The organism is uncultured Marinobacter sp., assembly GCF_947488835.1.
In the GTDB taxonomy this organism is placed as follows: Bacteria; Pseudomonadota; Gammaproteobacteria; order Pseudomonadales; family Oleiphilaceae; genus Marinobacter.
In genome coordinates this window covers 115,344-173,014 of sequence record NZ_CANLBK010000004.1, presented here as the reverse complement: position 1 = coordinate 173,014, position 57,671 = coordinate 115,344, and the positions used below count along the sequence as shown (strand labels likewise).

Sequence of the window (57,671 nt, the reverse complement as noted above, 5' to 3'; positions counted from 1 at the left end):
GTAATGGGCCTTGCCATCGCGGGTATGCACTACACGGCCATGGAAGCCGCTCGCTTTATCGGTCAGCCGGATCCGGGCTTCTTGCCTGGCAGCAACCGCCACACAGCGCTTGCCCTCACCATTGCGTTCATTACGGTGAGCTTCAGCCTGCTGGCCGCCAGTGTAAATGCTGTAGCGCGTTACTGGGCATTGATGAGGCGCAGCCAGGAAGTTACAAGTGAAATCCAGGCTATCATAGATGCGGCAGTAGACGGCATAGTAAAGATTTCTGATCGTGGGATCGTGCTGTCGTTCAGCGAATCTGCCGAGCGAATTTTAGGTTACCGGGCAGACGAGGTAATCGGCAAAAACGTGAACATGCTCATGCCCAATCCCCACAGGGATGCCCACGACAGCTATCTGAAAAACTACCTACGCACCGGCGTGCGCAAGATCATCGGTTCTAACCGCGAGGTGTGGGCACTTCACAAGGACGGCCATCAAGTTCCTGTACTCCTTGCCATAGGCGAATCCCGGCTGGGCGGAATCAGCACCTTCGTTGGTTTTTTAACGGATATCTCCGAACGCCACAAGATGGACACCGAGCTACGACAAGCCAAGGAGCAAGCGGAACAAGCCGCTGCGGCCAAGACTGCCTTTCTTGCCAACATGAGCCATGAAATACGCACACCCATGAACGCCATCATCGGCTTCACCGATCTGGTTCTGGACACACCGCTGGAGGAACATCAAGCGCGGCATCTAGGCGTAGTAAAGGCGTCCGCAAGGTCCTTGCTGGCGCTGTTAAACGACATTCTGGACTCTGCCAAGCTGGATGGCGGCCATATCGAAATTGAATCCCGGAACTTCAATTTCAGGCACCTTTGTGATCAAGTCATTGCCACTCAGTCGCTCATAGCAAACCGCAAAGGCCTTTACCTCAATCTGGATTATCAGGCTGGGGACTATTTCAAGGGCGACCCTCTGCGCATTCAGCAAGTCGTCCTGAACCTGCTAAGTAACGCGGTGAAATTCACACAAACCGGGGGCGTTACCCTGCGGGTGCAGCATCCGGAACCTCAAAAAGTGGTCATTGTGGTGGAAGACACCGGCATCGGTATCTCCGCGGACCGCCTTGATAAGATATTTGAGCCCTTTACCCAGGCCGATTCCAGCATGACCCGCCGTTTTGGTGGTACCGGGCTGGGTACCACCATCGCCCGACAATTAGCGGAACTTATGGGCGGAGAGATTACCGTAACCAGCACCCCCGGCGAGGGCTCCACCTTCCAGGTAACCCTCGCGATTTCCGCTGGTGAGCCGGTGGATGACGATCAGCAGTCGGAGTATGAAGTTACCCTGCCACCGTTGCGAATTCTGGTGGCCGATGACGTACCGCAAAACCTCGAGCTTCTGTCCACACTTCTGGAACAGCGAAACCATCAGGTAACTACAGCTAACAATGGGCAGCAGGCCTTGGACATCTATCGTCAAAAAGCCTTTGATCTGATTCTGATGGACGTGCAAATGCCCAAAATGAACGGGCATGAAGCTACCCGCGCCATCCGACAGTGCGAAACTACCGGCCAACAGCACTACACGCCAGTCATTGCCCTGACCGCCAGCGTGATGGAGTCTGATCGCCGGGAGGCCACGAACGCAGGTATGGACGGCTTCGCAACCAAACCTATAAGCATGCCCCAACTGACTCGCGAAATAGCGATTGTGCTGGCCCTCAATAGCGCTGACCCCGGCGAAGTTACAAGCAACAACATGGCTACCGTCATCGACCAAGGCACCGTGCGGCACCTCTGGCCAGACGCCGCCAAGCATCTCGGTGCCGCTGCCCGTTTCCTGACCGAACCTCTCAACCACCCCCGCGCACTCCGTAGTCAGGCAGGGAACCAAGCTGCTGCCGCCCACAGGCTCAGGGGCATTGCCGGCAATCTCGGGCTCAACCAATTCGCCAATGTGTTGGCAGAGCTTGAGGTCATACTCAAAACCGGAAATCCTGCACCTGAATCCATATGGGAAACCTTGCAGTTACGCTTTGACGCTGCCAATGACTGGCTCAAACAGCAGCCGGCTCTGCCTGAAGCAGTGCCGGAAGCAACGGTGATAGCATTGGACACGCGCTTGCTAAACCATGTGATCGAACGCCTGAGTCACGGCGAATTGCCCGACGACGATATCAAGAACCTCAAACCAGGGCTTCCAGCTGACTGCTCAAAAGCCATGGACTTGATGTTGGATGAGTTCGAGCCGGAAAAAGCCGCGGAAATATTAATCAGCTTTCGAAAGTCCCTGGAGTTCTCCTGATGTTGAATGACACCAAGACTCTTCTATTGGTAGACGACGAGCCTGCGAACCTCCAGGTGCTCCGCAATATACTCTCTGATCAGTATCGGTTGCTGTTCGCCAAAGACGGTGAGCGCGCGCTGGAGCTGGCAAGGAGTGAAAGGCCAAATCTGATTCTTCTGGATGTTATGATGCCGGGTATGTCCGGCTACACTGTATGCGAAACACTCAAGGCAGAAAGCCGAACCAGCACTATCCCGATTATCTTTGTCACCGCTCTGTCGGGTTCTGACGACGAAACCCGAGGGTTTGAACTTGGCGCTGTCGATTACATTACCAAACCCGTAAATGCAGCCATTGTAAGGGCCCGTGTAAAAACCCACTTATCACTGGTGCGAATAGACGAACTGGTGAAAACCCGCTTGGCCGTAGTGCAACGCCTGGGCCGCGCTGCTGAATACAAAGACAACGAAACCGGGTTGCACGTTATCCGCATGAGCCACTTCTCCAGACTGATCGCACTGCAAGCAGGGTTTGGTGAAACCTGGTCTGACACCTTGTTGAATGCGGCCCCCATGCACGATGTGGGCAAAATCGGTATACCCGATGCCATTCTTCAAAAACCGGGAAAACTGGACGCAGATGAGTGGGCTGTTATGCAGACACACCCTACAATAGGGGCCGAGATTATTGGCGATGACGGCTCAAGTCTGCTCGATATGGCCCGGGAAGTGGCATTGAACCACCATGAAAAATGGGATGGCAGCGGTTATCCGAAAGGTCTCAAGGGTACAGACATCCCCGTATCAGCCCGAATTGTTGCACTGGCTGACGTATTCGACGCGCTCACCAGCGAGCGCCCGTATAAAAGCGCCTGGCCCATAGACAAGGCCACCGGGCTCATCCGTGAGCAGACCGGCAAGCATTTTGACCCGGATTTGGTTGAGGCATTTTTCCAGTGCCTGCCAGACATATTGAAAGTTCGCGCCCAATGGCAGGATGCCTAATATGAAACACGATTGTCACTATCACCCAGGCGACCCTGCCAAATGGCAGTGCAGCGAATGCCAGATGCATTATTGCAGCCGCTGCATGCCCGATGCCGACACACGCCAGCGCCGTGCACTTTGCCCTACTTGTAGTAAGGCCATGCGCTACATGGGAACCGCCACCGAAGTGGTACCTTTCTGGAACCGAATCGGGGCGTTTTTCCGCTACCCGTTTCATACCGATCCACTGATCGTCATTGCGATCTGCACACTGGTACCCCTTGTTGCTCCCGCCAACCTGATCGGCATACTGATCTGGCTGGTTTTGGCCCTGGCACTCTTCAAGTACACCTATGCGGTGATCAATCACACCGCCGAGGGCCACTTGAACCCACCCAGCGTGTCGGTCGCCTTTACTGGCAGCGGCTTCAACATTGTTATTCTCCAGTTGCTGGTGTTCATTGTAATGGGCGGTTTGGTTGGCGTAGCTGCTATGGTAGGCGGCCCCTTGCTGATGTTGCTGGCACTCGCATTCGTGGTATTGGCCATGCCCGCCAGCATTATGGTGCTGGCCATGGAGCGCTCCGTGGGGGCAGCCGTAAACCCGATGAATCTGGCGGTGCTGATTTCCCGTATCGGCACCCCCTACTTCCTGCTCTACGGTTACCTGATTTTGCTTACTCTGGCTTCGGGTGTGGCTCAGGATTTTGCGTACAACCATTTTCCCTTCTGGTTTTCACAGCCGCTATCCGGCTTTCTGAACAGTACCTTCACACTGATTCTGTTCAATATGCTTGGGTATCTGTTGTTTCAGTATCAGGAGGAGCTGGGGTTCGCCTCGGATATTCAGGATGATTCCGCCGATGTGGATATGCACCAGCGGGATCGTGGTGCGCGCTTTGACGCCGACATTGATATGAACCTGAAGGACGGCAACTACGACCGGGTACAGGGCATGTTGAAGGAAGCCCTGAAGCGTAACCGAGACGACCCGCTGCGGATTGGTCAGCTATACCAGCTATTGGTCGCCCGGAATGATGCCACTGAGCTCTACCAATACCACCCACGGATTCTTGGCTGGCTGGCAGACCGCAACGACGGCGAAGGTATTGCATCTGTTGTGAGCCTGCTTGAAGAGGCTGAGCCTGGTTTCAAACTGGATGAGCCGGAACTGGCCGTTCGCTCCGCGCGCTGCCTGTATCAGCGGGGGCAATACAAGCTGGCTCTAAAACTGCTACAGGACTTCCACAAGCGTTTTCCGGAAAGCGACGAGCTGGCTCCTGCTTATTTGCTGGTTGCTCAAACTCTTGCCAACGGAATGGGCCAGTGGGAAAAGGCAACGGCCTTTCTGACGTTTATCCAAAAGCGTTGCGTGAATCACCCGTTGCATGAGCAAGTTCCGGTGTTTCTGGAGCAAGCTGAGAAGAAAGAACTGCTTAAAGGCCCAAAGGCGTCATTCGCGGTGCCGGATTAGGGAAGTTGGGAGCAAGGCCTGTGAGGGCGGAGCTCCCAAAAACACGCTGTGAATACGTCCCTGTACGCTCGGCTCCGCCATCCATGGCTCCGCACGGTTTTTGGGAGCTCCACCCTCACAGGCCCTCGGCTACGTCAGCTCGCCTGAAGTAACTGACGGTAGTGTCGGGCTTTCGGTGCCATTTGGAGCTTTTCAAACTCTTCGGCGAGCAATCTGCATGCCTCAGTTGTCAATATTGGATCATCCGCTCCACGCAGCCGCTCAAAGGCTTTCTCTGCGGCTTTCAGATCGTGCTGTTTGAGACTGGCGAATAACACCCGGTTATGATCTTCCGCCGCAAGGGGATGATGGCTCTCGCCTTTACTCAGGTATTCCTGCCAAACAGCTATCATCTGCTCCGGCTGACGGCGGCTCAGGGAGTCGTTCATCAGTTCGCGGGTACGGGCCTGATATTCGGGTAAATCCGGGCGCAGTTTGGTGAGGTTGTAAAGGTGCTCTAGCAAGATCGGCCGGTCGGGGTAGGTTTCACGCAAGGCTTCAAACTGGCGTCGAGCCAGGTCAAAATCCATGCGGCCAAGGCTGGCCATGGCTTGGGCATACCCGGTGGTGAAGCGCTCGTCTTGCTCATCTTCTTCCGGCTCAAAAAACTCCTCGCGTACCTGCAACCAGCTTTTGCCCAGCAGCCAAACCAGGCCAGCGCCTGCAATCAATCCACCGGCGTGGGCCATGTAAGCAACACCGGTAGCGCCCGCAAACCAGTAGTCGTAGATTTCCTTGCCCAGCCACACCGGCAATATAGCTATCGCAGGCGCCCGGAAATAATTGAAGTACACCCCGAGGAAATAGAAAAACCGGATTTTTTGCAGGCCGTAGATGGCCACATACATTCCCATCAACCCGGAAATGGAGCCGGAGGCTCCCACCAAGGGAATAAAGCTCCCCAGCGAGAAGGCAGTAAAAACAACCCCCGACAATGCGCCACAGGCCAGATAGGCTAATAGAAAGCGGCCAGGGCCGAGGGCCTTTTCTACGGTAAATCCAAGCAGGAACAGGAAGAGCAGGTTGCCGATAATATGCCCCCAGCCGCCGTGCAGGAACTGATAGGTAATCAGCGTGTATAAAGATAATTTTGCGGGAATCAGGCCTAACTGCTGGGCGCTCAGGCGCTGAATATAGGTTTCTTCAATGAGGACGCGCTGCTCTAACCAGTGCCTTCGCTCTGCGGGGGCCCAGATCACATCACTATTCTGAAGCAGATACTGATAGAACTCGCGATCCATCAACAGGCTGGCGGAGAGCCAGAAGTCTTCGCCCTCTTCCCTCAGCTTCTGAAACTGTTGCAGCTCAAACACCCGGTCTTCTTGGCCTTCAAAGCGAATTTCCCGCTGCAGGAAGTCCTCATAAGCCGGTGCTTCCAGCTGGTGCAGCTCTGCATCCAGATACTCACTCACAGCTTGCTCAAGCTTGCGGCTGTCGCCTCCCTGATAAAACAGGAAAACCAGCATACAGGTGAGCATCAACCCGAGGGTAACCCAGGGCGGGCGCTTCCAGTTAATGGCGTTCTCAGCAGGAATAATCAACATGAGCGGTCACAATTCATCATAATCTGTCCCTGAAAAACCGTTTTCTATCATACCAGTGTCTTGTTTTTGCGCTTAAATGATTTTCAGCGAGATGGGACACTACACCATCCGCTAATTACCGTTATTTCTGTCTCGGGTAATAGTGAGCGGGAATAACAAGAAAAACCAGAGGTCTGAACCAAGGATACTGCAGATGACTGTACTCGTATTGGACAACCCGGAGTTGATTGCCAAAGCTGCCGTGGCTTCCGGCTTTAATGCAGCTACCCTCATGGCCGAAGGCAAACGCCCACACCGGATGAGGTTTCACTACGGCTTCAACAAGCACGCACTGGACGATTCAGACTCAGCAATTGTTCGCCAGCATGCGGTTTATCTCAGGCAGCATCCGTCTGCCAGCGTACGGATTCATGGCCACTCGGATAATTATAGCGCCGAAGACTATAACTATTTTCTGTCTCGCCAACGGACCAAAGCCGTTGTCAGGCTGTTGATTAACGAAGGCGTTTCCGAATCGCAGATTCTTGTTGCGTGTTGGGGGTCAACCAGACCTTTCACAACACCTGATGACAGGGCAGCCAACCGCCGGGTTGAAATTGAATACCTGTCCAGCAATATGGCAACAGCACTTTAGGAAGGAAGCCCCGGGGCCGGCGCATGCGGCCTCGGGAGGTTTAACTATAATAATCAGCCGTGCACTTGCCACACATTCCACAGCAGCAAAATTGCCGCCGCCAACATCGCCAGCCAGGTCAGCACCATACCAAGAGCGCGGGCTTTATGCTCTCCACCATGGCCATTAATCATGCCCCAGGCATGCAGTAAGCGACCAACCACCAGGCTCATGCCTGTCCAATAAATAAGGCCGCTTGCCACGCCGTTCAGCTCTGCAATACCGAGCATGATCAAGCCGATGGGTGCGTACTCCACAAGATTGCCATGAGCGCGCACTGCGGCCTGAAAATCGGGGTTATCAGTCACCCCCATGACTTTTTTGTACTTCACGCGAAACTTCACAACATACGCTGAAAGCACCAGCATCAATATACCGAGTACAGCTGCAAAAACCCCAGTAACAGGTAACAACATATTCAGCTCTTCCTAATTCGACTGACGATAGCCAGCAGCAATATGGCACCTACGGTAGCTGTAACCAACTCACCAATTGCGCCCTGAGCCGCTAGACCTAGCAAGCGAAAAACAAAACCGCCAAGAAACGAGCCAACGATACCAATACCCACATTCGCCAGCACGCCAAAACCGCGGCCTTTCATAATTAAACCGGCGAGCCAGCCGGCGACACCACCGATAATCAGGAACAAAATCAGGTTCATTGTTCACTCCTCTGTGAGGGAATTCGTTTGAGAGCTTCGTTGACCAGAGCCTTCAGGCTTCAAGATGCGCTTCACGCCTTACCCAGTTCAGCAATAACCCCTGCCATCTCTTTATGGCATCGCGCAATCAGCGCAGGAACATCCTCAGTGGTAAGCCCTATGGTTTCTATCGGAGGCAGAATCCGCATAGGTACAGCCTCGCGCCTACCCTGCCAACCAAACGTTTTATTGCGGTATTCAGCAGCACACACCATAACAATTGGCGCCCCGGCCGTCACCGCTGCGAAAAAAGCACCCTTTTTAAACTTCTGCAGCCCCCGCCCTTTACTCCGGGTACCTTCCACAAAAACCCACAGGCTTTTATTCTCCCGAGTGATTGCCTCACTGGTGGCTTGCATGACGGCAACAGCTTTGCGGGATCGGGCACGGTTCAAAATCACATTACCCCCCAGCCAGAATGCCCAGCCAAAAAATGGAACCCATACCAGTGATGACTTGCCCACCGTTACGGTGCGAGGCGCCACCAAATCACCCACCACAAAAAGATCATCGTTGTATTGATGATTGCAAATAGCTACCACTGGGCGGTCCTGAGGCATGTTTTCCGCACCTTCCACCGGCCGTTCCATACCGAGTATTGCGCGGCCGGTTCGCGCCAATGCGATGGCCAGCAGCCGGTTATTATCCGGATTGAACGGCCTGACAATAAAGAATGGCAGGGCGAGTATGCAAAGCACAGGAACACTCAACCAAGCCAAAACACTTCTGATAAAGCCCATACGACAAACTCTGCATCAGGATTTTGGCGCACAAGTGTACGCCAAGTTTATAGGCCTGCAACAGTGTCAATTTCGTTCAATATGGCCTGACTATAAAGAACCTGGCTGTGATCGCCTTCTTTGTCAGCTAAGGGGGCTGTATCGTCTGTTTGAGCCTCAACCACATAACGGAGCGGGCCGCCTGCATCCATGCTGTCGAAGGGGTAGCAGGTAACCAGCAAAAGAGTGCCTGCCGGCAGCTTATGAGTATCGATGAATTCCGTGCGGCTATCCACAACCCTTGTTGCTTTCACCCGATAGCCTTGCCAACGCCCGTCCCTGCCCTGCAGCCTTAGCTCATTGCCGGGTTCCAAGTGCTTAAGAGGTCGAAAGTGCGTGTCCCGGTGGCCGGCAATAACAACCGCAGTCTCCGGACCGTTGCCGCCCATCATTTGACCCGGCCCGAAGGCCAGGCTCTCCCCATGAACACCTGCCAGCACGATCATCGAATCACCAAGCTCCGGCATGGACAACTTTGCCACCGGCCAGGTATCCGCCCAAGGCCAGGGCCGTGATTCAATTTGCCTGGCCTGGCTCTCAGCCCAGGCAATTTCCAGCAGTTCCTGAGCCACAACAGCCTTGATCGGTACCCAAAGCCCAAACACCAGCAACATGGCAGAGCTTGTGATCAACAACAGCAGTGAGCGGCTCATGGGTATACCCGTCTTTGAAGCATGGCAATTGCGAGCGAAAGCATCAAACCAAGCAAGCCCAAGGCAATCATCAAAGGCGCAAAGGTAGCGGTTTGCGGGTAGCGCGCCATGCCCGGCTGGCTTCCTGCAGGCAGCAGGGTTGGCAGATCGTCTTTTAACAAAGCGCTTTCAGAAGCCCGCACCGGTGTTTTATCCACCGCCACGAAACTCGTATAGGGCGACATCAGGTTATGGGCAACCGCCAGCTTGGTGATTCTCTCTTTATCCGGCTCCTGCCCCTCTATCCGAGCGTCGTCCAGCAAGCTGTCGATCTTCTCCCGCGCCCAGTAACGGTTCAGCCCAGTACCTGAAGCCGCCTGCTGCAAATCCAGGCTTTGCTGCCAACTGCCACCACCCGGCAATCGGCCAGACACGCTCAACTCACCGGCGGGTGCCACTCCTCGCACGACCTGCAACAAGGGCTCACCTTGAAACAAATCACCGGGCCGCTGCGGAAAGCTGTCTTCCATTGCCGCTGTAGACTGCCCCGGCCAGCTCACCTGAATATCCGTCATCACCGGCTCTTCCATAGCGGCAAACAGTCTGGCCAAGGGGCCACTCATATCGGCCAGATCCTGCACCGAGGTATAGCTACCCCGTCCCCAGCGCGCAGCCTCCCGCATAAAGTGCATATTAGGCGCCGAGCCTATAGCCACAGTAAACAGCCTGTGATCACCCAACTGGCGACGAATCTGGCTGAACAGCGCCGACTCATTGCCAACCGCACCGTCCGTCATAAACACCACCTGACGCACCCTTGCTGATTCTTCTTGGAGTTCGCCTGTGCTCTTGCCTTGCCCCTGCAAAGCCAACGTCAGCGCTGAAGCCATTTCCGTTCCACCGTCAGCTTTCAACCCACTCACATACTGACGGGCTCGGGCCAGATTATTGGCCGTGGCCATTTCCGGCTGCATAAACAAGGCGTGAGGCTGTGAATTGAACTGAATCACATTGAACCGATCACCTGGTGCCAAGGTTTCCAACCCCAGTTGCAGCGCTTCTCTCGCCTGCCGAATGGATTCCCCAGCCATGGAGCCCGAGGTATCAATCACAAACGTAAGCTCCCGTGGCAAACGGGTTTTACCCGCCCGCCCCGGCACCAGCATCGCCAGCAAATAATCTTCCCCCTCCCACTGCTGATGAAACACAGCCGCACCCGGCTCCTGCCCGGCAAAAGGCTGCCAACGAATCACAAAATCCTGATTCATCACAATATCCCCGGCCTGGGGCTCAACCGTCACCACCTGACCATCCTGCTCAGTCGCCACCTGATGGCTGGGACTGAACACCTGCGCCAGCGGCAGCCCGGCATCAATCGTAAACGTGACTGACGCTCTGTGACTGTCCGCCGCCACATCGGCCACATCCACCGTGAACGGACTGATCGCATCCGCATCCGGCACCTCGGTAGTAGGCACTGCCCAACCTCCCTGCCACTGCTGCGGCGCCACCGCCAAAGGCTCACCCGGCATATATCGGGGAGTCAGAGTCGTTGGCACACTCAACTCAAACACCCCATCCCGATAGCTCACCAACTGCTGATAACTGAGTTCCACACTCACCTCAGCCCCCGGCGGAATATTCGCCACCCGAGTGGTAAACAAATTCGGCCGCTGCTGCTCAACCGTCGCCGCATGACGCCCGGAATCCCGGGCCGCCTCATACGTCTTCTTCGCTTCCGCACGGGGCTGAACCTCCCCCACAATCGTGCGCTCCCCCACCTTCATGGTCAGCCCATATACACTGGCCTTCTCCGGCAGCGGAAACACAAACACCCCCTCACGCCAATCATCACTCGTGTTCTTGAACGTCCGCACCAGCTTGCTGTCTGCAATCAGCCCACTAACTCGAACATCAAACTCACTCCCCAGCACCAAAGCGGGCTCCTGCCACTGCCCTTTACCGTCAACAAAGTGCAATGTCCCTGCGGAATCCTCATTACCGGTATTGGCCTCTGCATAAAGAGGCTGAACAAACAAAACCAGCAACATAGCCATCCACAAGCTAACCCCTTCCATAAAGCGCCGAACACGGCCCGAGCACCCTGCACTGAGCCCGCGCGAGCGGCTGAAGCCCCTCCCGAAACCGTGCGGAGCCATGGATGGCGGAGCCGAGCTTACACGGACGTATTCACAGCGTGTTTCGGGAGGGGCTTCAGCCGCTCGGGTGGGCGGGCTAGAGCAAAACGGAAAAGCATTATGCTGAGAGGATAAGGAAGAAAACATCATGGCAATAATCCTTTGGCTACATGACTAAATCAGACACAGCCATTTCACCAACCCAAAAAGGCACCCCCATGGCAGAATCCAACATTCCACGAACCAAAAATGATGAATTATGGCAACACTGCACACTAACCTTGTTCTAAACGCCTCCCGTGTTTAAATAGACTCCAACGCCCACGGACAACAGCCAAAAACCATGAAAAAGCACCTGGTTCTGATAGAAGACGAACCCGCCATCCGCGACAACTACCGCGCCGCCTTCGAACGCCGCGGCTATCGCGTATCCACCTACGGTGATCGTTCCTCCGCCTGGCAGGTCCTGCGCCAAAGCCTCCCCGACCTCGCCATCATCGACGTCGGCCTCGGCAATGAGCCCGAAGGCGGCTTCACCCTGTGCCAGGACCTGCGCTCACTATCCGCAACCCTGCCCATCATCTTCCTCACCGCCCGCGACAGCGACATAGACTCAGTCCACGGCCTGCGCCTGGGTGCGGACGACTACGTCACCAAAGACATGAGCATCGAACACCTGCTGGCAAGAGTGACCGCACTGCTACGCCGGGCAGATGCCTGGGCAGAAGCCCTGCAAAAACCGGACGAAATCGTGAAACGTGGTCGCCTCGACCTCAACGTTGATCGCATGGCCGTCGCCTGGGATGACAACGCAATAGACCTCACCGTGACCGAATTCTGGATGTTGCACTCACTCGTACAACACCCCGGCCACGTGCGCAGCCGCGATCAACTCATGGAAGCCGCCAACACACACCTGGACGACAACACCGTCACCTCCCACATCAAACGCATCCGCAGCAAATTCCTGCAGATCGACAGCGCCTTTGACAGCATCCAGACCGCCTACGGCATGGGTTACCGCTGGAATGCCCGTGAGCTATAAACCGTGACCCTCAAACGCCAGCTCTTTATTGCCAGCCTGCTGATGCTGCTCATCCCCTGGGCAGGCTTGCAGTTCGTGCTGGAGTTGGATCAGGCACTTCGCCAACAGGCGCTGCAGCAGCTGCAAGACCAAGCTGATCGACTGGCGAACACAGCAGGCGATCTCAGTTTGGGGCTTCCCACCGTTGCGCCCCAAACACCCGCCATTTACATGGAAAGCCTCACCAGCCCGATCAATCTCGACGGCTACGGCCATGACTGGCCCGGTTACGATGAGGGCGAGCAATCCCTGCTTTGGCAGCCCTCTGGCTATTCAAAACAACCCGCCGTAAGCTCTGACAAGCCCACCCTGCACTGGCAAGCCGCAACCGATCAACGCCACCTGTACCTGCTGATACGTCTTAGCAACCGCCAGCCCGAATTCTTCAATCCCGGATCCCCCGATCAGCCCCACGACCAGCTCGTATTATGGCTCAAACCCGCAGACAGCAAGACGCTCAATCCCGATGCCCAAACCACCTCCTGGCTCATGCGCGCCTCACCACCGGGCACGGTGTATGCGACGACAATTGGTACAACAAACAGAGGAAGTAACAACAACCCCGACTACCGGGTGAGCGGGCATTGGAACAGTGTAGGCAAAGGCTGGCAGCTGGAACTGAAATTACCCAAACCGCCACAGGGCAGCCGCTTCGGCTTTTCAGCGCAATGGCAGGACAGTTCAGGGTTCGCGCAAGCCGGAACGTCGACCGACCCACTGCCGGTTCTGGTGGAACGCCAATCCGAACTTGAGCGGCAACTGATTCCCGGAATGAGCAAAGGACAAATGGCGCGGCTGATCGAACCGGCAGGCTGGGTGATCGCCCAGCAGGCAACACCCTCCCGCCAGGCACCCCCGGAGTTTGATGAACTCAGCCCGCTGCAAATTGTGGAGCACATCAGCCTGAATGCCCTAAGGGCATTGGTGCAGTTTTACCAACCCTCTCCTGCACGTCTCTCTACCCATACCAACCGGCTGGATGTGAGTAGCATTCCCGAAGAAGGTCTTGTGCGGCATGAAGACGACCATGTTTGGCTGATGACAACCAAACCCGTCTTTGGGGGCCGGACCCTGGTACTTGAGCAATCCCTGGACCAGCTATTAACCCTGGCGGGCTCCACGCTGGGTTCCGTTATTGCCCGCAGCACGCTGATAATCATTGGTCTGACACTGGTTTTGCTGGGCTATGCCAGCTGGCTGTCCTGGCGCATTGCCAGCTTACAGCGCGCAGTCAGCGCCACCATAGATCAGGATGGCCGGATTATCGGCACCCTGCCGGGCTCAGGCGCCAAGGATGAGCTCGGCCAATTGCAGAACCATTTCGCGCAAATGGCCGACCGGCTGCACGGCTACAACCGGTATCTGGAAAGCTTTTCAAAGCGGCTTTCCCATGAACTCAAAACCCCGGTGGCCGTGGTGCGCTCATCCCTGGAAAACCTTTCTCACGCCGAAACTGAAGAAGAACGTTCGCAATACATTGGGCGCGCGGCCGCAGGTACTGAACGTTTGCGGCAAATCCTCAATGGCATGAGCGAGGCCGCAAGGCTGGAACAAAGCTTTGATCATGCCGATAAAGAAGCCTTCGATCTGGCAGAAGTAGTCAGCCAGGCAAGCGCGGCCTATCAGACACTGGATCCGCATCATCACCTTATCTACACCGGACCGGAATCCGGTATCAACCTCGTCGGCTCCCCGGAACTGCTGGTACAGATGCTGGACAAGCTGGTCGACAACGCCCGCGACTTCACACCCGCAAACGGCAGAATTGAAATACGTCTCGACCAACACACCGAACACGTTCAGATCGAAGTTTTTAACGAAGGTTCACGCTTGCCAATTCGTTCAGACGTGGACATTTTCGAGGCATTTGTATCCCAACGCGAAGGCAAAACCGAGGGGCATCTGGGCCAGGGGCTGTTGATCGTGCGTTTGATTGCCGACTTCTTTGGTGGTCGGGTTGACGCTAAAAACCGGCACTTAAATGGCATTGACGGCGCGTCCTTCCGCGTTATCATTCCAAAGCTTACGGATAAACCAAGGACAGACTCTTGACTGCCAAGACCGTCGCACTGGATTTTCACCCCCTGCGCCCTGACCTGTATCAGGAGCTGCACTCGCGCCCTTTTCAAGTATTACCCGCACAGGCGAGGGTAAGCCATATCGCCGTTTTGACCACGTCAGAGCAGCGCAAAAGCCAATTTAAGCATCTGCAAAGCCTGCACCGAATGCTGGGACAGCCCTGGCCAGAGGCGGAAGTTACTTGCTACGAGCAAACCTTTGATCAGCTGCGCATTCGCCGTGAAGTGCATCTGGAATTTACCGCCTACACCGTTACCAATCTCGCTCCTTCCGATGTTGAGCCATTTGAGGAAACCGGCATCAGTGCGCTGCCTCAAGGCTGGCTCGAACAGCTGGAAGGCATAGTAGTCGCCGCCCTTCATATTGACGTTAGCCCGTCAGTGGAACATGCCCGCAACGAACCTGCGTTCTTGCGCCGGCATTTTGAGGGTATGCGTCTGGTAGGCAGCAGCCCACAGGAAGGGGCTGCGCGGGTACTGGGAACCTTTCAGCTGCACTCCGACAATTTCGGCCGTTTCATGGTGCTCAATTACAGCATGTCTGACAGTCAACTAGGCCGGCTCGTTCAGCGGCTGATGGAAATTGAAACCTATCGTTTGATGTCTTTGTTGGCATTGCCTGTAGCTCGCGAAATCACACCGGTCCTCAATGATATGGACCAGCAACTGGCTGTCATCACTCAGGCGCTGGCTGATAATGAAGCGCAGAACGAGCAAACCATTTTGGCCAAACTGACTCACATTGCAGCCAAAATTGAAGCCTTTCGTGCTCATTCCACCTTCCGTTTTTCCGCCACCAAAGCCTATCATCAGCTGGTGCTGACACGCCTTGAAGAACTGCGAGAAGACGAAGTGTCAGGCCATCTCACCATCTCTGAGTTCATGACTCGCCGGCTGACCCCTGCCGTCAAAACCTGTGAAGCTGTTAGTGTGCGGCTGGAGGACCTTTCCCGCCGGGTAGACCGCACCTCCGACATGATGCGCACTCGGGTAGAGCTGGCTATCCAAAGCCAGAATCAGCAGCTGCTCAGCTCCATGGACAGGCGCTCCAAAATCCAGCTGATGATGCAGCACACGGTTGAAGGCTTTTCCGTGGTTGCGATTACCTACTACCTGATTGGCTTACTAAAACTGGCTCTGGACTCGGTTTACGAAGCGGGGATCATCTTCAACAAAACACTGGCACTGGGAATTGCCATTCCCGCCACGCTTGCATTGGTGTATCTGTCCATCCGGGTTGTTCACCATCACTTTATTCGCATGGCAAGACGGCAATAACAACAGCCGTCAGCCAAGGCTTTCATCACCCGAAAACTGGCGGTAAAACTGCTGCGCCGTGCGGCCATTGCGCACGCCTTTTTGGGTGGCAAAGCGAATGGCTTCGCGGTGCAACTGCTCTCTATCCCCAACTTTCGGGAACAGTGCATCCACTGCCTGCAAATATACTTCTTGGGGAAACGCGTAGAAGGACAACTGCAAGCCGAAACGGTCAGCAAGCGAAACCTGCTCTTCTATCGCTTCAGCCGGGTGAATTTCACCATCCTGTGTATGGCCCTTGAGGTTATCAGACATGAACTCCGGCATTAGATGGCGGCGATTCGACGTGGCATATACGCGAACGTTTTCAGGCGGCAGCTCCAGCGAACCTTCGAGCACACTTTTCAAGGCCTTGTAACCGGTTTCGCCCACGTCAAAGGACAGGTCATCACAGAAGATGATGAAGCGGTATGGAAGATCGCAGATGTCATCAACAATTTCAGGCAGGTTCACCAGATCGTCTTTGTCCACTTCAATGATTCTCAAGCCTTGCTCGTGGTATCGGTTCAGCAACGCCTTGATCAGCGATGATTTTCCCGTACCTCGCGCTCCCCAGAGCAACACGTTGTTGGACGGCTCGCCGGCAAGGAAGCGTTCTGTATTGCGAGCAAGCGCCTGTTGCTGACGATCAATACCCGTCAGAGAACCCCACTGAATCGGGTCCAGCCTCCGCACCGCTCGCAACCCTGCACGATGGCGACGCCACACCGCTGCGGGTATTGATGACCAGTCGAAGGGTTGGTTATCAGACATAAGCACTTTTCCTGTTCCGCTATTTACCGTTTTACATTCCGGATCACGCCGGGAAGCACAGCATCAGTATATCGGTATGAGCTGTAAACAGGCTATTAAGGGGGAAACAAGAAAAAAGGTGCAGAAGCCAAGCCTCTGCACCTTTTTTGGGGGGCATACCACAGATATCAGAACTGGAACTTAAGGCCGACCTGAGCGGTATCAAAGTCGGGGCCGTCGTTGTTCAACTGACCATTGAAGTCGTTTTCATCCACATCCACGTTATAACGGTTGTACTCCAGGAATGTGGTCAGGTGCTCCGTGATGCGGAAATCGACACCTGCACCTACAACGGGGCTTACCTCATCATAGGTCTCGTTTTCATCGAACGCGTCCACATCAAGTGCTGCTGCGAAAGCACCCGCCTTGGCGTACACACCAAAACTGTTTGTCACAGGCAGACGACCAATCGCTACCAGTGAGCCACCTTTGAGTTTGCCCTCAACATCGTCTTTGCCAAAGTTGCCGAAGTCTATGTAAGCCGCTTCCAGAGCAAAAAACTGGTTGAACTGATAACCGAGACCAGCGCCGTAAAGATCGTTGGAGTCGTCAAAGTCACCACCGTGGGATTTATATCCACCATAACTGCCTTTGATGTATGGGCCGGAGGCGTCACGATCAGAGGTGCCTTGGGCGAAAGCTACCGGAGCAGCAAATACACTGGCAGACAAAATCGTGGCACAGGCAATACGAGCTTTAGAGTTCATAATGCTTTTTCCTCGCTAGTTAAGAAATCCATTCGTCAAAGCGTTCCTCGGGTGACTGCATCGATTGATGCATCGCCCCCGAAACACGTGATACTACCCTAGCGCCCCTGATCGCCAATTTGGGTTACATCCAGACTAAAATCTCTTCATACTCTCTTAATAATCCAACCAAAAACCTCAGAAAAACAATATCTTATCCAATACAAAACCATGCATGCTCGTCGCCGAAAAGCACAGGTGAAAGGTCGTCAAGAAAGAAAGTTTCGAGGCGGTCTGCGCGGATCAGAGGATTAATCGGTGGGAGTGTTATCTTCGGAAGGCGCGGCAGTATCTCCAGAGTTACTGGTTCCCGAGGTGCCGGAACCGGAAGACTGACGCATCAGAACCATACCGCCCTGGAGCAACAGTTTCTTCAGCCTCGGGTCACCCTGCTCGGCTACGCCAACGGCAAAAGCCAGTGCTGCGGCCTCCAGAGGGTTGCGAGCAATCAACGAGCGCAGTATCTCTATGGGTGAAGTTGAGCTACGGCCAGACTGGTTGCTTTCCGACCCGCTGCGGGTTTTGGGCGTGCGTGTCATGCGATAGAAAAATAGCGCAAGCAAACACAGGCATGCAAACCCGGTGATCGCCATGGCCCCCGGCTTACCCACCAGGGGTGCCAGGGCCAGGGTCGCTGCATTGACCAGCAGGTAAAAGCCGGTCACCAGCAGCGCAGTGAGTAGCACCAGTGCCAACACTATGCCGATAACAGCTGCGACGGCTTTGCGTAGCATGGCCTGGAGACTTGCGGAATCAGGTAGCATCAGCGATCAAGCATTTTGCCCACGATGACTCCTGCCAGAAACATAAGGATAATGCTGAGAAATGGCCTTTCCTCTATTTTGTGCTCCACGCTCTCTACAGTGTGTGAGCCCGCTTCTGTTGCACGAGTAAGAGCTGCATCGCCCCGCTTGCGCAGGTTTTCAAACACCGATTGCGCCTCACGACTGATTTCATCCTTCAGGTTATTGGCACTGGTCTTCTGGTTGTCCGCAAACGCTTTGGTCAGGGATGCAATGTCATCACGCAGTACCTGAAGATCGTCTTTCACGCGGGCGTAATCATCTTTGGTTGTTTGCTTTTCCATGGGCTGTCTCCTGATTCGATTCATGATTTCATTCGACGACGGGCTGGATCAGGCCTATTTGCCCTTCAACCCGCAAGACTGCTCACAAATTACTCTAGCACAGGGTCGGGAATTCGTAACTGTACACAGACTTCGCAGAAGACAGCTTGTCAGGGTTCAAGCCCTGTGACCTTTGGCTCATCGTCACGCACGCGCAGAAAGCTCGCAAAACGTGGCAAGCCGGTAGCAGTGAAACCGTAGTATTTGAAGGTTATGCGCGTTCCCGGTGCGGGCGGCCGGGTGCGCAGCTCATCGCTGAACCCGGTTCCAATGCGGAAGCGACGACCGCTCGGTAGCTCCACCTGTAAGGCCCCCATCATATTCTGCAGGCGGCCTTTGCCGGGTATATGCCCGACCACCACCGCCTCGGCGTCCGCGAAGGTTTTTACCTTCATGAGGTCATCCGAGCGGCCTGCTTCATAAAGACTATCGCGACGCTTCAGCATCAAGCCCTCGCCGCCTTCCGCAACGATCTTATCCAGGTCCGCCATCAGTGCAGCATGAGTGGAGGCCGGTGTTTGCGTTACCAACGCCAGGTAACGGGTATCCGCTTTTCCGATTAGCGCTACCAGCTGTTCATATCGCTCATAAAACGGCCCGGGGGCCGGTAAGTCAAAAACATGAAACTGGATGCCCCGCCACTCACCTGGTACCGGAACACCTTTGCGCACGGCTCCGGAAAGTTCTGCAAAGCGCTGTCGCCCCATCCATAGCTCCCCGTCCAGAGGTACACTGGGGAAGCCTGCAATAAACCAGTCCGGCGCATTGTAGACGTTACCATTGCGAGACAAGAACTCCCGGCCATTCCAGTAAGCTCTTACACCATCAAGCTTTTCGCTGATCCAGTAATTCTCCAGTGCAATCCCTTGCTGATAGGTAGTGGCAAGCGGCACTGGAGGCGGGCTGGCCTCACTGACCCTTACAAACACCACCAGAGCCAGCACTGAAGTACACAGGAAAAGCCTGCAAATACTCCCTTTTGGGCGGGCCTGCATCCCTTGCCAGCCCGCTTTCTCCCGCAAATTCATTATAGGCACCTCCATTGCCCGTTAAAACACGCCCGGGAATCAGTACAAGCTGCGCGGTATCCGATACCCCGATAAAAGCTGCTGTGTGAACGGATTTATATTGCTTGCCGCATGCAGGCGGTAACGCATTTCGCCGTCATCTACCTGAAAACGCACATCCACAGCACTGCTGCTGACGCCGGTGATATCGGCCTTGTCCAGCAAGCGGAACAGTGCCCAAGGGCCGTTCTCCGAAATGCTGCGGGGTGAACGGTTAACCTGCACTGGCACCAGCGTAATTCTGCTTTCAACCGCTTCTCTCAGGGTGTTGGGCCAAACCAGTGGAATGCTCTGGCGCGGGCCGTGACTGAACTCCACCAGCTGGCCATCAAGGTTCACAACACTGCGGCGCTTGTTGGAGGACAGATTCAAGGGCTCGAGGGCAAACTCCACATCCAGCGTGCCGCTGCGTGTGAAGTAGGCGCTGCGGATTTTATCCGCATTGCCTAAAGACGCCAGTACATCCCGGCGCACCAGCCCGGCTCGGCGCGCATCCCCTACCTGCTCCGGATGATCCTCCAGGAACAGTTTGAGGTTGTCCTTGTAGAAGGTATCCAGCACGCCACCTGGCGCAAAAAACCGCTCAAAATCCTGCAAGGCCACATCGCGACCGGCACTGGCATTAAATGGGTAGTGCCTGGCGAGATTTTGCTGGAAGGGCTGGTAAACCTCCCGATACCACTCCCGCTCCAGCTGCGCCACGGCTTGGTCGAGCAGTACACGCCAGCTTTCCGTGGCTAACCGGTTCAATAGTCTGTTCAGTGGTTCTGGCTGATGCCCCGCCATTCGTTGCAGCGTGAATATCGGGTCTGCACCCTGTAATCCCATTCTGGCACGAGCCGCATTGAGTGCCGCCCTGCCCTTATCTGGCGCCTCCTGAATATTGCGCATGTATTCGTGCAGATCATTAACCACAAGCATGATTTGCTCCAGCCCACTCGGCTGATCTCCGTTCTTGCGGGTGACCTGGTTCAGATCAGTGAATTGGCGTTCGATGTTCTGCAACATGCGGAAGTGCGCCGACTGCTCCAGCAGCTCACGCGCCACGGCAGTATCTCCCTCTGCAGGAGGGATCAGCTGCGTATTCCGGCGCACTTGTCCAAGGAACTGCGCCATGGGCTGATGGCCGCTGGTCAGGCTTTCCAGTATCCGTACCCCGTGGTTGAGGTCGTCAAACTGTTGAATGTCGACCCGGCTCAAGGCCGTGCGCCATGCGTTGGCGTAGTGTTCCGCATAGAGGTTTTGCAAGCTGGCTAATAGTTCTGCCTCATCAGCTTTGCTGAAGTCCACGTTGTCCCTGCGGCCCAGTACCCAAGCGTCAACCAAAGCCAGGTCAGTAACCGTGGCAGACTTTCTAAGGAACCATTTTTCGAGACCGTCCCGGGTCAGCAAGGCAGGAATGCTCAAGGGATCCTGTGTTACTTCCGACGGTTGACCCGGCTCGCCAAACTGGTCCACACGCACAAAAACATTACTGAACGCGGGCCCGGATGTGCGGGACAAATCGTTTGGCTGGCTGAACTCGCGGCCAGCCTCAACTTCCAGATCCCGGTACACACGATCAGGCGTCGGCATGCGTCCCAGTTCGTGTTGCGACCACTGCACGCTGCTTTTGAATGGCGCCAAAGCCATATCAGCCGTTACATCTCCGTGCTGGGCCTGCTGAGCAAGATCTGTGTATGTCATGGCATAGTCCAGGTGCGCCATCAGTCTCTGCTGAACATCCCGACGGCCCGGGAAAGCTTTCTGCCAGTACTGGGTCATGTAGGTGGTGACTATATCGCTCCGGCGGCCGCTGGCATCGTAGAGCATTCGCAGCACTCGCAGGTGCTCAAGCCGTTCCGGGCTGTTGTCTGGCGCACGGCTCATCTCACCCATTACACCGAACATGAGCGCTGGCAAATACTGGTATGCCAGCATGTCGAGGTAAGAGGCTTCCACTTCCGGGCCAACCTTGTGGCCTTGGTACAGACCCATTTCGCTGACGAGCGGCCACTGTTTACGATGGTCCCCAAACGCCAGTGTTGCCTGGCGCAGCTGATCCAGGGGTTCAAGCAGATTGCGGCCAGTGGTATCCGGCTCAAAGCCTACGGGTTGCCAGTTATCGATGAATCCGTTAACCCGCGCTTCAACCGACGCAGCCGCTTCCGCATTCTTAATGAAAAAATGCTGCCAACCTGCGGTTATCCCCGCCCCAGCGCACACAGCAACAACAGCAGCGATCGCCACCCTGCGCTGACGACTGCGCACAATCCGCCGGTTATCTCCGGCAAGCCCGGCCTCAGGATAGATAATCCCCGGGAAGAGCGACTGGGTGAACAAGCTTGCAGACTGGCCCGTGCGCTGGGCTGGTTGAATCGGGCCAGATACCTGGTAATGGTTGGCGGCAGCTGAGACAAACGCATCTTCAGGAACACCTTCCTGCACAACCGAGGTGAAGTAGGTACCTCGCACCAATGCGGGCGTGGAGAAGGCATCGGCCGACAAAAGGCTGGTAAGGAAGCTTTCAAGCGCGGGCTTCATGCCAGCCAGCTGGCGGGTAAACGAATATGCCGCTGCGCGATCTTCAGAGTCACGGGTGCTTGCTAGTACGTCGGGCAAGCGTATGTTCAATCCCGCGACCATCTCACTGTAACGCTCGGCAAACTCATTCAGCCACTCATCGTTATCCAACTGACCTTCCAGCCGGAAAGTGAACCCCAGAGCCTGCTCTTTCTCCTGCTTGCTGAGAGTACGAACAAAGGGCCCAAAGCCATAGAGTAAATCCATTTTCGTAAAGGAGACATACACCGGCAGGCGCGATCCTATCTGCTCCATCAGCTCCCGCAAACGGGTGCGCAGCAAAATAGCATGAGCTTCCCGCTGCCCCTCACTTGCCGTGCTCAACTGCGCCAGATCAATCGCCAGAATCACACCGTTGAGCGGGCGTTGCGGGCGGTTGCGCTCCAGCCACTGGATAAAGTGCGTCCAAAGCCGCTGCTGTATTTCCCCGGCTGCACTCTGGTTTTGGTTCTGGCTCAACAGCTCACCATCGGGATCGATCAGTACGCCGTTATCGCCAATCCACCAGTCGAATCCGAATGGATTGCGATCTGCCCGATTATTACGGGTAACGTTGGTGAGGGTGTATGTCTGCCCCGAACGCTGAATGAGGCTGGTTTTCCCCGCCCCTTCCAGGCCCATAACCAAATACCAGGGCAAACGATAAACACCCCGGCGGCCCGGCAGGTTGTTCTTCAAGGCGGCAAGCTGGCGATCCAACAACCGCTGTTGCCTGCGTTCCATATGTAGGATCGGATCTTCCTGCTCTTGCTCCTCCTCGGCTTTAGCGGCATTAACCTTGCCTAGTCGACGGGCTAGCACCGTGCCCCACATCAACACGACCAGCAGCACAACACCGAGGGTAACCAACGACCGCATCTGCCAGGCTGCCAGCGGGAACTCACCACGCACCTCCCACTTCGGCCCGAGCCACCAGGTGGCTATCAATAGTGCTATCACGCCAAGGGCCAGGGTGACCGGTGCCGCGTTTCGAATGTATGGCATTAGCCAGCGACCGATGAGTAAAGCTTTTCTCCACATGGTGTCCATTCCTGCTGTGAATCCGTAAATAATTAGTCAGTATGTCGACTACGCCCTCAGGCCAGTCGTTCAAGTTGTTTCAGGAGCGCGGGCTCCCAGTCTTCAATAACCAGGCCCGCTACCTGTTGTTGCAGATCCTGAATCTGCCGTGAGGCCAGGCTCACCAAGCCGCTTTCCTTCATCAGTCGTGCCGAAGCCAAACGCCAGTAGAACTGCTCCCGTGGCTCGCGGGCGCCTGCAAGTCCGTCTTCAAGCAGCTGCATCGCCGGCGCCAGTCCTTTCTGGGCAACTAGTTCCCGCGCTGTGTCATAAGCTTGCTCCCAAGGGCTGGCACTGCCACCAGACCGCCCTTGAGTATGAGTAGGCGCAGACCAAAGCCACTCCTGGGCTTCGGGGGATAGAAACGGCGTGCCATCGTTAAACGTCAGTTCCGCCAGCTGCGGCAGTCTTTCCACGAATTCATTAACGGCTGTACGAATAGCCTCAGCGCAGGCATCACACCCCAAGGCCATCGCCACACCGGCGCTGAGCCGGTGGCCCTCGAGCCAAAAGGGGCTGACCGACAGGCTTTGTTCTATGCGCTGCCAAAGCGCCTGATCGGGGGCTTTTTCCAGGGTTTCACGGTATTCCGCAACACGATCCCCGCTCACGGCGGCCAGGTCAGAGCGTTTGCCATCCCGGGTTGGCGGCACCGAAGTAATGCTTTGCCAGATTGCGTACCGGCGAATCTGGTAGCCCAGTGGCCGTTCGGGTTCGGTGCCGGTCAGTAAATCTGCCACTTTCAGCAAACTCTGGCGGGTGGCCCGTTCATTACTCGGGTCAAGCGTCAGGGCGCCAAGGGCCGGGCTGGCTGGCGCTGCGGAAGGCGCTGCTCCCGCTTTGCCGTTATTACTTGCAGTAGTAGCGCGATCAGGCGTCGCCTCTACGCTCGCGCCCGATGGACCACTAACTTCATGTGCTTGGGGTAACTTTTCGACAGCTCGCTTGAGATCTACGAGCGCATCGTCAGGTAGCTCTTTCTGTTGCGCTTGCGCCCCAAGTTTTGTCAGCACCTCCAGGCAAAAAAGTCGGCCATCGCCCACGCTGGCATCAAAAGCGCTTCCTGCCACACCTTTGGCTGCCCGCTGGAGCATTTGCGTGAACATCATTTTCCGTGCCCGCTTACCCTTATCACCCGGATAAGGCCAGCCGTCATCCCACCAGCTTTCCAGCACGCGCTGGAGCAGATACAACGAAAGCGCAAAGCGCTCTCCATCAGCACCTTGCTGCAAGGCAATCAGGAGATAACCCAGAACTTTAAGATCCTTACTGCGAGCAGAGAGTATTTTCAGGGATTCGCTCTCAACCTTGCCCCAATCAATATCGGTATGGGCAAGGGAGCCGATTTTCATGATTTCGTCTTCAAGGAACCCAAGCGCCGCGTCCTCCCCCAGCCCTTGTCCCGCGGGCGCCTCGCCTTCCAGCGGGGTGACGACCTGTTCAATGTAGGGATGCTGTTCTATTACCTGCATGTTCTTCGTTCCTCGCGTCCTTGCGTTTGTGCTTGCACAACCTGGCTACCAGCCACAGCTTTCACGAAGCGGGCGAATGGCATTTGCAAAACCGGTCAGATCGAAGAGCAGGCCGTCTATGCGGCTGTTTTCGGAATAAACGCGGATATCGGTTTCCTGCTCTATCGCCTTAACCGCCCGGATAGCTGGCAGGCCGCGCCCGATGCTAAGCACGTAGCCGTTATCACGCACTCTCCAGGCACTTTGTCCGGCGTTTCCTGTGGTGCCAAATCCCAGATTTACACGCTCTGCATCCAGCGGCTCCGGCAGCATCAAGGTCAGTTCGGTAATGTTGTTGTGGCACTGGAGGGCAAGCAGAGGCCGGGGCGGTTTTGCGCCCAGTGCGGGCACGGTCACCAATAGGCCAGCGGCCTGCCCGGTATTGCGGTAGCTAAGGCTGCCAGAAGAAGGCTCGGTACCCTGCTGCGCATAAGCCTCTTGCCAGCGCAGGGAACCGACCATGCGACGCACTCTAGCATGGGGCGCGGTTGCCGCATCAGTCTCTGCCAGCGGGGTACCAAAAACCTCATCAAAACACGCCAGCCGCACCAGCCTCTGGGCTTCGCCGGTGCACCTGCGAGCCTCTTCCAGCAAGCCAGCTTGGGCCTGCGTATTTACATCCGCCAGGCTCGCGGCGGTGAAACAAAGTAAGCCCAGTGCTACAGCACCAAGAGTGAATGGGCGCAGGTTTGGGCGATCCAGAGGGTTCGGGCGCTTCATGATTCGGCAACCTGATATTTCAAGCATTTGTGGGCGAGCGTGCGCTTGGGCAGGCCCAAGCTTTCCGCTGCTTGAGCGCGGTTCCCGCCGTACTGGTGCAAGCGATCACGGATAACCGCAGCTTCAAATGCCTGGGCGGCGGCTTTGAGGTCCCGGATATCTTCCGTGCCAGAGGCAACGTGTTCATCGGAAACGCTTGGTAACAAGCCAGGCGTTTCCCGGCCTGCCAGATCTGGGAACATATCGGTGAGCCGGAGTATTTCCGGTTGAATGTCGTCTCCTGCAGGCGTCTGCAGACACGCTAACTCGATAATATTGCGAAGCTCACGGGCATTACCGGGAAAGTCATAGGTTGCGAGGGTACGCAGGGCGTGGCTGCTGATGCCCAAGGGGCCAGCGCCTTCGCGCTCGGTATACAGGCGAATAAAGTGGCGGCTGAGTGTTTCAAGGTCATCCAGGCGTTCGCGCAGTGGTGTGATCTGCAGGGGGAACTGGCTCAGGCGGTAGAACAGATCCCGGCGGAAGTTACCATCTTCAATACTCTGGCGTAGGGGCTGGTGAGTAGCCGCTACCAGCCGGAAATCGGAGTGCTGTTCCGTTTGCGCGCCAAGGGGACGAAATTGGCGGCTTTCCAGCACTCGCAAGAGTTTGGATTGCAACGCCATGGGCATGTCGCCGATTTCGTCCAGAAACAGGGTGCCGCCATTGGCTTGAGCCAAAAGCCCTTCTTTAGCTTGGTCGGCGCCAGAGAAGGCGCCTTTGGTGTGTCCGAAGAGTTCGCTCTCCAACAGGGTGTCCGGAATGGCGGCGCAGTTAACCACTACCATGGGGCCGTCGGCGCGGTCTGATAGCTCGTGAATGCCTCTGGCCACGACGTCTTTGCCGCAACCGGTTTCACCCTGCACCAGAACTGAAAGCTGGCTGCTGGCGGCGCGAACTATCTGGGCGCGTAGGTTGGTCATGGATTCAGAGCAGCCCACGAGTGTTTGCGCGAGGGTTTCACTGCGCTTGCGGAGGGTTTCTGCATCGTGCAGGTTGTCCAGAGAGCGTTTGAGCAGGCGGCGTTGCCACACCTGGTCGCGGCTTTGCAGCTGGGCGATCCACTGGTGCTTTAGCAGATGCAGGAGGCCGCAATAAAGGGGTTGGGCGGTGATGCCATCCCAGTCGGATTCATCCCGACAGAGTATGAGTATGCCGAGGGTTCGGCCGTCGTCGTCTTTGAGGGGTTCAAGCCACAGGGATTTGGGGCGGTTGCTGGCTTCGATGAGGCTCTGAAAGCCGGGGTGATCGAGGCGGTAGCTTGCGGCCCGAGTGAGTTCGCGGGCTTTGCCGGTTTGCAGCAGGTGGGCGAAGGGGTGGCTGAAGTCGCCACAGTCGAATTCACCGGTTTCAGCCAAGTCGCTACAATGGAGGGTGCGCCCGCTGAGATCGAGTTCGAGTGCCCAGCAGCGGGTTAAGCCGAATGCGTTTTCCAGCTGTTTTGTGGCGGTTTTCAGCAAATCCGGCAATGTGGTTTGGCGCGTCAGTGCGACTGCCAGGTCTATGCCGGTGTGCAGTTCCATCTGCATCCGTCCCATTTTTCTTCCCTTTTAATCCTGTTGTCCGGGATTGGTCTCGCCTGATCGCACATCGTGGGGTCTGGCTTTCCAAAACTCGCCGTGAATACGTCCCTGTAGGCTCCGCTTCGCCATCCATGGCTTCGCAGGGTTTTGGAAAGCCAGACCCCACGCTGCGCTAGATAGATGTCGCCCTATGCCACGGTGCCTGAAAACTTGTTGTCGGAAACGCCCAGAGTTACCTGTTTAACCGGCTCTTTCGCCGCCAGTTTCTCCAGTAACGCCAACGAGATCGGCGGCAACAGCTCACCTTCAATAATCGATTCCAGCATGCGCGCGCCGTTTTCGCTTCTTGTTGCGCGGCTTCGGATCGCTTCTACCAGGCCGTCTTCCATCACCACTTCTGTGTGGTAACGGTCGCGAATTTGCTGGGCCAGGCGTTCGAGTTTGTCGCCGACGATGCGGTTGAGGGTTTCTTCACCCAGCGGCAGGTAAGGCACCACTTCCATTCGGGCCAGCAACGCGGGTTTGAAGAAGTCGGCTAGTTCCGGGTAGAGAGCTTCTTCGATGTTCTCCGGGTGTTCGGCGTGGTTGACGATGGTCTGGTAGCCGAGGTTGGAGGTGAGGAAGAAGACGATGTTTTTGCAGTCGATCAACCGGCCTTCGCCGTCTGCCAGTTCGCCTTTGTCGAAAGCTTGGTAGAACAGGTTGAGGACTTCCGGGTGGGCTTTTTCTACTTCGTCGAGCAATACCACGGAATAGGGTTTCTGGCGGATGGCTTCGGTTAGGATGCCGCCTTCGCCAAAACCGACGTAGCCCGGTGGTGAGCCGATCAGGCGGGAGACGGTGTGTTTCTCCTGGTATTCGGACATGTTGATGGTGGTGAGGAACTGGCGGCCGCCGTATAGGAGTTCGGCCAGTTGTACCACGGTTTCGGTTTTGCCTACGCCGCTGGGGCCCACCAGCAGGAAGGCGCCCATGGGGCGCCCGGGGCGGCGGAGGTCGGCGCGGGCGGTTAGCAGGTGCTGGTGCAGGCAGTCGATGGCGGTGTCCTGACCTTTGATGTGGGCCTGCAGGTACGCCGGCAAGTGGGTGATTTTTTCCAGCTCGTCGGTGGTCATGCTGTTGACGGGGATGCCGGTCCAGTCGGCGATGACTTCGGCAATCTGGCGGGCGTCTACCCGGGCATGCACCAGGGGCTCATCAGCTTGCAGTTCGGCCAGCTCCTGTTCGAGGGCGGCGGCTTCGCTTTGCAGGCTGGGGTGTTCTTCCAGGCCAGCCTGTTCGGGCCTGGTTTCGGTATCGGCTTCGGTATCCGCTTCGTTTTTTGCAATGGCTTCCTGAACGCCCGCCGGGTTGAGCAGTTGTTCGCGGATCTCTACCAGGCGGGCGACCATGTCGCGCTGGGTATTCCAGCTTTCTTCCAGCTCAGCGGACTGCTGGTTCAGTTCAGCAATACGCTGTTCCAGTTCCGCTTCCCGGGCGGCGTCAACGCTCTGGCCGAGGGTATGCTCTCGGTTCAGCAGTTCCTGTTCCATGGAGAGCTGGTGCAGTTCGCTGCGCACGTGGCTGAGTTGGCGCGGTGGCGTACTCAGGTTGAGGCTGACCCGGGCACAGGCAGTGTCCAATACGTCGATGGCTTTGTCCGGGAGCTGTCGGCCAGCCAGGTAGCGGGCGGACATTTCAGAAGCGGCTTTCAAGGCGCTGTCGGCGATGAGCACCTGATGGGCTTTTTCATACACGGTGCGCAGGCCGCGGAGAATGTGTACGGCTTGTGCCGGGCTGGGCTCGTCCAGTGCTACCGGCTGGAAACGGCGGCTGAGTGCAGGATCCTTTTCGAAGTACTTTTTGTATTCGCGCCAGGTGGTCGCCGCGATAGTTCGCAGCTCGCCGCGAGCCAGAGCAGGCTTGAGCAGGTTGGCTGCGTCGGAGCCGCCTTCGCTGTTGCCGGCGCCGATCAAGGTGTGGGCTTCGTCGATGAACAGGATGATGGGAGTGGTTGAGGCTTTCACCGCTTCAATCACGCCTTTGAGGCGCTTTTCGAACTCGCCTTTTACAGAAGCACCTGCTTGCAGGGCGCCCATATCGAGAGTCCAGAGCTCTACCTTTTGCAGGCGCTCAGGCACTTCGGCATTAACAATGCGCAGCGCGAGGCCTTCCACGATGGCACTTTTACCAACGCCCGCATCGCCTACTACGATGGGGTTGTTCTTGCGTCGGCGGCAAAGGATGTCAATCATCTGGTCGATTTCGGCATCGCGGCACACGACCGGGTCCAGCTTTCCGGCACGGGCCTGCGCAGTAAAATCGGTGGCGTAGCGCTTGAGCGGGTCCATATCCGCTTCAACCTGAGGCGTACCGGCTTCGCCCTGTGCCATTTCCGGGCGCTCGGTGGAGCCTGCGGTCATAGTGTCGAACTGGCGGCGCAGATGCTCCCGGTTAATGTCCCGGAGTTGCTGGCTAACCTGCGGCATCAGGTAGCGGTCAGCGTTCATCAGCAAGGCCAGGAAGATGGCGCCAGAGCGCAAATTCCGATGCCCCAGCTCTGTGGAAGCCAGCAGCCAGGCGTCCTGCAGAAGATCGATCAGCAGTGGCGAAAACGACGGATACGGCTCTGCGGTTTGCAGCTCGCCGTTCAGGCTTTCGCCCACTATGGGCTGAAATTCCTGATGGTTAATGCCGGCTTGCTCCAGAATCTGGCGCACGTCAGAAAATGGTGTTTCCAGCAGCTTGAACAGCAAATGGGCCGGGGTAATTTCTGCGCCCTGGCGGCTGATACAAAGCGCCGCAGAGGCTTCCAGGCCGTTGCGGCAAATGTCGTTGAGGCGCCCGATAAGCGCCGGCAGTTCTACCCGAATCACAGTGATATCCTTATTTCGGTAGTTGTTCCAATACGCTGAGCACATCCCTGATGCGTTCTTCCAGCGCTATGTTGTAAAGGCTGTATATTCCCGCCATGGCTGCAGCAAACAGCCCGGCAATTACCCAGATCGGCAGGCCACTGCGCAGCCGGTTGCGGGCCGGTGTTACGTTGATCTGCGCGTCTGCCAGAGGCTCGGGGTCAGAGTTTTCCCGGAGCGATTGCAGCTGCTCATGAAGCCCTCTCAAAATCTGTTCGTATTCGTCGCGGCCGTTTTCCATGACTTTGTACCGGCCTTCAAAACCCAGGCACAGGCACAGGTAGATAAACCCGAGCATGTCCTTGTAGCGCGCCGGCTCCTGCTCCATGCGCGCAAGGATGGCGAAGACCTTCTCACCACCCCAGGTTTCGTTGTGGAAGCGCGACAGCAACGAATGCTGCGACCAGACACTGTGGGCACCCCAGTCCGTACCCAGCACCGCTTCATCAATGAAGGCGCAAAGCACGTAGCGATAGGCCACCACGGTGGGGCGTTCATAGCCCTGCTCGATCAGCTCGCGGTCTATGGCCGCCACTTCATCCACTACCTGCTGGTAGAGGCTTTCAACAGCGCGATAATCCGCCAGCCGGCGAATGCGGATCACCAGCCCAAGCAAAGGCGTAGCAGCATCCGTCAGGCGGTTGTCTTCCAACCCTCGGAGCTGGAACTGGTCATTGCCAAAATCATTGCCGGAAGCGCCGTTTTGCGGCTGCTCATCAGCAAACAACAGATCACTGAATGCACTGCCGCCGGTCTGCCTGCTGCCATTGGGTAAATCCATTACCTGTGCATTTGTCATAAATTAGCTCCTGATTGCCCAGAACTGCATTTCCAGGCCCGGGAAGCTGCCCGCCACATGGAAGGCAAAACCGCTGGCGTTGTGGAGCATCTGCCAGGCCTGACTTTGATCGTCCAGCCGGAAGTACACAAACCCTGCGTGATAGGGCAGCTGGCGCGGTGCTACCGGTAAAGCAGACAGCGGAATACCCGGCAGTTGCAGGCTGATGAGATCGCGAATTTTCTCTACGGAGGCTACCTTGCACTGCTGGGTGAACTGCTTGCGCAGATCGTCCAACGGCATGTCCGCTTTCACCGCCAGAATGAACTCGGCACCGCTGATCAACTGGCCGTCCTGAACCGGCGCGACCGTCAGGCCGTACTGGCGCTGCTGCAGCTGGATGGCCAGAGCGCGTGGCTCCAGCACCGTGCTCAGGGATTGTCGCAATACCTGCATCAGCGGCGTAAAGCTGTCTTCAGGAAGATCGTGATCGTAGGGCGGATATTCCCGCGGCAGCCGGCTTTCGTCGGTGAATGTCACCAACTCGCCGCAGAGCTCCAAAAGAACTTCGTACAGACGCTCCGGGTGCAACTGGCGCAAACGAGCCAGGTGCATAAACCTCGGGTGAGCGCGGTTGAGCATCTGGAGCAGCATGAAATCCGCCACATCGGCAACACCGCCCTGACCTGGCGCACCAACACGTTCCGCAATATTACGCGCTCGCTCGCGCATCAAGCCCGCCATTTCGCCGACAAATCGCTGCAATTTGGGCGCCGACCGAACACTGAGCATGGTCGGTATAAAATTCGGATCCATCACCAAGCTGCCATCCGGGCGCTTTTCCAGAATCCGGCCAATGGCCACTGCCGCGTAAGCACTGCGGTCATCCCGTTCAAGCATCAGGCGCGGCGCTACCCGGGCCACGTCGATGATGTGGGCGTCGCCATCAATGGAGTGCAGATCGCGGATTTCTGTGCTCTGGGCCCGGAATCGCCCGGCTGCAGGCGCATCTGGCCACTCCACTTCGGCCAGACTATCGTTGCCCAATGGCAGGGCCAGGTACACCACCTGATTCGCCACTGATGCGTCGGTGATTTCCAGAGGCTCTGGCATCACATCGTCCTGGGGCAGGTTGAAGCGGGTACCATCAGGAAACAGGCCACTGGCCCGCACCAGACCCACGCGCCCGAAGCTCAAGTATTCCGCGTTCAGCTCCAGGTCGCTGAATCCATACAGGTAGTCAGAAACCGCCAGAGACCGCTCGTTGATCTGGTGTTCCAGATACCGCTGCTGCTGCTGAAAGTGCTGGGGTTTGATAAACAGCCCATCACTCCAGACGACCCTATTTGTAACCGCCATCAGGTTTCTTCCGACCGCTTGAGTTTGACTTCCCTGTCGCGCAGATTCACCAGAAGGTGATAACGACCGCCGACCGGATCCACCCTGACCACCTTCTTCCACTGGGACAGGTTCGGGTAGGCGTAGAAGGCAATTACGCCGATAAACCGGGTGTCTTTGCTGATTTCAAACGGTTCTATAAACTTGAACTGGCCAGGCACCAAGGTGTAATCGCTATGCTCGATGTAGTTCCGGCCAAGGGAGTCTTTCAGGTTGTTCAGAAGCTGGTCGAAATCACCGGCCATCAACAAGGAGCTGTCGCGCATCTCAATAATCTGAAAAGCGATCGGCGTCGGTGCCAGAGACTCGTTCGGGTTCACGCCCGGCTCAGCCACCATGGTCAGATCTACCCGGCTGGGGAGATCCTCGGGGTAGCCCACAGGAATGCTGGGGTCCCAGAGTACTTTCGCAGTTTTGGTTACGGCGTTATAGGGTGTGCTGCATCCCGCAAGCACGAACATAATCGCCAGCAAAGTCCATTTGCAGGTTTTCACAACAGATTCTCCCTTTGTAGTTGACGTAAATGCTGGTCGTAAGCCTGATCGAACACTTCCTGAAACAGGCGCTCAAAACCCTGCTGACGACTCGAATTCAATTCCCGGTAATAGTGTTGGTACATATCCCATGCCCAGCGACCTTCATCCTCATTCTTCTGCAAGCCGCGGCGGTAGCCATGAAAACGGCGCAGCAGGGCTTCTGGTGAAAACGCATAAAGAATGGCTTCCAGTGCTTCACTGATTGCCGCGCCGGTGGCCTGCTGATGGTGATTCAGGCTTTGCAGGCTTTCCTGCACGGCCGCGGGCGCCGACAAGTGCACCGGGCTGCGCTGGCTGGCAAACAGGGTTTGCACGGTTTCTTCGTAGTCCCCGCCAAGGCGCAAAGGATTATCTTCGATCGGCTGCAACCGTGTGCGCAGCGCCTGATGCCGGCTGTCTTCGCCCTGGTGCAGGGCCAGTAAGCCATCAATAGTCGCTTTCAGGGTCTGCCCGGCTTCTTCGAGGAACAACTGCATGCCATCACTATCAGCAAAGTCGAGCCCCGCCTCCATGCCCTGCATCAAAGGGGTAGCACTGATATGTTTGCGGCTTTGATCGCTGTGCGGCTGGCTCCTCCTACCTGAACCTTCGCCCGATGCGCCGTTATGGGTTTCTGACATCCTGTCTCTCTCTCCGTTTCTTACCGGAAGACCCATCGCCACGTCGCGATTTTCCCGGTACTCATCTGTCACGTCGGTTTCAGTTGCAAACCAGGCGCGCTCGCTTGCCATCAAGGTGCGCTCTTCCTGATTCACGTGAGCTGGCTCGTTCTGCCAGCGCTGCATGGGGTCAGTGCTCGGCGTATCACCGGCTGTTGGCGCCAGCCCTTCCATCGGCTCAACTACCTGTATATCACTATCGCGCTCAGCTCCACGTACCAACTCTCCTTCTGCTATATCCACCAATTTCCTGTCTTCCGCCGCCTCGCGGAGCGCCAGTTCCTGTTCGGTGGACGAACCTGATGGCGCCGCTATTAGCTCTGCCCGTATGCGGTAGCGACCAATACTGACCGTGTCGCCCTGATTCAACCGTGCCCGACGGCCACGCCCCACCGGCTGAGTGGCACTGTTAATGTAGGTGCGGCCACTGCGATCAATAAGGCAGTAACCACCGTCGAAAAGACGAATTTCCGCATGACCAGCAACCGCGCCGGTGCGATGCGCCGACAGTTGCCAGGTATCACTTTCGGCGGTGCCAATGGAACCACCCTTGGGGCCAAAGTTGTGCTCAACGCCTGCCCCACTTCGTGTTGTGCCGGGGTTGGTGACCGTCAGCTTCAGTCTGGTTACCTGCCGCTCTTCCATGATTGCGTTCCTTTTCATATTAACGGCGTATCTGAATCCGCACGGCGGGCCGGGTTTGGGATTTCTCGGGTGTCACAAACGAGTTCCAGCCGAGCCGTATGTCCTCTCCCATCTGCATGGGGCGGATATCCTGACCACGCATCTGCAGCTCCAGGTCGTAGGCCAGTTGCTCACGGGTGGCAAATTCAACCAGCTTTACCAAGCGCTGGTGATCCTGCCCGTTGGGCAAAAAATCGGCGAATCGTTGGCGGCTCAGGTTACGGATTCGCAAAACGAACTTACCGCTGCGGTCCCGCACCTGCGAGCCCACCAGCGTGTCGTTTCCCAGCGTGGCATTGCTCTGGCCCAGGCGTGTTTGCTGATCTTCACCAATGGCCACCTTGCGCAGTACCCATTGCTCAATACTCACATCGTCGAGATCGAAACAGTGCCCGACAATGCCGCTGACCACCTCGGGAGAGCGACTGCGCCCCGCCATCAAGCCGGAATAGGCCAGCATCTTCGACCAGTTAACCGGCGTCGCGTCCCGCAGGCGGCTGTCGCCAAGGCCCGTCAGGGAATAGATCAAGTTGGAAAACCCATCCGATGCACCAGGGCGAAAACGCACGTAGTAGCGATATTTGCGCCATGATCGGTGAAACAGGGTAACCAGCCGATGATTGAAAAAATCCAGAAAATGCCGGCGAATACCCAGGTCCTGACCCGCTTCCCAAGCCAGATCTTCGAGATAATAGCCGGGCAATGGCGACTGGGAGCCGTGCAGCCCCAGAAAACTCACTTCCATCTGGTAGGGCCCGTGTGCATGCTCCGGCGACAAGGCTGAAATCACATCGCTGCCTGGAAACCCCAACCCCGCAGAGGAGGAAAAACGGATGCGCTCCTGGCGCGGCTGATCGTCTCCGCTGTCCTCCAGATCATCACCATGGTGCCGGTGAATCAGATCCACCAACTGAAAAAAACTGTACCGCCGCGCATTGCCCAGAACGGGTTGCAGGCCGGCTACATCAGCGGCTGCTGACCTTGCTGTAACGTCCATGTATACCGTTCCTGGTTGTCTGTATTCACCACTTCCAGTTGGTGAAATGCGTTGATACTGGCATAAAGTGCAAAGAACTGGCTGAGTACGGTGCCGAACAGGTACAAATCGCCTTCCGACGCAAAAGCCTGCTGATCCAGCTTCATCACCGACCGAATTCCCCGCACCGGCAGCCCGCGAATCATTTTGTCCACCGGGTTGGTTTCGATGGCGCTGATGCCTGCAAGCCGCTTCTGCGACACCCGCTCCGCCTGGCGATCCACCAGCGCGCGGAAATCATAAACACGCAACACGGTGCGCAAGGCATCCACATCCAGCATGGAGAGATAGTTTAGCGACAGGTTGGAGATCAGCGTCCACAACAGACTGCCATCCAGGGTCGGCCTCAAGGTGGCAGTAGGACGGGTAATATTGCTGAACGACGCAAACGCCGGTGTGGTTTCTGTTGCCATGCACACTTCCCCGACCGCCAGTTGCTGGGGCAGTTGCCGGTTGGTGCAGGTCAGGGTCAGGGAAATCGCTTCCTGGCGATCCATGCATTCAGATTCATCGCCCCGAACAAACGACATATAGTGATCAAACCCGTCACCGCGCACGCTGTCCTTGGCCCGAACCCGGTAATACAGGGCTGTGCGACCACGATCCCGCTCAACTTCGTGCTGAAAGCTTTCGAACGCCGTGTAAAGCCGACGCTCGCCTCGCCCGGAACGGCCTTCCAGCCAGCCTTCAACCTGCTCAATACTGAACACTTCAAAATGATCCGGCGAGCGGCTGGATGCCAGAATCCGGTACTCGGTCTGGCGCCCGTTAAGATCCACCGGCTCACCCTCATGGGTAAACAGATTCACCGCTGGCGTGCAGTAAAGCTGCATATTCTCAGCCCGAACCCGCGCATCTGGCGGGAGAATACGGCTGAAATGAAAACGCAGGCTGATCTCATCTGCCTGGACTGCAGGCAAACGATTTTTTAGTCCGGTGATATCTACAAACCGGAACGCCTCGGGAAAACTCAGGTATTCCTGAAGAATCCGGTAGCCGGAATAGGCGTTCTTGGGATAAGGCAACAAAGCCTCATCGCTGGCGAAACCAACTGGCTTCAACAAAGATGTCGGCAGGCTGTAAACCGAATCGCCAACCACCAACTCCATGCGATTGAGATAATGATTCAGCCATAGATACAGCGTTTCAGCCGTATGGTTATCCCCACCCAGATAGAATCGCAGGCTATCGAGATCAAGACCGCTCAATGGCTGACCTGTATGAAGCGCCAGATCCACGGTCATCGACGACACTTCCCGCGAATGCTCCGCGTGAGCATCCGCCACACTGATGGGAAACACGTCTACTGCCCTGCAGGTACGAAACCGGCACTGTGTCTGGCGTGTGGAATCTCCCAAAGGACGACTCTTGATTTCCGTGTGCCGCTCTACCCTTTGTCGTTCACTGATAGAGTGTAACTGTGGATCAAACCGCATAATCGTGCAGCTGGGAACCGGGCGAAGATAGTTCGGCCAAAGCATGTTCAACAGTGAATGAGTCAGTTCGGGAAATTCATCCTCCACCTTCTCTCGAAGCTTCCCCGTCAAAAACGCAAAGCCTTCCAATAAACGCTCAACGTCTGGATCAGTGCTTTGCTCCGACAAGAATCGGGTAAGCTGAGGATGAGCTTCGGCAAACTCCCGCCCCTGCAATCGCAGAAAGCTCAGTTCGTCCCTGTAAAATCGGTTTAACTTCATACAACTACCGCTTCCTTGGGAGTATGATCCGGTCGGTATACTTTTCTTCCGGGAAAAAACAACTCGCTGCGCTCAGACATTTTTTTCCCTGCAGAAAAGCATCCCCACCGGCTCCTGCCATCCTTGGTGTTTGCTGATCGTTTCGTTACATCACTCGGTAGTAACGTTTGTCATCCAGTAATAAATCTATGGTTGTCTTGTCATCTTTTGCGCCTACGTTCAGGTAGACCGTTACCTGGAAACGTAGTTGCAAAGGGTCTGGGCCTTGAGGCAAGGCGACTACATCAACCCGCTTAACTCTGGGCTCGTACTTCTCAATACACTGCCGGATTGCGCTGCGGATCTGGATACTCAGATCGTGAGTACCCAGAGTCGCATCATTGAAGTCCAGCAGTCCCAGTTCTGGCGCACAGGCGCTATTGCCGGGGTGAGCATTGAGCAGTCGAACCAGGTGGCGTTTGATGGAAGCCACCACATGGGTGACCTCGCCCATGCTTTGCCCTTCCGGGGAACTGGCCTGCTCCAATCGTTCGAACAGGCTGCCCCCCATGGGTTGTGCGTCACTACTGAACACGGATTAATCCTTGTCCAGACGGCCTACCAGCGACAGCTCGAAGTTGGCACCCATGTATTTGAAGTGCGGACGCACAGCCAGAGACACCTGGTACCAGCCTGGATCGCCTTCTACATCGGAAACCGTTACCTGAGCGGCGCGCAATGGGCGGCGGCTGCGTACTTCGGCCGGTGGGTTTTCCTGATCAGCCACGTACTGGCGAATCCAGGTATTCAGCTCACGCTCAAGATCCTGACGCTCTTTCCAGGAACCGATCTGCTCGCGCTGCAGCACCTTGATGTAATGAGCCAGGCGGTTAACGATCATCATGTAAGGCAACTGGGTGCCCAACTTGTAGTTGGTTTCCGCTTCCTTGCCTTCCTTGGTGTTCGGGAACTGCTTGGGCTTTTGTACGGAGTTGGCTGAGAAGAATGCGGCGTTATCGCTACCCTTACGCATGGTGAGGGAGATAAAGCCTTCGTCGGCCATTTCGTATTCACGACGATCCGTGATCAGCACTTCGGTCGGGATCTTCGCTTCCAGCTGGCCGAAGGATTCGAACAGGTGAACCGGCAGATCTTCCACCGCACCACCACTCTGTGGGCCGATGATGTTCGGGCACCAGCGGTACTTGGCAAAGCTCTCAGTCAATCGCGTAGCCAGCAAGTATGCAGTGTTACCCCACAGGTAATGCTCGTGATCGCCGGAGACATCTTCCTTGTAGTTGAAGCTGCGCACCGGGTTTTCGCTTGGGTCATAGGGCACCCGTAGCAGGAAACGTGGCGATGTCAGGCCAAGGTAGCGGGCGTCTTCGGATTCACGCAAGGAACGCCACTTGGCGTATTTCGGGCCTTCGAAAACGGCTTTCAGTTCTTTGATTGCCGGCAATTCCTGGTAGCTGTCTACGCCAAAGAATGACGGCGCAACCGAGGACAGGAAAGGCGCGTGGGCCATAGCACCCACAGACGAGACGTACTGCAGCAGCTTCATATCCGGGGTAGACGGTGTGAACGCATAGTTACCAACAACCGCGCCTACCGGCTCGCCGCCGAACTGACCGTATTCTGTGGAATAAATGTGCTTGTAGAAACCGGTCTGGGTAACGTCGGGAGCAAACTCGAAGTCTTCCAGCAGTTCGGTTTTGGTGGCGTGCAGAATGTCCACTTTGATGTTTTCACGGAAATCCGTGCGATCAACCATCAGCTTGAGGCCACGCCAGGAGGACTCCAGTTCCTGCAATTTGGGTGCATGCAGAATTTCATCCATCTGGGCGCTGATCTTGCGATCCAGCTCAACCACCATCTGGTCAACCAAAGCCTTGTTGACCGGCTGGCCTTTTTCTTCGCTTTTCAGAAGGTTGGCAATAAATGTTGCAACGCCTTTGCGGGCGACATCATAGCCCTCGTCAGCCGGAGCCATACGGCTGTTGGCCATAACCTGGTCCAGCAACGAGCCTTCCATAACAGATTCGGAGGCAGCGGATTGCTGCGCAGCAGTATCAGACATACCACATCCCTTCAGTACGTGATTGATATTTGGTGTTGTGTACCGCGTACACGCGGCAGCATCGATTACTCGCCGTCTGTCGCCAGTTCCAGCTCAGACAACAGAGTTTCTCGGGCTTCGTCGTTATCCAGCAATTCCTGCAGCTTGGAACGGAACGAAGGCACGTTACCCAGCGGGCCTTTCAAGGCTACGAGCGCTTCCCGCAGTTCGATGAGCTTCTTCATCTCGGGAACCTGACGGGCAATGCTATCGGGCGAGAAATCATCCAGGGTCTGGAATTCGAGGTTAACCGGCAGTTCGTCGGCCTGATCTTCCAGCTGGTTGGATACAGTAGTGGACAACGTCAGGCCGGCTTCCTTCATGACAGAACGGAAATTGTTCTTGTCGACGGAAATGGCTTTGCGTTCTTCGATGGGGGTTTCTTCGGCGTGCCCTTTAAAATCACCAACGACGAACATCTTCAGCGGCAGTTCGGTTTCGGCCTGCTGATCTCCGGTGGCGGGGACATACTTGATATTGATGCGCTCTTTAGGCGCGACAGAACCGTCTTTAGACGACATGGCTTGCTCCCTGTGCAAATCATTTGCAGTTGTTCAGTCCTTCGTGCGCACCATCCTGGTACGCAACGGCAAAACTGTACACACGTGGATCAGGTTTCTCAAGCAAAAATTGGCCAGCGGTGCCGCAAACTGTGCGCGCGGGCAAACTTTTGCCAAAGTGTTTGTCCCCATGTGTGTACTTGTGACCTACTGGCCATCGCCTTGGTAAATTTGGTCAATGACGGCATCTGGCGTCGTGGCTATACTCCTGAAACCCATAGTTAAAGCTTCAAAGTACTTTCACTACAACCAAGGAGGAGATTGATATGAGCGACGTGAAAACCCGTTTCGAAGAAGCAGTAAACTACATTCAAAATGCCGAAGGCGATTTCAAACCATCCAACGAGATGAAGCTGGAGTTCTACGCACTGTACAAGCAGGGCACCGAAGGCGATGTGTCAGGCAAACGCCCGGGCATGATGGATTTTGTTGGCCGCGCCAAGTATGACGCATGGGAAAAGTGCAAAGGCATGTCGAAAGACGACGCCATGCAGAAGTACATCGACAAGCTCGAAGCCCTGAAGTAAGCCGTCTCTGCTTTTCGATCCCGGCAGAAACACTGCCGGGATCACAACACCTCTGATTTAATGCCTTCGTATATTCTCCGGACTTGTCAGCGGCCGGTCATATTCACATTAAGGGCTTCGTAGGTGCGATTTTCTGGCGGGCGAATCACGTAGTTATTGCTGTGTGTCTGCCCGGGAAGGGATTTTGGATTGCTGAAGCGAAACTCTACCGGTATCTGAGAGCGCCCGAGATCCGTACGGCCATCCCCAGGCTGTATCGCCAAGGGGTCGAGATAGAAGTCGTCGGCACCCGCCTGTTGTACAGGGACACCCTCAGCTGGCGCAGCCAATCCGCCCTCTATCACCGTATCCGACAGCGCATCTTCAGCAATGGAGCGGAAAGGGATAGTTTCCAGCGTTGACCGTTGCTCAACCTCAAACACCTGGCTCTCGCCAGGACTGGTCTGCGCACTGGCCAATCCTGTTACCATGAGCAGGAAAACGGCAGAAGCCAAACCGGAACGCATCAATTCCGGCGCTCTCGAAAAACGATGCAAGAGACTCATGAGATTCACCCTCGAAGACACGCTTTTTATTAATGTGTCAATTTTCGATCAGTCTATCGCCAAACCGGGCGTGTTTCTCAGTTAATTGACCGTTTTGTGACAACTTTCACTGGCCCCGATAAATAAGACCGCCAGTTACGCACCCTCTTTGAACAACAGGAGCAGCCTTGAAGACGCCACTTATCACCCGGCAGGGCTACAACGACCTGCAAAAAGAACACGACGAACTCTGGAGATTTGAACGCCCGGAGGTCACCAGAAAAGTTACCTGGGCAGCCAGCCTTGGCGACCGCAGTGAGAACGCAGACTATCAGTACAATAAAAAGCGGCTCAGGGAGATTGATCGCCGAGTACGCTACCTGCGGCGCTGCCTGGACAACCTGAAGGTGGTTGAATATCACCCGGATCAGGAAGGAAAAGTATTTTTCGGCGCCTGGGTAGAAGTCGAAAACGACGATAGCAAAATCCTGAAGTTCCGAATCGTTGGCTACGATGAGATCTTCAACCGCAATGACTACATCTCCATTGATTCGCCGATGGCCAGGGCTCTGCTGAAAAAAGAAGTGGGAGACGAGGCCGAGGTACGAACCGATGCCGGCACTATCACCTGGTATATCAACTCTATTGGATACGATAAGTAGCGCACCCGAGTAGATATTCTCGCCTGACACTAATCGCCAGATATAAAAAAACCCCGTAAAAACGGGGTAAGGCTAGCGCTGTGCTGGAGGGAGAAGCAAGCGGCTATTAATGCTTGCTTCTTTCTACAATGCCCATTCTCCACACTCGGTATTACCTGGCCCTTGCCGATGAATTACCTTTTGGTCAGGCAACCCTGCGCCGAAAATTAGGTTGTACACTCTAGGGGATGGGGATAGCGTTATGGCATCAAAACTTATATCCGCTTCCAGTTATGGAGATAGCACAAATGAACACACAGAAGCTGCTGAACATGGCTCTTGAAGGCGTAGATGCACTGGGCTTTCGTCTCGACCAAATGGGTATTACCGGAAAGATTAACCGTCACAATATTGCGGCGTTTCTGATGACAGAGCAGAAGCACCTGGAAGGTGAGTGGGACAGCATTCAGGTGCGCCTCAAACTTCGCCGTTCTCAGTTTGAGCGCATCACCCAGCAATTCGAGACCCGAACCGACGCGCTGATCGCACCGGTTATGTCGCAAGTGAACCGGTTCCGCCCAAGCCACTAAGGCTCAGGCGCGATCGGCCTCTGTGGCGCCCGCCGCGTCATCGGTGGTCGATGCGAGTGCCTGCTCCGCCTGGGTAGCCCGTATGCGTTTGCGCACACGGGTAAGCGCGGGCATGTATACAGCAACTGTCAGCCCTGGCGGTTGCTGAGTTTCATCAGTATCGCTTAGTATGATCCGCCCCTTATGAATTTCCGCTACGGCACTTACCAAGCTTAGCCCCAAGCCATTGCCGGGTAGCGAACGACTTTTACCAACCCGATAAAAACGCTGGAATACCTGATCTTTTTCATCGTCGGGAATGCCGATACCGCTATCGCTGACTTCGAAAACAGCATCGTCGCCCTCTCTCCGCACAGCCACACCAATGGCACCGTGCTCTGGCGTGTATTTGATGGCGTTGTCGATGAGGTTACTGATCATCTGAAATAACAGATCCCGATCGCCTTCGAGCACCACACCTGGTTCAAGAGACTGTTCAAATGCCTGATCTTTATCCTCAGCCACAGCCTCATAGAGCTCACAGGCATCAGACACCAATTCGTCCAGAGCTACCCGCTTCATATCAGACGAGTTACCCTTCGTTTCCAGGCGCGCGATACGCAGTAACGCATTAAACGTCGCCAGAAGCTGATCCGCTTCTGCAACAGCGCGGCCGGCCTGCTCCCGGGCCTCATCGTTGTCGACAGACATTAAGGTGTTTTCAAGCTGGTTGCGCAATCGCGTGAGAGGCGTGCGAAGGTCGTGAGCGATGCTGTCAGACACATGGCGGATACCTTCCATCAGATAAACAATCCGGTCCAACATCTGATTCAGGTTTTCTGCCAGCTGATCGAAATCGTCCTCAGTGCCACGGGTAGGTATACGCAGGGAGAGGTGTCCGTTCATTATTCGCCTGGAGGTATTGTTGATGACCTCTATGCGGCGAATGGTATTTCGGCTCATCAAATAGCCGCCGAGCAGTGCCAGCGCAAGGGTGATCCCCATGCCCCAGTTTATGGCCGTTTCAATAACCCGCTTGAGGCTGGTGAGCTCGTCAACATCCCGACCCACCAGCAATCTCAAACCACCCTGAACTTCAAATATTCGAGCCCGGGCCAAGCGTTCTGGCCCTTTCCAGCCCACAGCCGAGCTGAGCGTAAAGTTAACCCAACCACCCTCTGAGGGACTGCCCTCCGGCCAGGTTTCCAGATTGCCGGCCAGCTTGAGAAAATCTTCGGTGGTCAGCAGGTAGATGGTTTTTGCATTGGGATCGCGGGCAACCCGCTCACGAATAATCGTGATCAGGCCGTTTACGCCCCGCCCCCTGTATTGCTCCGCCAGCCCGGCGATTTCTGCTTCAATGGTTTCATCGGTCTGAGCGGTCATAAAACCCGCTGTACGCCAGTAAATAAAGGCCAGTAATAGAAATACCGAGGTGGCAAACACCACCATATACAGCAGGGCAAGCTGGAAGGACGATGTCCTGAGCTGGCTAAGCAGTTTCACGTAACATGTACCCTGCACCCCTGACGGTTTGCAGTAAGGGTGTTTCGAATTCCTTATCGATCTTGGCCCGGAGACGGCTGATGTGCACATCAATCACGTTGGTCTGGGGATCAAAGTGATAATCCCAAACTTTTTCCAGCAGCATGGTCCGGGTGACCACTTGGCCGGCGTTGCGCATCAAGTACTCCAGCAACCGGAATTCCCGGGGCTGAACATCAATATTCTGACCGGAGCGCTTCACTGTTCGGGCCAGCAGATCCATTTCCAGATCGGCTACGCGCAGCACGGTTTCGGTTTCCGCCGACTGGCGGTTCCGGCGAACCAGCGACTCAATCCGGGCCAGAAGCTCGGTGAAGGAGAAAGGCTTGGTAAGGTAGTCATCACCACCACCCCGCAGGCCTTCGACACGATCGTCTACATCACCCAGCGCGCTGAGGATAAGAACCGGCACCTGGTTTCCAGTTGCACGAACCGTTTTGATAATAGAGAGCCCGTCCATGCCCGGAAGCATCCGGTCGACAATCATGATGTCGTACTCTTCACTGGCGGCCATCATCATGCCGTCTTTGCCATCGGCAGCATGATCAACCACGAAGTCTGATTCTTTCAGCCCCTTAACAAGATAATTTGCTACGTCCTGATCGTCTTCGATTACCAGCGCTTTCACCGGATCCCCTCCTGATAGCGGATTACATTAACAACAGAGTACGAATAACTTGGAGCACCGGCCAGTTACGATCTTGTAAGAGGGTGTCGCCAACGGCGACGGTCGATTCTATGACGGCAACCAATGCAAGCTATCTGCCGTAGCTCCGGAGGGCAGATACTCTGCACTTACCCAGCCGTCATAATCCATTTTATCGATGGCGGAAAAAACATTCGAAAAGTTAATCTCACCAGTTCCCGGCTCATGTCGCCCCGGATTATCGGCAAACTGGATATGCCCAATCCACGGCAGCAAACACTCCATGGATCGCACAAGGTCACCCTGCATGATTTGCATGTGGTAGATGTCATATTGCAGGCGCAGGTTATCGGCATCCACTTCCTCAATCAGCGCCATGACTCTGGCGGACGTATCAAGAAAGAAGCGGGGCATATCAACCCGCGAATTTATTGCCTCAACGCACAGCGTAATACCCTCACCCTCCAGCCTGTCCGCTGCCCAGGTCACGTTCGCCACCAGCGTTTGCCAGGCCATATCGTCATCAAGCTCCACCGGCTTCAATCCAGCCAGACAGTTCAGCCGCTTGCACCCAAGGGCCCGGGCATACTCAATGGCCTTATCCAGCCCGGCTCGGAACTCATCAACCCTGTCGGGTAAACAAGCAATGCCGCGCTCACCTGCCTCCCAGTCACCCGGCGGAAGATTGAACAAAACCTGAGTCAAACCATTGTCTTTCAGAGCTTTACTCAGCTCCTCCTTGGGCCACTCATAGGGGAAAAGATACTCCACACCCCTAAACCCGGCCTCCGCCGCTTTGGCAAAACGCTCGGTAAACGGCACTTCTGTAAACAACATCGAAAGGTTTGCAGCAAAACGCGGCACGGCAGTTACTCCTTTGAACCTGAACCCACAGCTCCAAGGCGAGCGCGGTTAATATGTTCCAACTCAAGCAGCAGCCCACTGTGATCTGCATCGCTATGGCCATTGGCGACCAGAGACAAATATTCATTGTGCACCTGTTGCGACAACGGCAGCGTTAACCCTTCTGCCCGGGCCTCATCCAGAATCATCCGCATGTCCTTCAGTTGAATACGCGCCGGCGCACCTGGCGCAAAATCCCGATCGATCATGCGCTGGCCATGCAACTCCAGAATCCGACTCCCAGCAAAGCCGCCCATAAGCGCCTCCCGCACTGCCGCCGGATCAGCCCCACCCTTGGCAGCCAGCAACAAAGCTTCAGACACCGCCCCTATGGTTATCCCGACAATTGCCTGATTGGCCAATTTGGCAAGCTGCCCGGCGCCAACCGGCCCTATCCTCGTGCACTTACCCAGCACCTCAAACACGGGCAAAGCCCTGGAAACATCTTCCTCTGACCCGCCCGCCATAATACTTAACCGCGCTTCCTGAGCACCCAGAGTGCCACCGGAAACCGGCGCATCGACATAACCAGCGCCCTTTTCTGCCGCGAGAGCAGCATGCCGCCGAGCGACCGAAGGCTGAATGGAACTCATATCAATCACCAGGGCACCCGGCTTTAAAGCTGCCATAGCACCACTGGTAACCAACACCTGCTCTACCACATCGCTGTTTTCCAGCATGGTGATCACCACATCGGCGGTTCGCACTGCGTCAGAGGGGCTTTCAGCTAACCTTGCCTCACTGGCAAACGGCTCACACTTGTTAGCGGTGCGGTTCCACACAGTCATTGGAAAGCCTGAATCCAGCAGATTGCGGGTCATGGGCGTGCCCATCAGGCCGATGCCAAGAAATGCAATCTGAGGGAGTTTTTTTGTCATGTTAGCGGTCTCGACTTCAGGTAGCGGGAAGAAGCGGTAGGGCGGGCCTTTCCAAAACCCTGCGGAGCCATGGATGGCGGAGCGGAGCCTACAGGGACGTATTCACGGCGTGTTTTGGAAAGGCCCGCCCTACCGCTTCGTGCACCAAACTATAAGCCACAGAAGGCACAAACAAAAACGCCACCAACCGGAACCGGTGGTGGCGCTTTTAGAACACTCTAAACTGAACAGCCTGATCAGGCAGCTTCTTCAGTCATCTGCGTACGGATTTTCTTCATGGCATTCTTCTCCAACTGGCGAATACGCTCAGCTGAAATACCGTACTTGTCGGCCAACTGGTGCAGCGTTGCCTTGCTCTCGGACAACCAGCGCTCCCGCAGAATATCCTGACTGCGCTCATCAAGCATTTCCAGAGCTTCCATCAGACGACCGTTGGAATCCTCCGTCCAATCCGCTTTTTCGAGCTGAACGGCAGGGTCGCTACGATGGTCTTCCAGGTAATACGCCGGCGCCTTGTAAGCACTGTCGTCATCATCGTCCATCGGGCCATCAAAGGCCGTATCGTGGGAGGCCAGCCGGCCTTCCATTTCCCGCACAACTCTTGGCTCAACACCCAAATCGTCTGCCACTGCATGCAGTTCGTCGTGGCTTAGCCAAGCCAACTTCTTCTTCTGGCTGCGCAAATTGAAAAACAGTTTACGCTGGGACTTGGTGGTCGCCACTTTCACAATGCGCCAATTGCGCAGAATGAACTCGTGAATTTCTGCCTTGATCCAGTGCACGGCAAAGGACACAAGCCGAACGCCGTACTCCGGGTTGAAACGCTTGACGGCCTTCATAAGGCCGACGTTGCCTTCCTGAATCAGATCAGCCTGCGCCAAACCATAACCGGAATAGCTGCGGGCAATGTGAATAACGAAGCGCAGGTGCGACAGAACCATCTGGCGGGCTGCATCTACGTCTTCATCGTAATGAAGGCGCTCGGCCAGCTCTCGCTCTTCATCCACGGTCAGCACCGGAATGCGGCTCGCGGCCTGAATGTATGCCTCGAGATTGGCGCCCGGAACCAGTCTTTCAATAAGCTGTAAACTCGTACCCATGCTTTAACCTCCGAACCTGACGGTCGCATAATATAGCGAATAAAGATTGGACCGCCAAGAACCTTAAAAGTTCCCGAATCTCTCCAGTAAAACGTTTTAAATCAACAAAATGGAGAATTCGCCCTGACTTTCGCTAACTTAGAAACTACCCCGGAACAGATCCGTATTCAATACGCTTTTACCGCAATCCGGATCACTAACCGCCAGCAATTTCACCTGGCTCAATATCGTCCAGATGGCGTTTTACCGCTATCCAGGCGCCCAGCCAGCCTAGCAGCATCGCTGCAATAATCAATGCAAACACACCGTCAAAACTCAGGCCGCTCAGCGAGAAGTCGCTACTGTACAAGCCCGCAAGGCGTTCGATGGGGCCACTAAGCCACCAAAGAGAGAGTTGCAGCAGTATCCAGGCAACAACACCACCGCCCAGACCAAACCATGCACCCGTGTAGAGGAAGGGTCTGCGCACAAAGCCATCCGTTCCCCCGACCAGCTTGGCCACCAGGATCTCATCGCGACGGCTTTCAATGGACAGCCTTACCGTATTGCCGATCACCAGCACCACCGCTGCCGCCAGCAGGATTGCAAGCGCCCACACGGCCCGCGCAAGCAGATCTGTCATGGCATTGAGCCGCTGCAACCAGCCCAGATCAACCTGAACCCGCTCAACGCCTTCCATGCTTTCAATAAACATCAGCAGGCTTGCTACGCCGTCTGCCGTCCTTGCACTCTCCTCAGGCGTAATCAACAGCGTATGGGGCAAAGGGTTCTCCTCCAGATAGTCCAGCGCATCATCAAGCCCCGACGATGCCCGGAATTCTGCCAATGCTCGATCGCGGTCAATCAGTTCAAGTTCAGCGACACGTCCGTCTGCGCCAATTTCATCAGCCAGTTTGCGGGTCTGCTCAAGATTGGCGTCCAAGCTCATATAAGCGGTTACCCGGGCACCACTCTCCCAGCCCGAGCTCACACCCTGAAGGCTGGTCAACAAAAGCAGGAGCGCAACTGGTAACGCCAAGGCAACGCCCATGACCGTCCAGGTCATCAAGCTTGCCACCGGGGTTTGCCAGAGGCGCGAAGCACTGTCACGGGCCACTTTTCGATGATGAATGAAGTAGGATTCCGCCTGCTCGCGCCAGGGTGAGCGGGAGGTTTTGGCGCCCCTGGCAACATCCGGTTTACGGGGTTTACGTGAAGGATCAACGGCCACGGAAACCTCCTTGTAGTGGGGTACCGCCCGCAATCAGGTTGCCGTGATCGAGAGTCAGTGTGCGCCTACCCATTTCATTTATCAGGGCAAGATCGTGGCTGGCGATCAGCACCGTTACACCTACCTGGCTGAATTGGGCAAACAGATTCATGATGTCTGCAGACAGCTCAGGGTCCAGGTTACCTGTAGGCTCATCTGCCAGCAGGAGCGGTGGCTTGTTCACCACAGCCCGCGCGATACCCACGCGCTGCTGCTCACCACCCGATAACTGCAGGGGGTTCATTTTTTCCTTGCTGAGCAATCCCACTTTATCCAGCGCTGCACGTACACGCCGGCCCACATCGCGGGGAGAGGCGCCCATAACTTCCAGGGGCATAGCCACGTTATCAAACACTGTGCGGTCAAAAAGTAACTGGTGATTCTGAAAGACCACACCGATGTGCCGGCGTATGTAGGGAATCTGCCTTCTCGGAAGACGATTGAGCACTTGGCCACCAACCACCACTTCACCGGCAGTGGGGCGCTCCATAACCATGAGCAGTTTCAGCAGGGTACTTTTGCCCGCACCTGAATGCCCCGTCAGAAACGCCAGCTCACCGCGATCCAGGTGAAAATTCACCTGTCGCAACGCCGTATGGTCACTATCATACCGCTTGGTAACCTGGCGGAATTCAATCATAACGGGCTACTGCTCCAAAAATCCGGGTTGTTTAGCAAGCTAGTCTGCAAACAGTGCGTCCACAAAGGTTTCAGCATCGAAGCTGCGCAGGTCATCAACCTGCTCACCAACCCCGATAAAACGGATAGGGAGCTGCAACTGGCGGGCAATGGCGAACACGATACCGCCTTTGGCCGTGCCGTCCAGTTTCGTTAGGGTGATGCCACTCACGCCAACCGCTTTCTGGAACACTTGCGCCTGGCTCAAGGCGTTCTGCCCCGTACCAGCGTCCAACACCAGCATGACTTCGTGGGGTGCCGTGTCATCCAGCTTTTTCATAACCCGGACAACCTTTTCCAGCTCACCCATCAGGTTGTCTTTGTTCTGCAATCGACCTGCAGTATCGGCGATCACCACATCCACTCCCCGTGATTGGCCCGACTGGATCGCGTCAAAAATAACAGAAGCACTGTCGGCACCCGTGTGCTGAGCAACCACTGGAACGTTGTTGCGCTCACCCCAAACTTGTAGCTGCTCAACGGCGGCCGCACGGAAGGTATCACCAGCCGCCAGCATCACTGACTTGCCTTCGCTCTGGAGCTTTTTAGTGAGTTTGCCAATGGTGGTGGTCTTGCCTACGCCATTCACGCCGACCATCAGGATCACATAGGGCTTGGTTCCGGCGTCAATTGTCAGCGGTTTGGTGACGCCTTTTAGCAGGCCATGCAACTCATCACGCAACGCCTTGCGCAGCGCTTCGCCATCTTTAAGCTGGTTGCGCTGGAGCTTGTCGGTAAGGGATTCAATAATTTCAGAGGTAGCCGTCACGCCCACATCCGCCATCAGCAGTGTGGTTTCGATTTCTTCCAGCAGGTCTTCATCAATTTTCTTGCCAACCGAAAACAGGTCAGCCATGCCGCCGGTCAGGCTTGCACGGGTTTTACCCAAGCCTTGCTTGATGCGCTCAAAAACACTGAGTTGTGGTGCAGCTTCTGGCTCAGGAACCTTCTCCGGGGTGGGCTCTGGCACCAACGCAGGCTCAACAGCCGCAGGTACCTCGGCGGCCTCTTCAGGCAGGGGCTCAGGGGCAGCGTCAGGAGCCTTCTTCTCAACTGGCTTTTCCGACTCAGGGCCTTTGACTGCCTCGGGCTTGCGCTGGGGCACGGGTTTCGGCCGCGGCACACGGCGACGATTGCTGGCGATGTCCAGAAAAAACACACATACAAGAAGGGCCAATAGGCCGACCGAAATCCACTCTGCCATCATAAAGTCATACCATCAGTCTGATTGGGCGGGACAAATAAAGCGCATATTCTAGCAGACTGTCCCAGCGAAGTGAGACCGCTGTGGATTATCATGGGAGGTATGATTTCCGCTAATATACGCCAGCCACAAATATTACAGCCCGCACCCGGAGCCAACCACATGACCCGCAGAAATTCCTCAGGCCCGAGCTTTTCAAACAAGCCCTCCAAAGGAGCCACCAGGAGCAAGGGTGCCGGGGGCGAGCTGCGCATTATCGGGGGCGACTGGCGCAGCCGAAAATTACGCTTCCCGGATGCCGGAGGCGTTCGCCCAACACCCGCACGCACACGGGAAACCCTGTTTAACTGGCTATCATTTCACATTGCAGGAAGCGATTGTCTGGATTTGTTTGCCGGCTCCGGCGCCCTGGGGCTAGAAGCACTCTCCAGGGGTGCAGCCCAAGCCACGCTGGTTGATAACAACGCCGCTTTAGCAACCGCGTTGCGAGGCAATCTCAGGCTGCTGGGCTCCGAATCCGGGACTGCAGTATGTGGCGATGTATGCACCTACCTGGGCGAGCGCAATCGGCAGCCGTTCGACATTGTGTTCATGGACCCGCCGTTCCACCAAGGCTGGCTGACGACGCTGATTCCGCTACTGGATTCTCAGGGCTGGGTGAAACCTGGGGGCTGGGTGTACGTGGAACATGAAAGTGACCTGCCTTCACCGGGTGCACCCGCCAACTGGCAACTGCACCGGCAAAAAACCGCAGGTCAGGTCACTTACTGCTTATATCGGGTGGCTCAAGCCGCCGGGCGCAGCGAATAAGCCCGCAAATGGGCGGCAAACTCTTCCAGATAGCGGATGCCGCTGGCCTCAGCATCTTTGCACCATTCCATCAGCGCCTGCAGTTTATCCTGCGGCTTAAGGCCGCGCTGGCGCCAGAGTGCCTGTAACTCGTTGCTCATCTCATAAATCTGACGCAACACGGCGTTGCTTTCGAGAACCGACTCCAGTGTCTCTTTATCACACGGCTTTATCAGCGTTATTTCCCGCGACAGAAGCTGCTTGAGCTTACGATACCTGGGCCGGATTTCATCATCCATCAGGCTCTTTTGCTGACGTAAAACAGGCTCTGTCACACGTTTACGGTACTGGCGCATGATATCAAAACGATTGTTGGCAATGGCCTGCACGGTTTCTACATCCACATCCTGCTTGCCCGGAACGTAATGGGCAATTGGCCGGTAACCTTTGGGCTTAGCAAGACCAAACGCCTGAAACAGGCGAATGTAACCCCAACCAATATCCACTTCGTACCAGCGGCGTGAGAGCTTGGAAGAATTCGGGTAAGTGTGATGATTATTGTGCAACTCTTCACCACCGATCAGAATTCCCAGAGGAGAAATGTTGCGCGCATTATCAGTGCACTCAAAATTCCGGTAGCCCATCCAGTGACCGATACCGTTCACCACGCCCGCGGCCCAGAAGGGTATCCAGACCATTTGCACTGCCCAAATCCAGATGCCATTAACACCGAAAAGCGCCAGGTTAATGACCGCCATCAGAATAATGCCCAGCGCCCTGTGGCGACTGTATATATTGCGCTCTATCCAGTCATCCGGCGTTCGCTGACCATAGCGCTCAAGATTCTCTGAGGTCGCAGCTGAGGCGTATAGCTCTGCACCTTCAAACAACACCTTCTTTATACCAAGTACCACCGGACTATGTGGATCTTCAGCGGTTTCACACTTGGCGTGATGCTTACGATGGATCGCAGTCCATTCTTTGGTATTCTGCGCAGTGGTCAGCCATAACCAGAAGCGGAAAAAATGCTTCAGTGCAGGATGCAGATCAAGCGAGTTGTGGGCCGAATGGCGATGCAAATAAAGCGTTACACTGATAATCGTGACGTGGGTCATGCCCAGAACAACCAGAATCAACTGCATCACCGACAGGTCAAGGAGACCGTTAAACCACATAATTAATCCTCAAATCAAAACCAGAAGCGACCTTACAGGCGCCTGTCAGGAGCAGTTTAGCGTACAGGTGTTAGCTAAAACAACAAGCTTTAAAGGCAAGTTTGCTACCGTTCACATTTGCACCACATTGCACCTTAAAATTTGACCGGAGACTGGTTGAATGCCCGAATTACCCGAAGTTGAAACCACAAGGCGCGGCATCGCACCCCACTGTGAAGGTCAAACCATTGACCAGATCAAAGTACGGAATGGCCGTCTGCGCTGGCCCGTGCCCGGCAATATTGCCGCGCAAATGGACGGCCAGGTTATCCGCACTGTGGAGCGGCGAGCGAAATACCTGTTTCTGAACCTCGACCATGGCACTGCGATCGTTCATCTGGGCATGTCGGGCAGCCTTCGCATCATCACCGATGGCGCACCGGCAGAGAAACACGATCACATCGACCTTGTGCTGCATTCCGGGGTAACTCTGCGCTTTAATGACCCCCGCCGCTTTGGCTGCTGGCTGTGGGCCGATTCGGCACCAGCTCACCCCCTGATTGCCAGCCTGGGGCCGGAACCGCTATCGGTAGAGTTTACTGGCCGAATGCTGTTCCGGTTATCGCGCTCCAGAAACACCCCGGTGAAATCCTTCATCATGGACAACCATGTGGTGGTCGGCGTGGGCAACATTTACGCCAACGAAGCCCTGTTCCACGCGGGCATTCATCCCAAGCGCAAGGCCGGCCGCATCAGTCTCGATCGCTACCTGCGCCTTGCGGAAGCCATCCGGGAAATCCTCAGCGCCGCGATCCTGATGGGCGGAACCACGTTACGAGACTTCGTGAACAGCGATGGCAAGCCAGGCTATTTTGCCCAGTCACTGCTGGTTTACGGCCGGGCCGGAGAGCCCTGCCCGAACTGCGAAGCATCGCTGAAGGAAATCCGCATGAATGGACGATCTACCGTGTACTGCACACGATGCCAACGGTAGCTCAGGACCGCAGACCTGCGCCCAACATCCGTAATATCCCGGCTTGCCTCAAATCGGGATCTGCGGCAGCCTGAAGAGAACTTTCAAGGCTGGCTTTGCATATGATCAACTGGACGTCCCTCGAAACCGTATTCCTGGATATGGACGGCACACTGCTTGATCTGCACTTCGACAATCATTTCTGGCTGGAACACCTGCCCCGTCGCTACGCTGAGCGCAACGGCATGCACCCCGAGAAAGCCAGAGACAAAATCATCAGCATGATCATGGCCCAAAGAGGCACGCTCAACTTCTATTGCACCGATTACTGGAGCGAGCAACTTGCCCTGGACATAACCGTGCTGAAATCGGAACTTGGTGATCGCATCGGCTACCGCCCGCATGTGGCGGATTTTCTTCAGTCTCTCAAGAGCGCCGGCCTGCAATCTGTCATCGTAACCAACTGCCACCCCGATCCTTTGGAGCTGAAACTTCAGCGCACAGGCCTGGACCGCTATGTAGACGGCATTGTTTCCAGCCATCAATTAGGCAAGCCCAAGGAAGACACCGCTTTTTGGCACGACTTGCAACAGCTTGCACCCTATAGAGCTGCCTCCACACTGATGGTGGATGACAGCTTCCCGGTACTCGAAAGCGCCCGGTCCGCCGGAATTGCCCAATGCTTGGGAATTCTGGCCCCGGACAGTAAAAAGGCCGCCAGCAAAGGCCATCCCGAAATACCTTGCGTACACCACTTTGATGAAGTTCTGACGGCCATCCATCAACAAAGACCCCATCATCAGAAAAGCGCTCTGCCATCTGGTGACTGAGGGCGCTATAATCCAGACATACGCCCATCAGGTGAGGAGATATGGCGGCATCCACTTCGGACGATCAACGGGTAAGGCTCGACAAATGGCTCTGGGCCGCACGTTTTTACAAAACACGCGCTCTTGCAAAAGAAGCGGTAGAGGGCGGCAAAGTCCACTACAACAGCCAACGCTGCAAGCCCGGCCGACTGGTTGAACCCGGCGCCACGCTCACCCTGCGCCTTGGCTATCTGGAAAAAGTGGTCATTGTCGACGATGTAAGCGAACGTCGGCGCGGTGCACCCGAAGCCCAAAAGCTCTACCACGAAACCGAAGACAGCGTAAAAAAGCGGGAAGACCTCTCGTGGCAACGCAAAACCATGCAGGCAGCACAGTTGCCGCCGGCCAGGCGTCCTTCCAAGAAAGATCGCCGCGACATTCAACGATTCCGTGACCAGAACAGCATCTGAGCCAGTCAGTTCTGTTGTCACCTACCGATTCAAGCATCCAGCTTTCAGGAGAACCAGCATGGCATCCCGCGACCAGTTCCAGCGTTTTATATTTGAACACAGCCAGGTGCGCGGAGCCTGGGTGCAGCTTGACGAGAGCTTCCGTGAAATCACCGGCCAGGCACCCTACCCGGAATCCGTTCGCGGCCTTCTGGGCGAAGCACTAGTAGCCAGCATTGTTATGAGTAGCAGTCTGAAATTTGAAGGCACCTTGTCGATTCAAGCTCAGGGCGAAGGCCCGCTCCGAACGTTAATGGCTGAGTGCAGTCATGACCGTAAAATTCGCGGTCTGGCACGATTTGATGAGCACGCGGTAACTGAGGACAGTTTCCACAACCTCCTGGGTGACGGTCGCATGGCCATAACCATCACCCCGCAGCAGGGTAACCGCTACCAGGGTGTTGTACCCCGTGAACGCGACAGCCTTGCAGGATGTCTGGAAGAGTACTTTGAACGCTCGGAACAAATACCCACCAGCCTGTTCCTGTTTTCCAGCGACCGCGGGGCCGCGGGCTTGATGCTTCAGCGCATGCCTGGCGCTACCCAAGAGGACGACGAACTCTGGGAGCGCGTCAACCACCTTGCGCGCACGGTTAAAGCTGACGAATTGCTGGAACTGGACAGCGAAGCCCTGCTCCACCGCCTCTTTAACGAAGAAACTGTGCGGCTCTTTGACGCCGAAGCCGTGGCATTTCAGTGCAGCTGTTCCAAAGACAGAACCCTTGTCGCCCTTGAAGCCATTGGCAAAGACGAGTGTTACAGCATACTGGACGAACAGGGAACCATAGATATGGACTGCCAGTTCTGCCATGCGCACTACCGCTTCGACAGGAATGATATTGATCAGCTTTTTGCCGGTCATACGCTACACTAGGCATGGCTACAGAATCTCTCGGAAGCCAGCAATCGCAAGGCTTCCGGCGTAGTCGTTTTTTATCGGCGCCTCTGGCATAATAGCGCGCCTGAATTGATCCGATTGTTCAGAATTCCGTCAATTTTCGGGCAGGCGGCCTGAGCAGTCACTAAGACATCCCGAGGGTGAGGTCGAAGTGAGCAACACTTATAATGATCTGAGTACAGCACGACTGGTAGAACAGGCACTGGCACGCAACGAGGGCCAGCTGGCATCCAACGGTTCGCTGGTCGTAGAAACTGGTCATCGCACCGGTCGATCCCCCATGGATCGCTACATTGTCGAAGAGCCAAGTACCTCTGACGACATTCACTGGGGGCCAATCAACCGCCCATTCGACGCCGATAAATTCGACGCCCTGTGGGAACGCGTAGAAGCCTATATTGCTGAAAAAGACAGCTTTGTCTCCTTGGTGCATGTAGGTTCTGACCCAGAGCACTACCTGCCGGTGAAAATGACCACCGAGACCGCCTGGCAAAACCTGTTCGGCCGCAATCTGTTCATTCGCCCGGAAAACTACAACCAGGCTGACAAGCAGGAATGGCAAATTCTGAACGCCGCCAATTTTGAGTGCGTACCCGAGCGCGATGGCACCAACAGCGATGGTTGCGTCATCATCAACTTTGCTCGCCGCAGAGTGCTTCTGGCCGGCATGCATTACGCCGGTGAGATGAAAAAGGCGATGTTCTCCGTGCAGAACTTCCTGTTACCGGAAAAAGACGTACTACCGATGCACTGCTCTGCCAACGTGGGTGAAGATGGCGAAACCTGCCTGTTCTTCGGCCTCTCCGGCACCGGTAAAACCACGCTCTCTGCCGACCCGCACCGCTTCCTTATCGGTGACGACGAGCACGGCTGGGGCCCTGGCACTGTTTTCAATATTGAAGGCGGCTGCTATGCCAAGTGCATCGATCTGAGCAAGAAGAACGAGCCCATTATATGGGACGCTATCCGCTTCGGCGCTATTGTTGAAAACGTAACAATTGATGCGGAAACTCGCGAGCCAGACTATACCGACGTTTCCCTCACGGAAAATTCCCGGTGTGCCTATCCGCTCGAACACATTGAAAAGCGCGTGCTCGAGAACCGCGCCGGTGAGCCAACACACATTGTGTTCCTGACCTGCGACATGACGGGCGTATTGCCACCTGTGTCTATTCTGAGCCGGGAAGGCGCCGCTTATCACTTCCTGAGTGGTTATACCGCGCTGGTTGGCTCCACAGAAATGGGCTCGTCGTCCGCACTGAAATCTACCTTCTCTACCTGCTTCGGTGCTCCGTTCTTCCCGCGTCCAGCAGGTGTGTACGCTGAGCTCCTGATGAAGCGTATGGATGAGTACGGCAGTAAGGTCTTCCTCGTAAATACCGGCTGGACCGGCGGCGCCTATGGTGAAGGGACGCGCTTCAGCATACCGACCACCCGCGCGATCATCAGTGGCATTCAGAACGGCGAACTGGACAATGTCGAAACTGAACACCTGCCGACCCTCAACCTGAGCGTACCCAAGCAGGTACCGGGCGTAGATTCGGCGCTACTGAACCCACGCAACACCTGGGCCAGTACAGATGCTTACGACAAGAAGGCAGCGGAACTGATTGGTCAGTTCGTCGAAAACTTCAAGAAATTTGATGTTTCCGATTCCATTGTGGAGGCCGGGCCGAAGCTCTAAGCCTGCCCCTCCCAAAAAAAAGCGCCCTACTGAGAAGCAGGGCGCTTTTTTCGTTTCAAGGCTGGAGCATTTTGCATCCTGCGTTGTTCAGGTTTAGATTCAGGCGTAGAACATCAAAGGTACAAAGGCCACCAGCACCAGCGAAATACCCATAGCAATCAACGGCATAATGATGCGCTCATGGCGCTGATAGAAAGTGCCGCCTTCCTGCTGGGCAGCCAGCACTTCGGCTTCTCCCACCACTTGTCGTGTTAACAGGTGGTTAAGCGCCACCGGCGGGCTCAAGTAACCCAACTCAAAAGCCACAAGGGTCACCATCCAGAAGTGAATGGGGTGAATGCCGCTGGAATAGGCAATGGACGCTACGGTGGCAGTCACCAGAATGACCGCACCAAAGGCATCCATAATCATTCCAAGAATGACCAGAATCACAACCATCAACAACATGGCAGACCAGGCACTATCGAACGCCTGAGGGAACGCCTCCATAATCTGAGAACGCTCGATCACACCGCCAATGCTGACCGACAAGCCCAACAGTAACAGCAATGCGCCAATCTCGGCCGTGGTATCGTTGGTGGCTCCGCGCACACTGCGCTCCAGCCCCTGGTGGTTAATCTCACCAGACGCACTGCCCTTTTTGTTTTTAAAGCTTATGTGCTCGTATACCAGAATGGACAGCATAATGACTGGCAACAAACGCGGTGCCGAAAACTCATCCATGCGCACATCCAAAGCATAACGGTACAGTAGAACAACACCCACAATGACCAGAGCATAAGGAATCAGCGAACGAAGCGCTTGAAGCGTGGCTGGCAAAGCTTCGGAAACCGGTGCCAGATTAAACTTGCTCTGCCGGTTTACGGTAAGCGCAACCGCGCTGAACATGGCAGCCGTCAACACAAACACCCAGATACCCCAGCCGAACAGGTCGTCTGTGGTCACTTCCCGATTGAGGTAAGCAATAACAACAACCAACAGGCAGGGGCGCAACACAACTCCCAGAGAGCCCGACATCGCGGTGGCTGCCAGCGCCAGCTGCCTACGGGCACCGGCCGCTCGCAACTCACTGTAGATAACCGCGCCGGCGGCAATAACAAAAATACCTGAAGCACCGGTATAGGCCGTTGGAACCGCCGCAACAAGCACGGCCACCACCGCCAGCATTTCCGGAGGCATACG

At 55.8% G+C, this 57,671-nt stretch carries 52 protein-coding genes (2 of these 52 cut by a window edge); 16 read left to right on the top strand and 36 right to left on the bottom strand.

Annotation, left to right across the window (positions count from 1 at the left end):
• The 3 genes in view from Q0824_RS14425 to Q0824_RS14415 are tightly spaced (at most 1 nt apart) and all read left to right on the top strand, a layout consistent with a single transcriptional unit that may run on beyond the window.
• Positions 1 to 2,298, top strand: the 3' portion of a protein-coding gene (locus Q0824_RS14425) for an MHYT domain-containing protein (RefSeq protein WP_298452138.1). 696 nt of this gene lie to the left of the window's left edge; only the last 2,298 of its 2,994 coding nucleotides appear in the window; its start codon lies off the left edge, out of view; the stop codon is at positions 2,296 to 2,298.
• On the top strand, positions 2,298 to 3,284 hold the full coding sequence (locus Q0824_RS14420) for a two-component system response regulator (protein WP_298452136.1): 987 nt from the start codon (positions 2,298 to 2,300) through the stop codon (positions 3,282 to 3,284). Before Q0824_RS14425 ends, Q0824_RS14420 begins: the two co-directional genes overlap by 1 nt.
• 1 nt (position 3,285) lies before the next feature.
• A complete protein-coding gene (locus tag Q0824_RS14415; protein ID WP_298452132.1) occupies positions 3,286 to 4,740 on the top strand; it encodes a tetratricopeptide repeat protein in 1,455 nt (484 codons plus the stop codon).
• Positions 4,741 to 4,874: 134 nt separating this feature from the next.
• On the opposite strand, the gene Q0824_RS14410 is transcribed toward Q0824_RS14415, so the two are convergent.
• Complete coding sequence (locus Q0824_RS14410; protein WP_298452130.1) at positions 4,875 to 6,323, bottom strand: rhomboid family intramembrane serine protease; 1,449 nt, start codon at positions 6,321 to 6,323, stop codon at positions 4,875 to 4,877.
• Positions 6,324 to 6,516: 193 nt separating this feature from the next.
• Between Q0824_RS14410 and Q0824_RS14405 the strand changes: the two genes are divergently transcribed.
• A complete protein-coding gene (locus tag Q0824_RS14405; protein ID WP_298452127.1) occupies positions 6,517 to 6,957 on the top strand; it encodes an OmpA family protein in 441 nt (146 codons plus the stop codon).
• Positions 6,958 to 7,010: 53 nt separating this feature from the next.
• Here the strand turns inward: Q0824_RS14405 and Q0824_RS14400 are convergent, their stop codons facing one another.
• The 5 genes from Q0824_RS14400 to Q0824_RS14380 form a co-directional block, all read right to left on the bottom strand.
• Positions 7,011 to 7,412, bottom strand: coding sequence for an MAPEG family protein (locus tag Q0824_RS14400; protein ID WP_298452124.1), 402 nt, complete (start codon positions 7,410 to 7,412; stop codon positions 7,011 to 7,013).
• A gap of 2 nt (positions 7,413 to 7,414) precedes the next feature.
• On the bottom strand, positions 7,415 to 7,657 hold the full coding sequence (locus Q0824_RS14395) for a GlsB/YeaQ/YmgE family stress response membrane protein (RefSeq protein WP_298452121.1): 243 nt from the start codon (positions 7,655 to 7,657) through the stop codon (positions 7,415 to 7,417).
• Positions 7,658 to 7,728: 71 nt separating this feature from the next.
• Complete coding sequence (locus Q0824_RS14390) at positions 7,729 to 8,436, bottom strand: 1-acylglycerol-3-phosphate O-acyltransferase (protein ID WP_298452118.1); 708 nt, start codon at positions 8,434 to 8,436, stop codon at positions 7,729 to 7,731.
• A gap of 47 nt (positions 8,437 to 8,483) precedes the next feature.
• Positions 8,484 to 9,128: a class GN sortase gene (locus tag Q0824_RS14385; protein ID WP_298452115.1), complete on the bottom strand. Its 645-nt coding sequence runs from the start codon at positions 9,126 to 9,128 to the stop codon at positions 8,484 to 8,486.
• On the bottom strand, positions 9,125 to 11,164 hold the full coding sequence (locus Q0824_RS14380; RefSeq protein WP_298452113.1) for a marine proteobacterial sortase target protein: 2,040 nt from the start codon (positions 11,162 to 11,164) through the stop codon (positions 9,125 to 9,127). Before Q0824_RS14380 ends, Q0824_RS14385 begins: the two co-directional genes overlap by 4 nt.
• A 424-nt stretch (positions 11,165 to 11,588) precedes the next feature.
• Between Q0824_RS14380 and pdsR the strand changes: the two genes are divergently transcribed.
• From pdsR to Q0824_RS14365, 3 genes are read left to right on the top strand one after another with little or no spacing between them, the layout of a single operon-like run.
• Positions 11,589 to 12,290, top strand: a complete 702-nt coding sequence (gene pdsR, locus Q0824_RS14375) for a proteobacterial dedicated sortase system response regulator (protein ID WP_298452110.1) — start codon at positions 11,589 to 11,591, stop codon at positions 12,288 to 12,290.
• A gap of 3 nt (positions 12,291 to 12,293) precedes the next feature.
• The gene (locus Q0824_RS14370) at positions 12,294 to 14,381 is read left to right on the top strand and encodes an ATP-binding protein (RefSeq protein ID WP_298452108.1); all 2,088 of its coding nucleotides are present in this window, start codon (positions 12,294 to 12,296) and stop codon (positions 14,379 to 14,381) included.
• Positions 14,378 to 15,685, top strand: coding sequence for a DUF3422 domain-containing protein (locus Q0824_RS14365; protein WP_298452106.1), 1,308 nt, complete (start codon positions 14,378 to 14,380; stop codon positions 15,683 to 15,685). Before Q0824_RS14370 ends, Q0824_RS14365 begins: the two co-directional genes overlap by 4 nt.
• Positions 15,686 to 15,694: 9 nt before the next feature.
• Here Q0824_RS14365 and Q0824_RS14360 read toward each other — a convergent pair whose 3' ends face one another.
• The 19 genes from Q0824_RS14360 to tssB all read right to left on the bottom strand — a co-directional run bounded on the left by Q0824_RS14360 (position 15,695) and on the right by tssB (position 39,170).
• The gene (locus tag Q0824_RS14360; protein ID WP_298452103.1) at positions 15,695 to 16,477 is read right to left on the bottom strand and encodes an ATP-binding protein; all 783 of its coding nucleotides are present in this window, start codon (positions 16,475 to 16,477) and stop codon (positions 15,695 to 15,697) included.
• Positions 16,478 to 16,644: 167 nt separating this feature from the next.
• Positions 16,645 to 17,223, bottom strand: coding sequence for a porin family protein (locus Q0824_RS14355; protein WP_298452100.1), 579 nt, complete (start codon positions 17,221 to 17,223; stop codon positions 16,645 to 16,647).
• Between the two features lie 290 nt (positions 17,224 to 17,513).
• A complete protein-coding gene (locus tag Q0824_RS14350; protein WP_298452097.1) occupies positions 17,514 to 18,026 on the bottom strand; it encodes a hypothetical protein in 513 nt (170 codons plus the stop codon).
• Positions 18,026 to 18,349, bottom strand: a complete 324-nt coding sequence (locus Q0824_RS14345; RefSeq protein WP_298452093.1) for a hypothetical protein — start codon at positions 18,347 to 18,349, stop codon at positions 18,026 to 18,028. The genes Q0824_RS14350 and Q0824_RS14345 overlap by 1 nt, the downstream gene beginning before the upstream one ends.
• Before the next feature lie 149 nt (positions 18,350 to 18,498).
• Positions 18,499 to 19,416, bottom strand: coding sequence for a DNA ligase (locus tag Q0824_RS14340; RefSeq protein WP_298452090.1), 918 nt, complete (start codon positions 19,414 to 19,416; stop codon positions 18,499 to 18,501).
• A 39-nt stretch (positions 19,417 to 19,455) separates the two neighbouring features.
• Positions 19,456 to 23,046 (bottom strand): type VI secretion system membrane subunit TssM, encoded by a 3,591-nt coding sequence (tssM, locus tag Q0824_RS14335; protein WP_298452087.1) that lies wholly within the window; start codon positions 23,044 to 23,046, stop codon positions 19,456 to 19,458.
• A 47-nt stretch (positions 23,047 to 23,093) separates the two neighbouring features.
• Positions 23,094 to 24,548 carry a type VI secretion system protein TssA gene (tssA, locus tag Q0824_RS14330; protein WP_298452084.1) on the bottom strand — a complete coding sequence of 485 codons (1,455 nt, stop codon included), beginning with the start codon at positions 24,546 to 24,548 and terminating at the stop codon, positions 23,094 to 23,096.
• Positions 24,549 to 24,593: 45 nt separating this feature from the next.
• A complete protein-coding gene (vasI, locus tag Q0824_RS14325) occupies positions 24,594 to 25,307 on the bottom strand; it encodes a type VI secretion system-associated protein VasI (protein WP_298452081.1) in 714 nt (237 codons plus the stop codon).
• On the bottom strand, positions 25,304 to 26,875 hold the full coding sequence (locus tag Q0824_RS14320) for a sigma 54-interacting transcriptional regulator (RefSeq protein ID WP_298452647.1): 1,572 nt from the start codon (positions 26,873 to 26,875) through the stop codon (positions 25,304 to 25,306). Before Q0824_RS14320 ends, vasI begins: the two co-directional genes overlap by 4 nt.
• A gap of 182 nt (positions 26,876 to 27,057) precedes the next feature.
• The gene (gene tssH, locus Q0824_RS14315) at positions 27,058 to 29,724 is read right to left on the bottom strand and encodes a type VI secretion system ATPase TssH (RefSeq protein ID WP_298452079.1); all 2,667 of its coding nucleotides are present in this window, start codon (positions 29,722 to 29,724) and stop codon (positions 27,058 to 27,060) included.
• A 10-nt stretch (positions 29,725 to 29,734) separates the two neighbouring features.
• Positions 29,735 to 30,562: a type IVB secretion system protein IcmH/DotU gene (gene icmH, locus Q0824_RS14310; protein WP_298452077.1), complete on the bottom strand. Its 828-nt coding sequence runs from the start codon at positions 30,560 to 30,562 to the stop codon at positions 29,735 to 29,737.
• Between the two features lie 3 nt (positions 30,563 to 30,565).
• Positions 30,566 to 31,900: a type VI secretion system baseplate subunit TssK gene (gene tssK / locus Q0824_RS14305; protein WP_298452074.1), complete on the bottom strand. Its 1,335-nt coding sequence runs from the start codon at positions 31,898 to 31,900 to the stop codon at positions 30,566 to 30,568.
• Positions 31,900 to 32,433, bottom strand: coding sequence for a type VI secretion system lipoprotein TssJ (tssJ, locus tag Q0824_RS14300; protein ID WP_298452071.1), 534 nt, complete (start codon positions 32,431 to 32,433; stop codon positions 31,900 to 31,902). The genes tssK and tssJ overlap by 1 nt, the downstream gene beginning before the upstream one ends.
• Positions 32,430 to 33,779, bottom strand: a complete 1,350-nt coding sequence (gene tagH / locus Q0824_RS14295; RefSeq protein ID WP_298452068.1) for a type VI secretion system-associated FHA domain protein TagH — start codon at positions 33,777 to 33,779, stop codon at positions 32,430 to 32,432. Before tagH ends, tssJ begins: the two co-directional genes overlap by 4 nt.
• Positions 33,780 to 33,798: 19 nt before the next feature.
• The gene (gene tssG / locus Q0824_RS14290) at positions 33,799 to 34,815 is read right to left on the bottom strand and encodes a type VI secretion system baseplate subunit TssG (protein ID WP_298452065.1); all 1,017 of its coding nucleotides are present in this window, start codon (positions 34,813 to 34,815) and stop codon (positions 33,799 to 33,801) included.
• Positions 34,779 to 36,551 carry a type VI secretion system baseplate subunit TssF gene (tssF, locus tag Q0824_RS14285; protein WP_298452061.1) on the bottom strand — a complete coding sequence of 591 codons (1,773 nt, stop codon included), beginning with the start codon at positions 36,549 to 36,551 and terminating at the stop codon, positions 34,779 to 34,781. The genes tssG and tssF overlap by 37 nt, the downstream gene beginning before the upstream one ends.
• 145 nt (positions 36,552 to 36,696) lie before the next feature.
• Positions 36,697 to 37,101, bottom strand: a complete 405-nt coding sequence (tssE, locus tag Q0824_RS14280) for a type VI secretion system baseplate subunit TssE (RefSeq protein WP_298452644.1) — start codon at positions 37,099 to 37,101, stop codon at positions 36,697 to 36,699.
• A 27-nt stretch (positions 37,102 to 37,128) separates the two neighbouring features.
• Positions 37,129 to 38,610: a type VI secretion system contractile sheath large subunit gene (gene tssC, locus Q0824_RS14275; protein WP_200369856.1), complete on the bottom strand. Its 1,482-nt coding sequence runs from the start codon at positions 38,608 to 38,610 to the stop codon at positions 37,129 to 37,131.
• Between the two features lie 65 nt (positions 38,611 to 38,675).
• Positions 38,676 to 39,170, bottom strand: a complete 495-nt coding sequence (gene tssB, locus Q0824_RS14270) for a type VI secretion system contractile sheath small subunit (protein ID WP_298452056.1) — start codon at positions 39,168 to 39,170, stop codon at positions 38,676 to 38,678.
• A 305-nt stretch (positions 39,171 to 39,475) separates the two neighbouring features.
• Here tssB and Q0824_RS14265 point away from each other — a divergent pair, with 305 nt between their 5' ends.
• Entirely contained in the window at positions 39,476 to 39,736 is a 261-nt protein-coding gene (locus tag Q0824_RS14265) for an acyl-CoA-binding protein (protein ID WP_298452054.1), read from the top strand.
• Positions 39,737 to 39,822: 86 nt separating this feature from the next.
• On the opposite strand, the gene Q0824_RS14260 is transcribed toward Q0824_RS14265, so the two are convergent.
• Positions 39,823 to 40,281 (bottom strand): hypothetical protein, encoded by a 459-nt coding sequence (locus Q0824_RS14260; protein WP_366521666.1) that lies wholly within the window; start codon positions 40,279 to 40,281, stop codon positions 39,823 to 39,825.
• 167 nt (positions 40,282 to 40,448) lie between these two features.
• Between Q0824_RS14260 and greB the strand changes: the two genes are divergently transcribed.
• Together greB and Q0824_RS14250 are read left to right on the top strand one after the other, a co-directional pair.
• Positions 40,449 to 40,922, top strand: coding sequence for a transcription elongation factor GreB (gene greB, locus Q0824_RS14255; protein WP_298452051.1), 474 nt, complete (start codon positions 40,449 to 40,451; stop codon positions 40,920 to 40,922).
• Positions 40,923 to 41,209: 287 nt separating this feature from the next.
• Positions 41,210 to 41,491, top strand: a complete 282-nt coding sequence (locus Q0824_RS14250; protein ID WP_298452048.1) for a hypothetical protein — start codon at positions 41,210 to 41,212, stop codon at positions 41,489 to 41,491.
• A 3-nt stretch (positions 41,492 to 41,494) separates the two neighbouring features.
• Here the strand turns inward: Q0824_RS14250 and Q0824_RS14245 are convergent, their stop codons facing one another.
• The 8 genes from Q0824_RS14245 to ftsY all read right to left on the bottom strand — a co-directional run bounded on the left by Q0824_RS14245 (position 41,495) and on the right by ftsY (position 49,676).
• Positions 41,495 to 42,976 (bottom strand): HAMP domain-containing sensor histidine kinase, encoded by a 1,482-nt coding sequence (locus tag Q0824_RS14245; RefSeq protein ID WP_298452045.1) that lies wholly within the window; start codon positions 42,974 to 42,976, stop codon positions 41,495 to 41,497.
• Positions 42,963 to 43,643: a response regulator transcription factor gene (locus Q0824_RS14240; RefSeq protein ID WP_100637889.1), complete on the bottom strand. Its 681-nt coding sequence runs from the start codon at positions 43,641 to 43,643 to the stop codon at positions 42,963 to 42,965. Before Q0824_RS14240 ends, Q0824_RS14245 begins: the two co-directional genes overlap by 14 nt.
• A gap of 108 nt (positions 43,644 to 43,751) precedes the next feature.
• The gene (gene hyi, locus Q0824_RS14235; RefSeq protein WP_298452041.1) at positions 43,752 to 44,525 is read right to left on the bottom strand and encodes a hydroxypyruvate isomerase; all 774 of its coding nucleotides are present in this window, start codon (positions 44,523 to 44,525) and stop codon (positions 43,752 to 43,754) included.
• A gap of 5 nt (positions 44,526 to 44,530) precedes the next feature.
• The gene (locus Q0824_RS14230; RefSeq protein WP_298452038.1) at positions 44,531 to 45,442 is read right to left on the bottom strand and encodes an NAD(P)-dependent oxidoreductase; all 912 of its coding nucleotides are present in this window, start codon (positions 45,440 to 45,442) and stop codon (positions 44,531 to 44,533) included.
• Positions 45,443 to 45,678: 236 nt separating this feature from the next.
• A complete protein-coding gene (gene rpoH, locus Q0824_RS14225; RefSeq protein ID WP_298452034.1) occupies positions 45,679 to 46,542 on the bottom strand; it encodes an RNA polymerase sigma factor RpoH in 864 nt (287 codons plus the stop codon).
• A gap of 196 nt (positions 46,543 to 46,738) precedes the next feature.
• Positions 46,739 to 47,752 carry a permease-like cell division protein FtsX gene (gene ftsX / locus Q0824_RS14220; protein ID WP_298452031.1) on the bottom strand — a complete coding sequence of 338 codons (1,014 nt, stop codon included), beginning with the start codon at positions 47,750 to 47,752 and terminating at the stop codon, positions 46,739 to 46,741.
• Positions 47,742 to 48,431 (bottom strand): cell division ATP-binding protein FtsE, encoded by a 690-nt coding sequence (gene ftsE / locus Q0824_RS14215; protein ID WP_298452028.1) that lies wholly within the window; start codon positions 48,429 to 48,431, stop codon positions 47,742 to 47,744. Before ftsE ends, ftsX begins: the two co-directional genes overlap by 11 nt.
• Positions 48,432 to 48,470: 39 nt before the next feature.
• Positions 48,471 to 49,676, bottom strand: a complete 1,206-nt coding sequence (gene ftsY, locus Q0824_RS14210) for a signal recognition particle-docking protein FtsY (protein WP_298452026.1) — start codon at positions 49,674 to 49,676, stop codon at positions 48,471 to 48,473.
• Between the two features lie 159 nt (positions 49,677 to 49,835).
• On the opposite strand from ftsY, the gene rsmD reads away from it, so the two are divergent.
• Positions 49,836 to 50,483: a 16S rRNA (guanine(966)-N(2))-methyltransferase RsmD gene (gene rsmD / locus Q0824_RS14205; protein ID WP_298452023.1), complete on the top strand. Its 648-nt coding sequence runs from the start codon at positions 49,836 to 49,838 to the stop codon at positions 50,481 to 50,483.
• Here rsmD and Q0824_RS14200 read toward each other — a convergent pair.
• A complete protein-coding gene (locus Q0824_RS14200) occupies positions 50,459 to 51,637 on the bottom strand; it encodes a fatty acid desaturase (protein WP_298452020.1) in 1,179 nt (392 codons plus the stop codon). The two genes, rsmD and Q0824_RS14200, sit on opposite strands and share 25 nt — an antisense overlap.
• A gap of 160 nt (positions 51,638 to 51,797) precedes the next feature.
• Between Q0824_RS14200 and mutM the strand changes: the two genes are divergently transcribed.
• From mutM to Q0824_RS14175, 5 genes are all read left to right on the top strand, one after another.
• A complete protein-coding gene (gene mutM / locus Q0824_RS14195) occupies positions 51,798 to 52,610 on the top strand; it encodes a bifunctional DNA-formamidopyrimidine glycosylase/DNA-(apurinic or apyrimidinic site) lyase (RefSeq protein WP_298452017.1) in 813 nt (270 codons plus the stop codon).
• Positions 52,611 to 52,711: 101 nt separating this feature from the next.
• Positions 52,712 to 53,419, top strand: a complete 708-nt coding sequence (gene yrfG, locus Q0824_RS14190; protein ID WP_298452013.1) for a GMP/IMP nucleotidase — start codon at positions 52,712 to 52,714, stop codon at positions 53,417 to 53,419.
• Between the two features lie 41 nt (positions 53,420 to 53,460).
• Positions 53,461 to 53,868, top strand: coding sequence for a ribosome-associated heat shock protein Hsp15 (gene hslR / locus Q0824_RS14185; protein WP_298452010.1), 408 nt, complete (start codon positions 53,461 to 53,463; stop codon positions 53,866 to 53,868).
• A gap of 58 nt (positions 53,869 to 53,926) precedes the next feature.
• Positions 53,927 to 54,781 carry an Hsp33 family molecular chaperone HslO gene (gene hslO / locus Q0824_RS14180; protein ID WP_298452008.1) on the top strand — a complete coding sequence of 285 codons (855 nt, stop codon included), beginning with the start codon at positions 53,927 to 53,929 and terminating at the stop codon, positions 54,779 to 54,781.
• A gap of 175 nt (positions 54,782 to 54,956) precedes the next feature.
• Positions 54,957 to 56,489, top strand: a complete 1,533-nt coding sequence (locus Q0824_RS14175) for a phosphoenolpyruvate carboxykinase (RefSeq protein ID WP_298452005.1) — start codon at positions 54,957 to 54,959, stop codon at positions 56,487 to 56,489.
• A gap of 99 nt (positions 56,490 to 56,588) precedes the next feature.
• Here Q0824_RS14175 and Q0824_RS14170 read toward each other — a convergent pair whose 3' ends face one another.
• A protein-coding gene (locus tag Q0824_RS14170; RefSeq protein ID WP_298452002.1) for a TRAP transporter large permease subunit crosses the window boundary here: on the bottom strand, positions 56,589 to 57,671 show its 3' portion. Its footprint extends 981 nt past the window's final position; 1,083 of the gene's 2,064 nt are visible here — the last part of the coding sequence; its start codon lies beyond the right edge, outside the window; the stop codon is at positions 56,589 to 56,591.

Bases quoted from the DNA above. Each gene is read 5' to 3' on its own strand.
- rpoH (WP_298452034.1), bottom strand. From the start codon at position 46,542: ATGGGTACGAGTTTACAGCTTATTGAAAGACTGGTTCCGGGCGCCAAT.
- ftsE (WP_298452028.1), bottom strand. From the start codon at position 48,431: ATGATTGAATTCCGCCAGGTTACCAAGCGGTATGATAGTGACCATACG.
- rsmD (WP_298452023.1), top strand. From the start codon at position 49,836: ATGACCCGCAGAAATTCCTCAGGCCCGAGCTTTTCAAACAAGCCCTCC.
- Q0824_RS14340 (WP_298452090.1), bottom strand. From the start codon at position 19,416: ATGAATTTGCGGGAGAAAGCGGGCTGGCAAGGGATGCAGGCCCGCCCA.
- yrfG (WP_298452013.1), top strand. From the start codon at position 52,712: ATGATCAACTGGACGTCCCTCGAAACCGTATTCCTGGATATGGACGGC.
- Q0824_RS14390 (WP_298452118.1), bottom strand. From the start codon at position 8,436: ATGGGCTTTATCAGAAGTGTTTTGGCTTGGTTGAGTGTTCCTGTGCTT.
- pdsR (WP_298452110.1), top strand. From the start codon at position 11,589: ATGAAAAAGCACCTGGTTCTGATAGAAGACGAACCCGCCATCCGCGAC.
- mutM (WP_298452017.1), top strand. From the start codon at position 51,798: ATGCCCGAATTACCCGAAGTTGAAACCACAAGGCGCGGCATCGCACCC.
- Q0824_RS14410 (WP_298452130.1), bottom strand. From the start codon at position 6,323: ATGTTGATTATTCCTGCTGAGAACGCCATTAACTGGAAGCGCCCGCCC.
- Q0824_RS14265 (WP_298452054.1), top strand. From the start codon at position 39,476: ATGAGCGACGTGAAAACCCGTTTCGAAGAAGCAGTAAACTACATTCAA.
- tssF (WP_298452061.1), bottom strand. From the start codon at position 36,551: ATGAAGTTAAACCGATTTTACAGGGACGAACTGAGCTTTCTGCGATTG.
- tagH (WP_298452068.1), bottom strand. From the start codon at position 33,779: ATGGAAGAGCGGCAGGTAACCAGACTGAAGCTGACGGTCACCAACCCC.
- Q0824_RS14360 (WP_298452103.1), bottom strand. From the start codon at position 16,477: ATGTCTGATAACCAACCCTTCGACTGGTCATCAATACCCGCAGCGGTG.
- Q0824_RS14405 (WP_298452127.1), top strand. From the start codon at position 6,517: ATGACTGTACTCGTATTGGACAACCCGGAGTTGATTGCCAAAGCTGCC.
- vasI (WP_298452081.1), bottom strand. From the start codon at position 25,307: ATGAAGCGCCCGAACCCTCTGGATCGCCCAAACCTGCGCCCATTCACT.
- hslR (WP_298452010.1), top strand. From the start codon at position 53,461: ATGGCGGCATCCACTTCGGACGATCAACGGGTAAGGCTCGACAAATGG.
- tssG (WP_298452065.1), bottom strand. From the start codon at position 34,815: ATGGACGTTACAGCAAGGTCAGCAGCCGCTGATGTAGCCGGCCTGCAA.
- Q0824_RS14200 (WP_298452020.1), bottom strand. From the start codon at position 51,637: ATGTGGTTTAACGGTCTCCTTGACCTGTCGGTGATGCAGTTGATTCTG.
- Q0824_RS14355 (WP_298452100.1), bottom strand. From the start codon at position 17,223: ATGAACTCTAAAGCTCGTATTGCCTGTGCCACGATTTTGTCTGCCAGT.
- ftsY (WP_298452026.1), bottom strand. From the start codon at position 49,676: ATGATGGCAGAGTGGATTTCGGTCGGCCTATTGGCCCTTCTTGTATGT.
- tssA (WP_298452084.1), bottom strand. From the start codon at position 24,548: ATGCAGGTAATAGAACAGCATCCCTACATTGAACAGGTCGTCACCCCG.
- Q0824_RS14400 (WP_298452124.1), bottom strand. From the start codon at position 7,412: ATGTTGTTACCTGTTACTGGGGTTTTTGCAGCTGTACTCGGTATATTG.
- Q0824_RS14395 (WP_298452121.1), bottom strand. From the start codon at position 7,657: ATGAACCTGATTTTGTTCCTGATTATCGGTGGTGTCGCCGGCTGGCTC.
- tssC (WP_200369856.1), bottom strand. From the start codon at position 38,610: ATGTCTGATACTGCTGCGCAGCAATCCGCTGCCTCCGAATCTGTTATG.
- tssK (WP_298452074.1), bottom strand. From the start codon at position 31,900: ATGGCGGTTACAAATAGGGTCGTCTGGAGTGATGGGCTGTTTATCAAA.
- Q0824_RS14385 (WP_298452115.1), bottom strand. From the start codon at position 9,128: ATGAGCCGCTCACTGCTGTTGTTGATCACAAGCTCTGCCATGTTGCTG.
- icmH (WP_298452077.1), bottom strand. From the start codon at position 30,562: ATGACAAATGCACAGGTAATGGATTTACCCAATGGCAGCAGGCAGACC.
- Q0824_RS14250 (WP_298452048.1), top strand. From the start codon at position 41,210: ATGAACACACAGAAGCTGCTGAACATGGCTCTTGAAGGCGTAGATGCA.
- Q0824_RS14230 (WP_298452038.1), bottom strand. From the start codon at position 45,442: ATGACAAAAAAACTCCCTCAGATTGCATTTCTTGGCATCGGCCTGATG.
- Q0824_RS14415 (WP_298452132.1), top strand. From the start codon at position 3,286: ATGAAACACGATTGTCACTATCACCCAGGCGACCCTGCCAAATGGCAG.
- tssB (WP_298452056.1), bottom strand. From the start codon at position 39,170: ATGTCGTCTAAAGACGGTTCTGTCGCGCCTAAAGAGCGCATCAATATC.
- Q0824_RS14260 (WP_366521666.1), bottom strand. From the start codon at position 40,281: ATGAGTCTCTTGCATCGTTTTTCGAGAGCGCCGGAATTGATGCGTTCC.
- Q0824_RS14320 (WP_298452647.1), bottom strand. From the start codon at position 26,875: ATGCAGATGGAACTGCACACCGGCATAGACCTGGCAGTCGCACTGACG.
- hslO (WP_298452008.1), top strand. From the start codon at position 53,927: ATGGCATCCCGCGACCAGTTCCAGCGTTTTATATTTGAACACAGCCAG.
- Q0824_RS14350 (WP_298452097.1), bottom strand. From the start codon at position 18,026: ATGCTACCTGATTCCGCAAGTCTCCAGGCCATGCTACGCAAAGCCGTC.
- tssM (WP_298452087.1), bottom strand. From the start codon at position 23,046: ATGGACACCATGTGGAGAAAAGCTTTACTCATCGGTCGCTGGCTAATG.
- Q0824_RS14420 (WP_298452136.1), top strand. From the start codon at position 2,298: ATGTTGAATGACACCAAGACTCTTCTATTGGTAGACGACGAGCCTGCG.
- Q0824_RS14345 (WP_298452093.1), bottom strand. From the start codon at position 18,349: ATGGAAAAGCAAACAACCAAAGATGATTACGCCCGCGTGAAAGACGAT.
- tssE (WP_298452644.1), bottom strand. From the start codon at position 37,101: ATGGGGGGCAGCCTGTTCGAACGATTGGAGCAGGCCAGTTCCCCGGAA.
- Q0824_RS14380 (WP_298452113.1), bottom strand. From the start codon at position 11,164: ATGGCTATGTTGCTGGTTTTGTTTGTTCAGCCTCTTTATGCAGAGGCC.